49 protein-coding genes, 1 tRNA gene and 1 riboswitch (1 of these 51 running past the window's edge) are annotated in these 57,671 nt (G+C 51.7%); of the genes, 21 read left to right on the top strand and 29 right to left on the bottom strand.

What is annotated here, in order from left to right:
- The 5 genes in view from PsWM33_RS12565 to PsWM33_RS12545 are tightly spaced (at most 21 nt apart) and all read left to right on the top strand, a layout consistent with a single transcriptional unit that may run on beyond the window.
- A protein-coding gene (locus tag PsWM33_RS12565; RefSeq protein ID WP_063290922.1) for an ABC transporter substrate-binding protein crosses the window boundary here: on the top strand, positions 1 to 993 show its 3' portion. The gene continues 246 nt to the left of window position 1, outside the view; the window shows 993 of its 1,239 coding nt (coding positions 247–1,239); the start codon falls outside the window, past its left edge; the stop codon is at positions 991 to 993.
- A 21-nt stretch (positions 994 to 1,014) separates the two neighbouring features.
- A complete protein-coding gene (locus PsWM33_RS12560; RefSeq protein WP_063300464.1) occupies positions 1,015 to 1,959 on the top strand; it encodes a carbohydrate ABC transporter permease in 945 nt (314 codons plus the stop codon).
- The gene (locus PsWM33_RS12555) at positions 1,952 to 2,764 is read left to right on the top strand and encodes a carbohydrate ABC transporter permease (protein ID WP_063300463.1); all 813 of its coding nucleotides are present in this window, start codon (positions 1,952 to 1,954) and stop codon (positions 2,762 to 2,764) included. Before PsWM33_RS12560 ends, PsWM33_RS12555 begins: the two co-directional genes overlap by 8 nt.
- A gap of 3 nt (positions 2,765 to 2,767) precedes the next feature.
- A complete protein-coding gene (locus PsWM33_RS12550) occupies positions 2,768 to 4,480 on the top strand; it encodes an amylo-alpha-1,6-glucosidase (RefSeq protein ID WP_063300462.1) in 1,713 nt (570 codons plus the stop codon).
- A 7-nt stretch (positions 4,481 to 4,487) separates the two neighbouring features.
- On the top strand, positions 4,488 to 5,528 hold the full coding sequence (locus tag PsWM33_RS12545; RefSeq protein WP_063300461.1) for a LacI family transcriptional regulator: 1,041 nt from the start codon (positions 4,488 to 4,490) through the stop codon (positions 5,526 to 5,528).
- 7 nt (positions 5,529 to 5,535) lie between these two features.
- Here the strand turns inward: PsWM33_RS12545 and PsWM33_RS12540 are convergent, their stop codons facing one another.
- From PsWM33_RS12540 to thiC, 6 genes are read right to left on the bottom strand one after another with little or no spacing between them, the layout of a single operon-like run.
- A complete protein-coding gene (locus PsWM33_RS12540; RefSeq protein ID WP_063300460.1) occupies positions 5,536 to 6,501 on the bottom strand; it encodes a HesA/MoeB/ThiF family protein in 966 nt (321 codons plus the stop codon).
- Positions 6,498 to 7,091, bottom strand: a complete 594-nt coding sequence (locus tag PsWM33_RS12535) for a thiamine phosphate synthase (protein ID WP_063300459.1) — start codon at positions 7,089 to 7,091, stop codon at positions 6,498 to 6,500. Before PsWM33_RS12535 ends, PsWM33_RS12540 begins: the two co-directional genes overlap by 4 nt.
- Positions 7,091 to 7,858 (bottom strand): thiazole synthase, encoded by a 768-nt coding sequence (locus tag PsWM33_RS12530; RefSeq protein WP_063300458.1) that lies wholly within the window; start codon positions 7,856 to 7,858, stop codon positions 7,091 to 7,093. The genes PsWM33_RS12535 and PsWM33_RS12530 overlap by 1 nt, the downstream gene beginning before the upstream one ends.
- Before the next feature lies 1 nt (position 7,859).
- A complete protein-coding gene (gene thiS, locus PsWM33_RS12525; protein WP_063300457.1) occupies positions 7,860 to 8,057 on the bottom strand; it encodes a sulfur carrier protein ThiS in 198 nt (65 codons plus the stop codon).
- Entirely contained in the window at positions 8,054 to 8,995 is a 942-nt protein-coding gene (locus tag PsWM33_RS12520) for an FAD-dependent oxidoreductase (protein WP_063300456.1), read from the bottom strand. The genes thiS and PsWM33_RS12520 overlap by 4 nt, the downstream gene beginning before the upstream one ends.
- The gene (thiC, locus tag PsWM33_RS12515) at positions 8,992 to 10,791 is read right to left on the bottom strand and encodes a phosphomethylpyrimidine synthase ThiC (protein ID WP_063300455.1); all 1,800 of its coding nucleotides are present in this window, start codon (positions 10,789 to 10,791) and stop codon (positions 8,992 to 8,994) included. Before thiC ends, PsWM33_RS12520 begins: the two co-directional genes overlap by 4 nt.
- Before the next feature lie 115 nt (positions 10,792 to 10,906).
- A riboswitch (TPP riboswitch) is annotated at positions 10,907 to 11,027 on the bottom strand.
- Between the two features lie 183 nt (positions 11,028 to 11,210).
- On the opposite strand from thiC, the gene PsWM33_RS12510 reads away from it, so the two are divergent.
- From PsWM33_RS12510 to PsWM33_RS12480, 7 genes are all read left to right on the top strand, one after another.
- Entirely contained in the window at positions 11,211 to 13,178 is a 1,968-nt protein-coding gene (locus PsWM33_RS12510; RefSeq protein ID WP_063300454.1) for a hypothetical protein, read from the top strand.
- A gap of 167 nt (positions 13,179 to 13,345) precedes the next feature.
- Positions 13,346 to 14,293: an N-acetylmuramic acid 6-phosphate etherase gene (locus PsWM33_RS12505; RefSeq protein ID WP_063300473.1), complete on the top strand. Its 948-nt coding sequence runs from the start codon at positions 13,346 to 13,348 to the stop codon at positions 14,291 to 14,293.
- A 131-nt stretch (positions 14,294 to 14,424) separates the two neighbouring features.
- Entirely contained in the window at positions 14,425 to 15,681 is a 1,257-nt protein-coding gene (locus PsWM33_RS12500; RefSeq protein ID WP_063300453.1) for an ABC transporter substrate-binding protein, read from the top strand.
- 73 nt (positions 15,682 to 15,754) lie between these two features.
- Positions 15,755 to 16,708 (top strand): carbohydrate ABC transporter permease, encoded by a 954-nt coding sequence (locus PsWM33_RS12495; protein ID WP_082826991.1) that lies wholly within the window; start codon positions 15,755 to 15,757, stop codon positions 16,706 to 16,708.
- Between the two features lie 37 nt (positions 16,709 to 16,745).
- The gene (locus tag PsWM33_RS12490) at positions 16,746 to 17,561 is read left to right on the top strand and encodes a carbohydrate ABC transporter permease (protein WP_446737450.1); all 816 of its coding nucleotides are present in this window, start codon (positions 16,746 to 16,748) and stop codon (positions 17,559 to 17,561) included.
- A complete protein-coding gene (locus PsWM33_RS12485) occupies positions 17,558 to 18,622 on the top strand; it encodes a Gfo/Idh/MocA family protein (RefSeq protein ID WP_063300452.1) in 1,065 nt (354 codons plus the stop codon). The genes PsWM33_RS12490 and PsWM33_RS12485 overlap by 4 nt, the downstream gene beginning before the upstream one ends.
- Position 18,623: 1 nt before the next feature.
- A complete protein-coding gene (locus PsWM33_RS12480; RefSeq protein ID WP_063300451.1) occupies positions 18,624 to 19,721 on the top strand; it encodes an ABC transporter ATP-binding protein in 1,098 nt (365 codons plus the stop codon).
- 31 nt (positions 19,722 to 19,752) lie between these two features.
- On the opposite strand, the gene PsWM33_RS12475 is transcribed toward PsWM33_RS12480, so the two are convergent.
- A complete protein-coding gene (locus PsWM33_RS12475; RefSeq protein WP_057464105.1) occupies positions 19,753 to 20,679 on the bottom strand; it encodes a LysR substrate-binding domain-containing protein in 927 nt (308 codons plus the stop codon).
- Positions 20,680 to 21,256: 577 nt separating this feature from the next.
- Here PsWM33_RS12475 and PsWM33_RS12470 point away from each other — a divergent pair.
- Positions 21,257 to 22,519: a NupC/NupG family nucleoside CNT transporter gene (locus tag PsWM33_RS12470; RefSeq protein WP_063295076.1), complete on the top strand. Its 1,263-nt coding sequence runs from the start codon at positions 21,257 to 21,259 to the stop codon at positions 22,517 to 22,519.
- A gap of 134 nt (positions 22,520 to 22,653) precedes the next feature.
- On the opposite strand, the gene PsWM33_RS12465 is transcribed toward PsWM33_RS12470, so the two are convergent.
- Positions 22,654 to 23,103 carry a GFA family protein gene (locus PsWM33_RS12465; protein WP_063286673.1) on the bottom strand — a complete coding sequence of 150 codons (450 nt, stop codon included), beginning with the start codon at positions 23,101 to 23,103 and terminating at the stop codon, positions 22,654 to 22,656.
- An 84-nt stretch (positions 23,104 to 23,187) separates the two neighbouring features.
- Here PsWM33_RS12465 and PsWM33_RS12460 point away from each other — a divergent pair, with 84 nt between their 5' ends.
- Positions 23,188 to 23,544 (top strand): winged helix-turn-helix transcriptional regulator, encoded by a 357-nt coding sequence (locus PsWM33_RS12460; protein WP_063295077.1) that lies wholly within the window; start codon positions 23,188 to 23,190, stop codon positions 23,542 to 23,544.
- Positions 23,545 to 23,597: 53 nt separating this feature from the next.
- Here PsWM33_RS12460 and PsWM33_RS12455 read toward each other — a convergent pair whose 3' ends face one another.
- From PsWM33_RS12455 to hutI, 7 genes are all read right to left on the bottom strand, one after another.
- Positions 23,598 to 25,157 carry a TRAP transporter large permease gene (locus PsWM33_RS12455; protein ID WP_082826990.1) on the bottom strand — a complete coding sequence of 520 codons (1,560 nt, stop codon included), beginning with the start codon at positions 25,155 to 25,157 and terminating at the stop codon, positions 23,598 to 23,600.
- Positions 25,154 to 25,672, bottom strand: a complete 519-nt coding sequence (locus tag PsWM33_RS12450; protein WP_063300450.1) for a TRAP transporter small permease subunit — start codon at positions 25,670 to 25,672, stop codon at positions 25,154 to 25,156. The genes PsWM33_RS12455 and PsWM33_RS12450 overlap by 4 nt, the downstream gene beginning before the upstream one ends.
- 190 nt (positions 25,673 to 25,862) lie before the next feature.
- Positions 25,863 to 26,963, bottom strand: a complete 1,101-nt coding sequence (locus PsWM33_RS12445; RefSeq protein ID WP_063295079.1) for a TRAP transporter substrate-binding protein — start codon at positions 26,961 to 26,963, stop codon at positions 25,863 to 25,865.
- Between the two features lie 159 nt (positions 26,964 to 27,122).
- Positions 27,123 to 28,808 (bottom strand): urocanate hydratase, encoded by a 1,686-nt coding sequence (hutU, locus tag PsWM33_RS12440; protein ID WP_063300449.1) that lies wholly within the window; start codon positions 28,806 to 28,808, stop codon positions 27,123 to 27,125.
- Between the two features lie 11 nt (positions 28,809 to 28,819).
- Positions 28,820 to 29,647 (bottom strand): N-formylglutamate deformylase, encoded by an 828-nt coding sequence (hutG, locus tag PsWM33_RS12435; protein WP_082826989.1) that lies wholly within the window; start codon positions 29,645 to 29,647, stop codon positions 28,820 to 28,822.
- Positions 29,648 to 31,216: a histidine ammonia-lyase gene (gene hutH / locus PsWM33_RS12430; protein WP_063295081.1), complete on the bottom strand. Its 1,569-nt coding sequence runs from the start codon at positions 31,214 to 31,216 to the stop codon at positions 29,648 to 29,650.
- 14 nt (positions 31,217 to 31,230) lie between these two features.
- Positions 31,231 to 32,466: an imidazolonepropionase gene (gene hutI / locus PsWM33_RS12425; RefSeq protein ID WP_063300448.1), complete on the bottom strand. Its 1,236-nt coding sequence runs from the start codon at positions 32,464 to 32,466 to the stop codon at positions 31,231 to 31,233.
- A gap of 274 nt (positions 32,467 to 32,740) precedes the next feature.
- On the opposite strand from hutI, the gene PsWM33_RS12420 reads away from it, so the two are divergent.
- Both PsWM33_RS12420 and PsWM33_RS12415 read left to right on the top strand, forming a co-directional pair.
- Positions 32,741 to 34,117 (top strand): formimidoylglutamate deiminase, encoded by a 1,377-nt coding sequence (locus PsWM33_RS12420; RefSeq protein ID WP_063295083.1) that lies wholly within the window; start codon positions 32,741 to 32,743, stop codon positions 34,115 to 34,117.
- Between the two features lie 44 nt (positions 34,118 to 34,161).
- Entirely contained in the window at positions 34,162 to 34,872 is a 711-nt protein-coding gene (locus tag PsWM33_RS12415) for a UTRA domain-containing protein (protein WP_063290945.1), read from the top strand.
- A gap of 6 nt (positions 34,873 to 34,878) precedes the next feature.
- Here PsWM33_RS12415 and PsWM33_RS12410 read toward each other — a convergent pair whose 3' ends face one another.
- From PsWM33_RS12410 to pdxR, 5 genes are all read right to left on the bottom strand, one after another.
- Positions 34,879 to 35,748: an SDR family oxidoreductase gene (locus PsWM33_RS12410; RefSeq protein ID WP_063300447.1), complete on the bottom strand. Its 870-nt coding sequence runs from the start codon at positions 35,746 to 35,748 to the stop codon at positions 34,879 to 34,881.
- Between the two features lie 335 nt (positions 35,749 to 36,083).
- On the bottom strand, positions 36,084 to 36,953 hold the full coding sequence (locus PsWM33_RS12405; RefSeq protein ID WP_057464094.1) for an ABC transporter permease: 870 nt from the start codon (positions 36,951 to 36,953) through the stop codon (positions 36,084 to 36,086).
- Between the two features lie 9 nt (positions 36,954 to 36,962).
- Positions 36,963 to 37,745 carry a taurine ABC transporter ATP-binding protein gene (locus PsWM33_RS12400; RefSeq protein WP_063295086.1) on the bottom strand — a complete coding sequence of 261 codons (783 nt, stop codon included), beginning with the start codon at positions 37,743 to 37,745 and terminating at the stop codon, positions 36,963 to 36,965.
- A gap of 123 nt (positions 37,746 to 37,868) precedes the next feature.
- Complete coding sequence (locus tag PsWM33_RS12395; RefSeq protein ID WP_063300446.1) at positions 37,869 to 38,855, bottom strand: taurine ABC transporter substrate-binding protein; 987 nt, start codon at positions 38,853 to 38,855, stop codon at positions 37,869 to 37,871.
- Positions 38,856 to 39,147: 292 nt separating this feature from the next.
- Positions 39,148 to 40,662: a MocR-like pyridoxine biosynthesis transcription factor PdxR gene (gene pdxR / locus PsWM33_RS12390; RefSeq protein ID WP_063300445.1), complete on the bottom strand. Its 1,515-nt coding sequence runs from the start codon at positions 40,660 to 40,662 to the stop codon at positions 39,148 to 39,150.
- Positions 40,663 to 40,833: 171 nt separating this feature from the next.
- On the opposite strand from pdxR, the gene PsWM33_RS12385 reads away from it, so the two are divergent.
- Together PsWM33_RS12385 and PsWM33_RS12380 are read left to right on the top strand one after the other, a co-directional pair.
- Positions 40,834 to 42,171, top strand: a complete 1,338-nt coding sequence (locus PsWM33_RS12385) for an aminotransferase class III-fold pyridoxal phosphate-dependent enzyme (RefSeq protein ID WP_063300444.1) — start codon at positions 40,834 to 40,836, stop codon at positions 42,169 to 42,171.
- A 79-nt stretch (positions 42,172 to 42,250) separates the two neighbouring features.
- Positions 42,251 to 44,725 (top strand): GcvT family protein, encoded by a 2,475-nt coding sequence (locus PsWM33_RS12380; RefSeq protein WP_063300443.1) that lies wholly within the window; start codon positions 42,251 to 42,253, stop codon positions 44,723 to 44,725.
- A gap of 230 nt (positions 44,726 to 44,955) precedes the next feature.
- Here PsWM33_RS12380 and PsWM33_RS12375 read toward each other — a convergent pair whose 3' ends face one another.
- The 7 genes from PsWM33_RS12375 to PsWM33_RS12345 form a co-directional block, all read right to left on the bottom strand.
- A complete protein-coding gene (locus PsWM33_RS12375) occupies positions 44,956 to 45,342 on the bottom strand; it encodes an AAA family ATPase (RefSeq protein WP_063300442.1) in 387 nt (128 codons plus the stop codon).
- Between the two features lie 212 nt (positions 45,343 to 45,554).
- Positions 45,555 to 47,333 carry a sulfoacetaldehyde acetyltransferase gene (gene xsc / locus PsWM33_RS12370; RefSeq protein WP_063286688.1) on the bottom strand — a complete coding sequence of 593 codons (1,779 nt, stop codon included), beginning with the start codon at positions 47,331 to 47,333 and terminating at the stop codon, positions 45,555 to 45,557.
- A gap of 182 nt (positions 47,334 to 47,515) precedes the next feature.
- Positions 47,516 to 49,321: an aminodeoxychorismate synthase component I gene (gene pabB, locus PsWM33_RS12365; RefSeq protein WP_063300441.1), complete on the bottom strand. Its 1,806-nt coding sequence runs from the start codon at positions 49,319 to 49,321 to the stop codon at positions 47,516 to 47,518.
- 243 nt (positions 49,322 to 49,564) lie between these two features.
- Positions 49,565 to 51,037 (bottom strand): methyl-accepting chemotaxis protein, encoded by a 1,473-nt coding sequence (locus PsWM33_RS12360; protein WP_063300440.1) that lies wholly within the window; start codon positions 51,035 to 51,037, stop codon positions 49,565 to 49,567.
- Positions 51,038 to 51,452: 415 nt separating this feature from the next.
- Positions 51,453 to 51,932: a MarR family winged helix-turn-helix transcriptional regulator gene (locus PsWM33_RS12355; RefSeq protein ID WP_063286691.1), complete on the bottom strand. Its 480-nt coding sequence runs from the start codon at positions 51,930 to 51,932 to the stop codon at positions 51,453 to 51,455.
- Between the two features lie 208 nt (positions 51,933 to 52,140).
- Entirely contained in the window at positions 52,141 to 52,815 is a 675-nt protein-coding gene (msrA, locus tag PsWM33_RS12350) for a peptide-methionine (S)-S-oxide reductase MsrA (RefSeq protein ID WP_063296235.1), read from the bottom strand.
- A gap of 26 nt (positions 52,816 to 52,841) precedes the next feature.
- Positions 52,842 to 53,159 carry a hypothetical protein gene (locus PsWM33_RS12345; protein WP_208981041.1) on the bottom strand — a complete coding sequence of 106 codons (318 nt, stop codon included), beginning with the start codon at positions 53,157 to 53,159 and terminating at the stop codon, positions 52,842 to 52,844.
- 310 nt (positions 53,160 to 53,469) lie between these two features.
- On the opposite strand from PsWM33_RS12345, the gene PsWM33_RS12340 reads away from it, so the two are divergent.
- Positions 53,470 to 53,559 (top strand) — tRNA-Ser (locus PsWM33_RS12340).
- A 146-nt stretch (positions 53,560 to 53,705) separates the two neighbouring features.
- Complete coding sequence (locus PsWM33_RS12335; protein ID WP_063300439.1) at positions 53,706 to 55,007, top strand: phage integrase; 1,302 nt, start codon at positions 53,706 to 53,708, stop codon at positions 55,005 to 55,007.
- Here PsWM33_RS12335 and PsWM33_RS12330 read toward each other — a convergent pair.
- Positions 55,001 to 55,837 carry a hypothetical protein gene (locus PsWM33_RS12330; RefSeq protein ID WP_063300438.1) on the bottom strand — a complete coding sequence of 279 codons (837 nt, stop codon included), beginning with the start codon at positions 55,835 to 55,837 and terminating at the stop codon, positions 55,001 to 55,003. The two genes, PsWM33_RS12335 and PsWM33_RS12330, sit on opposite strands and share 7 nt — an antisense overlap.
- Before the next feature lie 556 nt (positions 55,838 to 56,393).
- A complete protein-coding gene (locus PsWM33_RS12320) occupies positions 56,394 to 56,681 on the bottom strand; it encodes a hypothetical protein (protein WP_063300436.1) in 288 nt (95 codons plus the stop codon).
- Positions 56,682 to 56,785: 104 nt separating this feature from the next.
- Here PsWM33_RS12320 and PsWM33_RS12315 point away from each other — a divergent pair, with 104 nt between their 5' ends.
- Positions 56,786 to 57,340: a hypothetical protein gene (locus PsWM33_RS12315; protein ID WP_063300435.1), complete on the top strand. Its 555-nt coding sequence runs from the start codon at positions 56,786 to 56,788 to the stop codon at positions 57,338 to 57,340.
- Positions 57,341 to 57,671: the final 331 nt, after the last annotated feature.

Genomic DNA, 57,671 nt, shown 5'->3' with positions numbered 1-57,671 from the left:
CCACCTGATGTCATGTACATGTGGAACTACCCTAAGTACTACAAGTCTCTGATGCCTCTTGACGAGTTGATGGCGCGTGATGCTGAGAGCATGGATCTTGAGGATATTCCTGCGGGCCTAATCAATACCACGCGGATAGAAGGCAAGGCCTACGGCATTCCTGCGGGCTTCACCACTCATGTCGTCTTCTACAACAAAGATATGTTTGAAGCTGCTGGTGTTGCCGAGCCAAAAACAGGATGGACTTGGTCAGATCTGCGTGAAAAAGCCGCGCAATTCCGCGACAAGGGCAGTAAGACCTATGGTTTTGCTGTGGAAGCCAAGCCAGATCCATATGACTATGAGCAGTTCTTCTGGTCCAACGGTACGCGCTTTATTGCGGAAGATGGTAGTTCAGTTGATGGATACATGAACAGTCCGGAAGCTGTCGAAGTGCTGACCATGTTTGCTGAAATGGCGAAAAACGAAGAGGCAACGGTTCTCGGCATTGGTGATAGCACCTCTGGCTCTGCACTCTTTAAAGGTAGCAAACTAGCCATGTTCCAGAGTGCGATGTGGTCCAAGGGGGGCATCGACAAAGCAGGCATAAACTATGGCGTTGCCATGTTACCTGCGTTTGGTGACAAGCCTGTTCATTCATCAATCGGCGCCTCTGCTATGTCCGTCGCGAAGGCGACGAAAAATCCTGAGCTGGCTTGGGAATTTGTTAAATTCTACGCCTCCCCAGAGGCCGTCAAGTTGCGTGAAAACGACTTGCCAATCCGCACAAGTGTCGCTGAAGAGATGAACCTTACAGCTGACCCGATCTACAAGCCATTTTTTGAAATGCTGGCCCTTTCTGATCGGGAATCCAACGCGTTTCTCAAGCACAAAAACTGGAGCAAGATCCAGACCAATCTTGAACGTGCGATTGAGGCGACCATGATCGAAAAAGGTAACGCTAAGAAACACTTGGACAGTGCTGTTGCGCGCTCGAAGCGTCACCTGAAATAAGAAATGTTGGGGGAGGGAGAGATGTCTACATTGGTCGTGCAGGATGAAGTATCCGAGGAGCGGCATCGCTTCATCGAAAAGCTAACACCATATCTATTCATCTCTCCCTGGATCTTGGGCTTCCTGTTTTTCACATTGGGGCCGCTCATCTTCTCGTTCATCATGAGCTTTTATGACTGGCCTGTGGTGGGAGAGCGTACATTTGTTGGGCTACAGAATTACGAGGTGATGCTGACAGAAGATCCGCTGTTCTGGGATAGTCTCTGGATTACCGTCAAGTTCGGTCTGTTCTTCGTGCCATTTAATGTGGTCCTTGGGTTATTGCTGGCTGTACTGCTCAATCAGAAAGTCTTTGGCACAGGCGTCTTTAGAACGATCTTCTATCTGCCCTCGGTAATCTCCGGCGTTGCACTGGTAACCATCTGGGCGTGGATCTACAGCCACGAATACGGCATCCTGAACTTTCTGCTTGGATTGGCAGGTATCGAAGGGCCGAATTGGTTGGGGGATCCAAACTGGTCGCTGCTGGCTATCGTGATTGCATCTCTTTGGGGCCTGGGCGGCACCATGCTCATATTACTGACTGGCCTGCAATCCATCCCGAAAGAACTTTACGAGGCGGCCAAAATGTCTGGTGTGCCAGCGTGGGCACGACTTATCTATATTACCATCCCAATGCTCTCACCCATGCTGCTTTTCACTGTGATCACGTCGATCATCTCAGCCTTTCAGCAACTCACAATTGCGCTGTTGCTTACCGGTGGTGGACCATTGGAGAGCACCTATTTCTTCGCCATGTACATTTACGACAATGCCTTCAAGTATTTCGAGATGGGTTTTGCTGCTGCAAACTCATGGGTCATGTTCCTGATCATTCTTGTCCTGTCCATGTTGGTCCTGAAATCATCTTCCGCGTGGGTTTACTATGAAGGGGAGATGAAGAACTCGGAGGCAGCTGATGACTAAAGCTCTCACATATGGTGCGCTGCTGTTTCTCTCAGCAATGTTCATCATACCGTTCTATTGGACATTCATCACGGCAGTAAAAAGCATTGGCGAGCTCTATCAGTTCCCGCCAGTCTTCTGGCCCGATGAGGTTATGTGGGATAATTTCGTCACCGCTTGGTTCAAGCAACCATTCGATGTCTACCTCAAAAACTCGGTGATTGTGGTGGTCCTTTCCACCATCGGGCAATTGTTTTCCTGCTCTTTGGTAGCCTTCGGTTTTGCCCGCTTCAAGTTCAAAGGCCGTGATGCCATTTTCGTCCTGTTGCTCTCCACCATGATGATCCCGTGGGATGTGAAAATGATCCCGCTCTACATGGAGTTCAACATGCTCGGCTGGATCAACACGCTCAAACCACTGATCGTTCCGGCCTACTTCGCAGATGCATTCTTCGTGTTCCTGCTGCGCCAGTACATCATGACTGTACCCATCGAGATTGACGAAGCCGCCCGCATGGATGGCGCCAACTCCTGGCAAATCTATTGGCGTATTCATCTGCCGTTGATGATGCCTGCTCTGGTGTTGGTTGGCACGTTCCACTTCATGAACGCGTGGAACGACTATCTTGGTCCACTGATTTATCTGAACGACCAGTCCAAATACACACTCACGCTGGGCCTTTCCATGTTCAAAGGTTTGCATGAAACGGACATCACGTCCATCGCGGCCATTACTGTGGTTCTTTGCATCCCGCCGCTGATCCTGTTCTTTTTTGCGCAGCGCTACATCATGGACGGCTCAATCGGCTCCTCGGTGAAAGGATAAGGCATGACGCTATTTGACTTCGACCGCGTGCCATTCTCCCGCCACCAGCGCTTTACAACGCTCTCCATGATGCGCGGTCGGGATGATGAACAACGCTGCTATCTACGCTATGTCGCTGGTGGAGATGAGCGACCAAGCCTGGGCCGCTTGTGCAAGCTGGAGTTTCTGAGCAAGGATGGCACAGTACTCACCCCTCAGTTCACGCTGTCTCCACATCGTCTGGATGTTGATCTGTTCTCAAATGAGAGAAAGCAGGGATATGTCAGCTTCTGCATTGGTGAGGGAGAACTGCTACATATCAAAGGGCAGGACGTCTCACTGAAGTTCGCCTTGGAAGGCTCCCGTTATGATTACGCTTTCCAACACCCCAACGGAGACCAATGCATCGTTGCAGCAGGCGAAAACCTGCGACTGACACCGTTCACAACAGCTGGCAATGCTGTTGTTGAAGGCAACTGGCGCCGCGATCATGCAGACAACGTTTCCCTGATCTTTTCTGGAGAGCAGTTTGAAGGCGGTATAATCCTTCACCGCCGCCTCTGTTCTGAAGTCGAGAAACAATCCTTTGAAGAAGCTCAGGCAATATCTCGGCAAGCCTTTTTCAACTGGCATGGCAAGCAAGACCAAAGTGAAGCGGAGCAACTCGCCACCTACCTCCTTTGGGCAAACACTGTTCCTGCAGAAGGAGCGCTCACGCATCCGTCTACCTACATGTCCAAGAATCATATGATCAATATCTGGAGCTGGGACAACGCCTTTTCTGCAATCGGGCTTGCTGGCATCGATCCTGATCTGGCATTTAGTCAGTTCGCTGCAATTTTTGACTGGCAGGATGACAGCGGACTACTGCCGGATTTTGTGCACGATGCTGGCGCTTCCTTTGCATTCACAAAACCACCCGTCCACGGTTGGGCACTCCTGCATATACTGGAAGCCTATCGTGACAGCTTCAACTCAGAGCAACTCGTGTATCTCAGAGACAAGATGGAATGCCAGCTCAGCTATTGGCTCACGCATACACGCGCAAATGAACAGGAACTTCCCAGCTACTTTCACGGCAACGACAGCGGCTGGGACAACGCCAGTTTCTTCGATCACGGCGGCCCCGTCGTTGGGCCAGACCTGCCAACATTCCTATGCCTGACAGCCACCTGCATTGCACGGCTCTACTGTAAATCAGAAGATTCGAATACGGCGAGTAAGTTTGATCATATCAGCAAGCAACTGAAAGACCTGATGATAAATCAGTTATGGAACAACAAGACCTTTGAGTTCCGCAAACCTGCTCAGCCAGACTTGGTCTTGCCAGATACTAGCCTGGCGCAGTTTATGCCTCTTCTGCTTGGCAGTGACCTGCCAAGAGAGATTGCAGGCAAACTCATAGAAAGGTTCAATACTCAGGGCTTTCTCACTGAATGGGGACCTGCTACAGAAAACCCGCAAAGCACGTATTATGAGGCCGATGGGTATTGGCGTGGTCCAATATGGGCTCCAACGACACTACTGATCTTTGACGGTTTATGCCGGCAAGGCGAAATCCGGCTGGCTCACGAGCTGGCAAAGCGGTTCATGAAAACCTGCGAGGCCTCAGGAATGGCGGAAAACTTTGATGCCTTGACTGGAGCCGGTCTTCGCGACAAAGCCTTCGCTTGGACATCTGCTGTTTATCTTCGTTTTCAGAATGTGCTTTCCAAAGCGCAACTGACCCCAGCTTGAGTACCCCATGGCGCAAAGACCGACGATCAAAACAATTGCTAAGGAAACCGGGCTTTCAACGGCGACAGTGTCGAAAGCGCTCAATGCCTCACCGCAGGTGCGCCCGCGCACGCGTGACAAAGTATTGCAAGCGGCCAAAGAGCTGGGATACGAACTTAACATCAGTGGCGTTCAACTCCGAACTGGCAAGACATATCAGATAGCTATGATCACAGTCATTGCATCACCTGATGATGACGAATGGGCAGGCGTTGGTTACACCCAGCTGATCAGCGGAATCTCCCGCGCAATTGAGCATACGCCTTACAGAGTTGTGCAGCATCAGGTTGCCAGTTTTGATGATAGCTTCGAGGTGATAAAACGCATCGTTCAAAATAAGAAAGCGGATGGAATCATCATCTCCGGGACGAGACCAAATGATCCGCGCATCAGCTTCATGCAGGAGCAGGACTTTCCGTTTGTTACCTACGGAACCAGTGACGCCAGCTCACCCCATGCCTTCGTTGACACCGATAACCGCCGTATTGTGACGATCTGTGTTGAGCGTCTGCTCTCCAAAGGCCATCACCGCATCGCGATGATCAATGCCAGAGAAGAGTTGAACTACACTCAGAACCGTATTGAGGCTTACAAAGCCGCACTGTCAAAGGCGGGCCAAACATTCGACCCTTCACTGCTTGCTTACGGGCGCCTGACACCGGCCTTCGGGCGCGAACAGCTTTTTGAAATGTCCATGTTTGATGAGCCGCCGACTGCCTACATCTGTGCCAATGAAGCAACCGCAATGGGGGTTCTCTCAGGCTTTCAGGTGCGTGGCATGGAACATGGCAGGGATGCTGTCGTTATTGCGACAGATGACCTGAACGTGTCTCAGTATTTCTCACCCCCAATTACAACATGTTATCTCCCGATATCAAAGCCAAGCGAAACGCTGGGCAAGTTCATGCTGGACTTAATTGGCGGTGGGGATCCCATAAACCTCCAAAAGCTCTTCGTACCAGACCTCATCGAACGCGGCGCAGATACCTGTAGCTTGGAGAGACAATAAGGGCTCTTCAGCCGCTCCCATCCGCAATCAGAGCAACATCCTTATACCCTTGCTTTGCAAGCGCCTCTGCACTGCGCCATGCTCGCAGGCCTGTGCGGCAGCAAAGGATGATACGATGTGCCGGGGGGAAGTCGTGCAGGTCGAGCTCATCGGAGGCCAGACGCAGTGCGGTTTTGCAGACAAGTTGTGGAGCTTCCGACGCATCTCGAAGCTCAACCACAACGTCGTCCTGCCTCAGTTCACTAATTGAGATAAAGGGTGCATGCCAGTCCGGTTCTTTGGCGTTGAGAAATGAAAACCCGCCGAACTCAAAACTCTTTAAGTCTACTGTGATGAGACGACCTAACGGACTTGGCGAAAAGTCCAGCAGTACTGCTAAAGTCATTTGTGCTTGCATTGCTCCGATGCTTCCGACTGCAGACCCGAGAACTCCCGCACTGGCACAATTAACAGAGTTGGTTGGCGGGGAAGGGAACACTGCTCGCAAAGACGGCGCACCGCCACAAAAACCTCCGAGATAACCGGATGTTCCAAACGCAGAGGCTGAGATAAGCAGTTTGCCTTGTCGGTAGCACTCATCTGAGAGCGTGTAAGAGGCAGCAAACGTATCGGCGGCGTCCACGATGATATCTGCCTGGGCAATCAGTCCGCCCGCATTCGCAGGGTCCAGAGCAACGTTGAGGGCGCGCAGTTCCACCTCTGGGTTGTACCCATGTAACCGAGCTGCCGCCGCATAGGCTTTGCTCTCCCCCACATTTGCGAGTGAGTACAAGGGCTGCCGGTGCAGGTTGCTCTCCTCAATCACATCGGGATCGGCAATCGTGATGATACCCACACCAGCACCAGCAAGGTATTGCAGAACAGGACAGCCTAAACCTCCGGCTCCCACGACAAGAACGTGAGCGGCTCGCAACCGCTCTTGTCCTGCTGCTCCAACTTCAGGCAAAATCATCTGGCGGTCATAACGTTTCATTGCTTACAAGCCTCCACCCATTCCAGAGTGCGAGCGGTTGGGTCGTGTGCTTGCAAAATGTCAGTCACCACCGCTCCACTGTCTGCACCAGCTTCAAACACACCGGCTAGTCGTTCTGGCGTTAACCCGCCTATAGCAACAAGAGGTGTCTCTCCAACCATTTTTTTCCAGCGGCTGACCCGCTCTAGGCCTTGTGGTGCCCACTTCATCTTCTTCAGCTTGGTCGGGTACACCGGCCCCAAAGCAACGTACTCAGGCTTGAAGGAGAGGGCGCGATCTAACTCCGCTTCATCGTGGGTAGAAAGGCCATAGCGAACACCAGCCTTCCGGAGTGCAGCAAAGTCAGCACTGTCCATGTCTTCCTGCCCAAGATGAACGAAATCACAGCCAAGGTCTAATGCCAGCTCCCAATAGTCATTGATGATCAGTTGAGTGCTGTGCTGATTGCAAAAGTCTCGAGCCTGAGCAATTTGCTGTCGAATAACCTGTTTAGGTTGCTCTTTGATCCTCAGTTGAACAAGCTTCACGCCATGGGGGACAAGCTTTTCAATCCAGTCCGCGTCTCCGGCAATCAGATAAAACCGTTCCATCAGATCAACTCTGCCATGCCAAGGGTTGGGGTAGAGGGAACCGCCATGTCGCGTGGGTCCATAGGGTCTGCGATGTATCCATTCCGCCCTGCTTCAATGGCTTGCGCCATGGCCTGAGCCATCAAAGTCGGGTCACCTGCTTTTGCAACTGCGGTATTGAGCAGAACAGCATCCATGCCAAGCTCCATTGCATGCGTTGCGTCAGAGGGCCGTCCAATACCTGCATCCACGATCAAAGGAACATCCAGGAAGTGCGCTCGCATGGCTCGCAAAGCATCGGGATTTCGCAGGCCCTGTCCAGAGCCGATGGGTGCGCCCCATGGCATCAGCAGTTCACACCCGGCTTCCAACAGCTTTTCGCCAACCACAAGGTCATCAGTTGTGTAAGGGAATACTTTGAAACCATCAGCACAGAGAACCCTCGCAGCTTCGACCAATCCAAACACATCTGGCTGCAGAGTGTCTGAGTTGCCGATAACCTCTAGCTTGATCCAGTCGGTCCCAAACAACTCGCGAGCCATTTGTGCAGTCACAACGGCTTCTTGCACGCTATGGCATCCAGCAGTGTTGGGCAGAACCTTACAGCCGCTATCCTTCAGCAACTCCCAAAAACCCGCACCTGACCCGTCCGCCGTCTCGCGCCGCAAAGAGACCGTGATGATCTCTGCTCTGCTGGTCTCAATTGCTTTTCGCAACACTGCAGGAGAAGGGTATTGTGCTGTTCCGAGCAACAACCGAGAGCTGATTCCTGTACCGTAAAGCTGCATGTTACCCTCCCTGCATAGGCGCAAGAACTTCCATTCGATCGCCTTCTGAAAGGGATGTCTCAGAATAGTCCTCACGAGGAACAAAACTGCCGTTCAAAGCCGTCGCGATAGCGGGGCTGGTGAACTCCAGTTCAGTAAGAGCATCGGCCAAGGTTTCGCTGGTGACCTCGCGTGGTTTCGCATTCACGATAATCTTCATGTGCAGGTCTCCTTTAAAAGATGGTGTGCTGCTTGTTGTGCCAATGCTGGCGCAAGCAGGAAGCCATGGCGGTAGAGGCCGTTGAGGTGAAGGGATCCGTCATGTTCGAGCAGTCGAGGTAAGTTGTCTGGAAAAGCAGGCCGCAACCCCGCTCCAATTTCGACTACGCTGGCCTCGGCAAAAGCAGGGTGAATGGCAAAAGCTGCGCTCATCATTTCTGTAAGGGACCGCAGGGTAGGAGGGCGGTCAGAGTTGCTTTCCACCATAGTCCCGCCAATCATGAACAACCCATCCACCCGCGGCACCAGATAAAGCGGCATGCGTGGGTGTAAGAGCCGGATGACACGAGACAGCTGAACTTCAGGACAATGCAAAATCGCCATCTCACCGCGCACAGCCCGCAAGTCAGGAAGGCTAGCAGCCGTGGCTGTGCAGTTGAGATCAACCTCAGGAGGTGCGCTGGTACCAAAACGGATCTCTACTCCAAGCCTCTGAACAGCAGTGGCCAAATCATCAAGTGCCTGTCTTGGGTCCAGATGAGCTTCCTCCGCGAAATACAGCCCACGCTCGAACCGTCCTTTCAATGCTGGCTCCAGTTCTGCGATTGCTTGACCGCTTACCTCGCTAAAGTGTGAGGTCCGCCGTGCAAAACGGGTCAGCTCAGCCTGATCGCGCGGCGGAGTAACCACCAGCGTTCCGTGCCGGGTAACAAGCGTTACCTGAGACCACCAATCAGCGGCCTGCACCCCAAGTGTAACAACGTCTTCTTCTGCGCTTTCACGCTCGCAAAACGGAGCAAGCATGCCGCCGGCAAACCGTGCGACACTGCTTTCGCCCGGTTTAGCGGATTTTTCAAAGATAGTGACGGATGCACCGCGCTTTGCCAGCTCATAGGCGGAAGCCAGCCCCGCAAGGCCAGCTCCTGCAATCGTAATCACTGCTCTGTTCCTTCAAGTGGCAGATACAGCTTGCCACCTTCCCGGAACTTGGCCGCCATGGCCTCCATGCCTTCCTTTTGCGCTTCCGCGCGGATGTCATGGGAGATCCGCATGGAGCAGAACTTCGGTCCGCACATAGAACAGAAATGAGCCACTTTATGCGCGTCTTTCGGTAGCGTTTCATCATGGAACTCTCGCGCAGTATCCGGATCGAGAGAGAGGTTGAACTGATCCTCCCAGCGGAACTCAAAGCGTGCACGGGACAAGGCATCATCCCGCCGCTGGGCACCCGGCAAACCTTTCGCAAGATCAGCTGCATGAGCTGCAATCTTGTAGGTGATCACTCCGGTTTTTACATCATCCCGGTCCGGCAATCCCAGATGCTCTTTTGGTGTCACATAGCAAAGCATGGCACAGCCAAACCACCCGATCATCGCAGCACCGATGCCGGAGGTGATGTGATCATATCCGGGCGCGATATCCGTGGTGAGAGGGCCAAGCGTGTAAAACGGTGCCTCATGGCAGCATTCCAGCTGCTTATCCATGTTTTCTTTGATCTTGTGCATGGCCACATGACCGGGGCCTTCAATCATCACCTGACAATCCTTGGCCCATGCAATCTTGGTCAGCTCCCCAAGCGTCTCCAGCTCGGCAAACTGGGCTTCATCATTTGCATCTGCAATGGAACCCGGACGCAATCCATCACCAAGAGAAAACGCCACATCATACTGGCGGCAAATATCGCAGATCTCGTCAAAGTGCTCATAGAGGAAGCTGTCTTTGTGATGATGCAGGCACCACTTCGCCATGATGGAACCACCACGGGAGACAATCCCCGTCACGCGATTAACGGTCATCGGCACCATGTGCAGGCGCACGCCAGCATGGATGGTGAAATAATCAACCCCTTGCTCTGCCTGCTCAATCAACGTGTCACGGAAGATTTCCCAAGTCAGCTCCTCCGCAACTCCATTCACCTTCTCAAGCGCCTGATAAAGCGGGACGGTCCCAATCGGTACAGGACTATTGCGGATGATCCATTCACGGGTGTTGTGAATGTTACGACCGGTAGACAGATCCATCACCGTGTCAGCACCCCAGCGGATCGACCACACCATCTTGTCTACTTCCTCTTCCATAGAGGAGGTTACAGCAGATGTACCCATATTGGCGTTGATCTTAACCAGAAAGTTCCGCCCGATGATCATCGGCTCACTCTCAGGGTGGTTGATGTTTGACGGAATGATCGCGCGGCCAGCAGCCACCTCATCACGTACAAACTCCGGTGTTACATAATCAGGGATGCTCGCACCCCAGTCATTGCCACACCGCTCTTCTGCAACCACTTCCCGCAACTGGTTTTCGCGGATGGCAATGAACTCCATCTCCGGTGTGATAATGCCAGCGCGGGCATAGGCCAGCTGGGTGACGGCTTTTCCGTCCTTTCCGCGCAAGGGGCGAGGCTTCACCGGAAACTCAGGAACAAGTCGGTCGCCTTTCACAAAACCATTGTCTTCAGGCTTAATCTCACGGCCATCATACTCCTCCGTGTCACCACGTGCCTCAATCCACTTGCGTCGTAGAGCGGGCAAACCTTCAAAAATATTCGTTGTTGCCGTTGGATCCGTGTAAGGGCCGGAACTGTCATAGACTGGGAGGGGAGGCTCGCCTGCAGTTGGGTGAACGCTGATCTCGCGCATGGGCACGAGCACGTCTTCGTGCAGGCTGCCACGAACGTAGATTTTACGCGCTGCTGGCAAGGCACCGGTGGTGATGGATGGGTTTGGCGTCGTCATTATGGTGCTCCTCAAGTTTATAACTCGAAAAAGACACCAGATGAGTTTTGGCTGGGAAACGGCAGAAAGAGCTTCTGCTGCTAAGATCGCGGTTGTTACACTGGCCCTTCAAACAGGCCCCGCGACCCGTGCTTCCTACGCCAGTATCAACTGGGTCAGGTTCTAAGGGTCGCGTCGCCGAGCTTGCGCTCTGTCAGCCTCTCAGTCTCCTTGGTGAGACTCCCCTGCATACATGATTTTGCTAGAACGATTATGAACTAGTGTCAAGGCAGGTTCGGTTCAGGCGAGGTTCAGAAAACTTTTGTAAGTTGGATTTTATGAGAGGGGAGTCGCTGACACTTATTGGATTTTGCGGTTTGCGTTCCTATCTCTCATCTAAGAATTTCACATCTGGATATCGCGAAAAATAATATAAACGAATGCTTGAAAACTATTCTCTCCCATCCGTTTTAGCTGGCCCAATCTTGCGTCGACTGGAAACCTCACGTTTAACATTCTGGCTCGCAGTGCGCGCTCCGGCGGATGTGAAACTGGATTTGCTCCCACAAGGCCGTGAGCCGCAAAGCTACGAGCTGACACAAGCGCAAACCGAGGTAAACCTGATCTCAGCAGGGGCACATCTCCACTACCTCCTGATCGATCTACCTCTCCAAAGCCCTCTACCGCAAGACACTTGGATCAACTATCGCCTCGCTCTGCGTATGGAGGATGACGAGGAGGCTGGTTGGCAGGATCATTCCGTATGGGCGCTTGATCTTTGCTATGAAAATCAGGAACTCCCAGGCTTTCTACTGAGCTCAAAAGTTTCCTCGCTCCTGCATGGGTCCTGCCGCAAACCACATCACGAATCCGGCGATGGTCTGGTCGCAGCCGATCAGTTTCTGGCAAAGCACATCAGAGCTGAGAAGGGCACCAAAGTTGATAAGGAAAAATGGCCAGCTGCCCTCGTGATGAGTGGCGATCAGATTTACTCAGATGATGTTGCTGGCCCCATGCTGCGAGCTATCCATGGGCTCATCGAAAAACTCGGCATCACTGAGGAACAGCTGGCAGGCTTGGAAAGCAAAGTGCCTGCAAAGGCATCAGATTTCTACCAACACGGCGACACCTACTACCGCCGCGAAAAGTTTCTCCCAAGTCTGGAAAAGAACCGAAAGCTCTGGCTTGTCTTGTTCGGTGGCGTAGAAAAACCGATCTTCACTGCTGATCACGCCCATAACCATCTGATCACACTTGCTGAATTCTTGGCAATGTACCTCCTTGTCTGGTCACCAGCGCTATGGGATCTGGTTGAGACAGATGCACCCGAAGGACTGACACCAGAAGAAGCAGCGCTCTATGAGAGCGAACAGAAAATCCTGATGGAGTTTGTTGCGGGTCTCAGCCAGGTGCGCCGCCTGTTTGCCCATCTTCCGGTTGCGATGATCTTTGATGACCACGATGTCACTGATGACTGGAACCTCAACCGTGATTGGGAAGAGACCGCCTACGGCCATCCGTTCTCCCGACGGATCATTGGCAATGCCTTGTGTGCCTATATGCTCAATCAGGGGTGGGGCAACCGACCTGAAGCGTTCTCAGGTGGAACACTTGAAGCGATGACGCAAGCTGTCACGGTGCCCGGCACAAATAGCTACGATGAGTTTCTGGAGCATCTCTTCGCCTTTGAAAACTGGGACTATCACTGGGAACTAGACCCACCACTGCTGGTGTTGGATACGCGCACACGCCGATGGAGATCAGAGCGGGCAGGGTATCTACCCTCGGGTCTTCTGGACTGGGAAGCGGTCACAGATTTACAACGATCTCTGCGCGGAAAAGACGCCGTGCTACTCGTCTCCGCAGCTCCGATCTACGGCGTAAAGCTGATCGAAACGCTGCAGAAGCTGCTCACGTTCATGGGCAAGCCGCTCATGGTGGATGCGGAATACTGGATGGCACATCCGGGAACGGCAGATGGCATTTTGAACGTGTTCCGCCACCGCAAAACGCCAGATCGTTTTACGATCCTTTCTGGTGATGTGCACTATTCCTTTGTTTACGATGTCGAGTTACGCGGACATTCTCGTGGGCCTGACATCTGGCAAATCTGCAGCAGTGGCATCAAAAACGAGTTCCCGGCCAAACTGCTTGATAAACTCGACCATCTGAACCGCTGGCTCTATGCGCCTCGCTCTCCCTTGAACTGGCTCACCAGACGGCGCGGCATGAAGGTTATTCCGCGCAAACCTGTGGGCACGCATCATGGTCGACGCTTGCTGAATGCAAGTGGCATTGGATTAGTTGAGTTTGATGAACACGGCGGCCCAGATCAAATCAGCCAGTTGCTGCCAGATGGGCGTCAGGTTGTCTTCGTGCGCCGGGAAGAAGAAGCGCGCTGGGATTGATGGTGAAGAAAACTAGATCCAAAACAATACCTGTGGCCTGCAACTGTCACAGGTAACTGCAAGAAATCTATTGGATTTACTCAAATTACGGGTCTTATCTAATATATCATTGCCATATTCCGAGTTGTTGGTATGCTATTGGTATCAGGGAGAGTCTCGTGTCCAGCATATCCAAAAAAGTGGGGTTTCCAGAACATTCCAATCCGCAGGAGTGGCGTGAAACTGAGCAAAGATCTTCACGTTATGCGGGCTTGGAAACATGGGGGACTGACGAAGTCCTCAAGGCCTTGCTCGGTGGTCAAATGCAAGCCCTCAACGCTGTCTGGTCTGCGTTGGGTGAGCTGGAAGCCGCAATTGATGCCGCTGCCCAAAGATTACATGGAACCGAAGGTAGACTTGTGTACGTCGGCGCAGGGACCTCAGGCAGACTGGGCGTTCTGGATGGCATTGAACTCATCCCTACATTTGGCTGGCCAGAGCATCGCCTGATCTATGGTCTGGCAGGCGGCGAAGCTGGATTGTTACGCCCGCAGGAAGGCGCTGAGGACAGCGAAGAAGCAGGCCGTGCTTTCATTTTGGAGAATAATGTCAGCGCTTCTGATGTCGTTTTAGGTGTTGCAGCAAGCGGCACCACACCTTTTACCCGCTCTGCCATTCAAACCGCCAGAGGCGCGGGGGCTCTGACCATATCACTGGCGAACAATCCGCAAAGCCCGTTACTGGCCGATGCCGAGCATGAAATCCTGTTAAGGACGGGTCCTGAAGTTTTGGCAGGATCAACCAGACTATCCGCAGGTACCAGCCAAAAAGCGGCGCTCAACCTGTTCTCTACGGCGCTTATGGTGCGGTTGAAGAAGGTATATCGTGGCTACATGGTGGATATGCAGCTGACCAACATCAAGCTTGATCAGCGCGCCAAAGACATGGTGGTCTCACTCACCGCTTGCTCTCAGGAAAAAGCCGCTGCGGCCCTGCATGAAAGCGGAAGCCAGATTAAACTGGCTGTCTTGCTGGTGCTGGGAGCAACAAAGCAACAGGCCATCAACGTATTGAATGAAACTCAGGGAGATTTGGGAGAATCTCTTCGGGTGCTTGGGTTACATCAACCTGATTGATTTATGCGCGCATTGCGATCCGTTTAGATCGTAATGTGCCAACAGGAATATTCGCCCGCTGGGGGGCAGGCGAGTTGCGATACCGACGGTTTTTCAAGGCGGTATTCGATTATTTGTTATGGGAGGAAATAATGAAACACTATTTGTCATCAGGCATTGCTGCATCCCTGCTTCTGGGCTCCGCATCCTTTGCTTTTGCTGCTTCAGAACTGACAATTGAGAGCTGGCGTAACGACGACTTGAGCATCTGGCAGGAAACCATTTTGCCAGCGTTTATGAAGGCGCATCCAGAGGTCAAAATCAGATTCTCGCCAACAGCTCCAACGCAATACAACGCTGCACTGAATGCAAAGCTGGAAGGTGGAACCGCTGGTGATCTGATCACATGCCGTCCGTTTGATGGGTCGCTGGATCTTTACAGCAAAGGTTACCTGAAGAACCTGCAGGGCATGGCAACCCTCGACAACTTCCCGGATTCAGCAAAAGGGGCGTGGAGCACAGATGATGGCAGCGCAACCTTCTGTGTGCCAATGGCCGCTGTGATCCACGGCTTCATCTACAACAAGGATGCTTTTGCTGAAGTCGGTGTTGAACCACCGAAAACTCAGGCAGAGTTCATTGCTGTTCTCGACAAGATTAAGGAAGACGGCAATTACATCCCAATGGCGATGGGCACGTTGGATCAGTGGGAATCCGCTGCAATGGGCTATCAGAATATTGGGCCAATGTACTGGAAAGGTGAAGAAGGTCGTAAGGCAGTCGTTGCTGGCACCGGCAAGTTGACGGATGATGGCTGGGTAAAGCCTTTTGAAGTGCTGGCAAGCTGGGGGCCGTACCTTGGGGATGGCTATGAAGCTCAATCCTATCCGGATAGCCAGACACTGTTCACACTGGGCCGCGCTGCAATCTATCCATCAGGCTCTTGGGAAATTGCAGGCTTCAACCGCGATTCAGACTTCAAGCTTGGCGCCTTCCGTCCACCTCTGCCAGCAGAGGGTGACAGCTGCTACATCTCAGACCACACTGACATCGGCATTGGCCTGAATGCAGCCTCGCCAAATTCTGAAGCTGCCATGAAGTTCCTTGAGTGGATGGGCACCAAAGAGTTCGCAGAACTCTATTCCAACGCTGTGCCGGGCTTCTTCTCCTTGTCCAAGCATGAGATCTCGCTCACTGATCCATTGGCAGACGAGTTCATCTCCTGGCGTAAAGACTGTCAGTCCACCAACCGCTCTGCGGCACAGATCGTTTCTCGCGGTACTCCAAACCTCTGGAACGAAATGTGGGTCGTGTCTGCAAACGTCATCAATGGCAAGCAGACGCCTGCGGATGCAGCGAACCAGCTTCAGAAGGGGCTGAGCGCCTGGTACGAACCTCAGATGGATTAAGCCATCTCTCTGACTGAATACAAAACAGCAGATGTGCGGACTGACCCGCGCATCTGCATTGCAATGAGAGATGATGGAATTGGAACAGGACCTTATGGTCAGTGAGCGGAAGAAGAAGCCGTTCCGCTGGCATGTACTTGTCTTTTTGGCACCGGCAGTCATCGTTTACACGATGATTATGATCCTGCCGCTGGCCGAAACCCTGCGCTTTTCGTTCTTCCAAAGAGATACGACCACGCAAGTGATCTCGTTTGTCGGCTTGGAGAACTACATCAAGCTGTTCTTCGATCCGTACTGGGTCAAGCCGTTCCTCAATTCGCTTTGGAACAACTGCTATTTTTTCCTGATCCACATGCTGGTGCAAAATCCGATTGGTGTCCTGATTGCGGCTTTGCTCTCCATGGTGCATCTGCCGGGCAAGAAGTTTTATCGCACTGCCATCTTCATGCCGACCCTTCTGTCCTTCGTTGTGGTCGGGTTCGTCTGGAAGCTCATGCTCTCCCCGCTATGGGGCGTTTCCAAAGGTCTGATGAAGTCTGTCGGGGTTGGCAGTTGGTATCTACCGTTCCTCGGTAAAGAAGAAACAGCGTTGACCACACTTTCTCTCATCTCTGTCTGGCAGTTCATCGGCATTCCAATGATGCTGATTTATGCTGCGCTTCTCTCTATTCCCGACGAGGTGATTGAAGCAGCTGAATGTGATGGCGTGACCGGCATTTCCCAGTTCTTCAAGATCAAGCTGGTCCTGATCCTGCCAACCATCGGCATCATCTCTATCCTAACCTTCGTGGGCAACTTCAACGCGTTTGACTTGATCTACACCACGCAGGGGCCGCTTGCGGGGCCAAATTTCTCGACAGACCTGCTGGGCACGATCTTGTATCGAACGTTTTACGGGCAACAGTTGCAACCCGGTGACCCCAACATGGGTGCCGCCATTGCGACGATGATGTTCTTCATCATCCTGATGGGTGTTGCTGTCTATCTCTTCTTTATTCAGCGCAAGCTGACCCGCTACGAGATGTGAGGCGCAAATGGCTATTTCTCGTGCAAGACGAAACCGAATGGCAGAACTGGGAGCGCATGTAATCCTGCTCACGTTTGCAGTGATCGCGCTTTTCCCTGTTCTTCTCATTCTCATCAATTCGCTCAAAACCAAAAAAGCAATCTTCCGCAAGCCCTTGGAACTCCCAACCTCCGAAACACTGGATCTGGTTGGGTATTCAACAGTGCTGCAGCAAGGCAACTTCCCGCTATATTTCTGGAACTCGCTGTTCGTGACTGGTGTGAGCCTGTGTCTCATTCTCCTGTTTGGGGCAATGGCAGCTTTTGCGCTCAGTGAATACAAGTTCCGCGGTAATCGCCTCATGGGTCTTTATATGGCGCTGGGCATTATGATCCCGATCCGTCTGGGAACTGTCGGAATTCTCCGCTTGATGGTCGCAACGGATCTCGTGAACACGCATTGGGCTCTCATACTGGTCTACACAGCGCAAGGCCTGCCACTGGCGATCTTCATTCTCTCCGAGTTCATGTCGACAGTGTCATCAGACCTCAAATCCGCTGGTCGTATTGATGGCCTTTCAGAATACTCCATCTTCTTACGCCTCGTACTGCCTCTCATCAGGCCCGCAATGGCAACAGTGGCTGTCTTCTCCATGATCCCGATTTGGAATGATCTCTGGTTCCCACTCGTTCTGGCCCCCGCAGAGCATACCAAAACACTCACACTGGGCGCTCAGGTGTTTGTTGGGCAATATTCCAACAACTGGAATGCAATTCTCGCTGCTATGGCACTGGCAGTTATTCCGGTCCTCATTCTCTACACGCTCTTTTCACGCCAACTCATTCGCGGCCTAACATCTGGAGCAGTCAAATGAGTAACAAACCTATCCGCGTGCTCGTGGCTGGCCTAGGAAACATGGGAAAATCCCATGCTCTGGCGTATGAGACCAATCCGGGATTTGAGATCGTAGGGCTGGTCAATCGATCACCGGTGGAATTGCCTGAAGAGTTGAGTGGCTACACCATCCAATCTGACTTTGCGCAGGCACTGGTTGAAACCAAACCTGACCTTGTGTCCATCTGCACTTATTCAGACAGCCATGCTGAATATGCGGTTATGGCGATGGAAGCAGGGGCAGATGTGTTTGTAGAAAAGCCACTGGCAACCACTCTGGAAGATGCTCAAAGTGTCGTGGAAACTGCTCGCAAGCTGGGACGGAAACTGGTGGTTGGTTATATCCTGCGCCATCACCCATCATGGACAACCCTCATAGAGCAGTCGCGCAAACTGGGCGGGCCTTACGTTTTCCGCATGAACCTCAACCAGCAATCCAGCGGCGCCACGTGGCAAACCCACAAACAGCTGATGCAAACCACATCACCGATTGTCGACTGTGGCGTCCACTACATCGATGTCATGTGCCAGATCACCGACGCCAAGCCGGTCGAAGTGCGTGGCATGGGCGTGCGTTTGAGTGATGAACTGCCCGATGACATGTACAATTACGGCCATCTGCAAGTCCTGTTCGAGGATGGCTCCGTCGGCTGGTACGAGGCAGGGTGGGGCCCGATGATGTCGGAAACCGCGTTCTTCGTCAAAGATGTCGTCTCGAAAAATGGCAGCGTCTCGATTGTCATGGAAGGCGAGGCCCGTTCGGACGATATCGACATGCACACCAAAACCTCCACCATCCGGGTTCATTACGGAGAAACGGATGCGAACGGCGAGTTTACACGCAAAGACGATGTACTCAGCATGGATGGTGAACCGGGGCATCAGGCCCTGTGTGATCGCGAGCAAGCCTTTGTGCTCACAGCTATCCGTGCAGGGCTGGATTTAGAAGATCACATGAATGCAGCGGTAAATTCTCTGGCTGTCGTATTGGCGGCAGATCAGGCTGTGCGCACAGGCACGGCTCAGAAACTGGACTTGTAATATGGCTAACTTGAAAATCTCATCCCTCTACAAGTCTTTCGGTGCTGAGAATGTACTGGATGGTATCAACCTTGATATCCAATCCGGTGAGTTCCTCGTCTTGCTCGGGCCATCCGGCTGCGGAAAGTCCACACTCCTGCGCATCATGGCGGGGCTGGAAGACGAAAGCGCGGGCGATATCGCCATTGAAGGCAAATCCATCGCACACCTTCCGCCGTCTAAGCGTGAGATCGCCATGGTCTTTCAAACTTACGCGCTCTATCCGCATTTGAGTGTGCGGGGAAACATGGAGCTGGTCCTGAAGCAAGCAGGATACTCAAAGGTTGAAATCAAGGATCGCGTTGCAGAAAGCGCTCGGGCTCTGGAACTGGACCCCTTGATGGACAGAAAGCCTTCTCAGCTCTCAGGTGGACAGCGCCAACGTGTTGCAATTGGCCGTGCAATTGTGAGAGATCCCAAGATTTTCCTGTTTGATGAACCTCTCTCAAATCTGGATGCAGCATTGCGTGGACAAGTGCGGTTGGAAATCGCACGCCTTCATCAACGTCTGTCAGCAACTATGGTTTATGTGACCCACGATCAGGTTGAGGCTATGACACTGGCAGATCGTATCGTGGTTCTGAATGATGGCGAGATCCAACAGGTCGGCACACCGCGAGATCTTTATGAGCGACCAGCAAACCTGTTTGTGGCAAGTTTCATTGGCTCCCCTAATATGAACTTCCTTCAGCTGGAAAAACTGAGTGAAAACAGTGCGCAGTTGAAAGATGGGACACTTCTTCCAATCTCCAACAATGCCTCCGTCATCCCTACTAAAGTCACACTCGGCATCCGTCCTTCCCATGGCATTTTGCATGATCAAGCAGCGGAGAGCTATCTGAAGGCAGAAGTCTTGCTGGAAGAATACCTAGGAGACACCACCTATGTGCATGTTGAGTTAGAAACTGGTGAGCAAATGGTTATTCGCGAAGATCCAGAGATAACGCGCCGAGCTGGTGACCAGGTCTACGTGGAGCTGACGCTGTCAGGCGTACATCTCTTCAATGCTGATACAGGAAAGCGGATGGACGTCAGCATCTCTGAACAGGAAACTGCTTAGGTCATAAACTGAGGGGACATACAAGCTTCCCTCAGTTCTCATCAATCTGCGGTTTGTAGTCAAACTCGATGAACTGCAGAAACTTGCGCAAGATATCGGTTTCATAGTTCTTTTTGTAAATTGCGCAAAGGTCTGCCGGAATGTCTTCCTTCAAGCGAATGAAACGTACGTTCTTGGATTTCTGACTACGAAAACAGTCGCTGACTAAAGCAATCGCCTGACCAGAAGCAACCAGCGCCAACAAGGTACTTGGCTCCTGAACCTCAAAGGCAGCTTTAGGGTAGAAGCCCTGATCTTTACATCTTGCAATCAAAAACGGCGTCGAGTTGGACATGCTTCGGTCCAGAACAGCCATTTCCTCATCTTTTAGCTCTTCCAGTCCCACCACCCTGCGATCCTTGAGAGGGTGCGTGCTAGGCACTGCCAGTGTAAGGTTTTCTCTCACCAATACTTTTGAGTTTAAGGCAGGCTCATTGAGTGTATCGCCATAGCGGCAGATACCCAGATCAATGATGCCGCCATCCAGCGCTTCCTTCTGTTGATTGGGCGCCAACTCGGTAAAATTCAGAGAACAATCCGGATGCTTGCTCTTGAAATCCGAGAGCAGGTTCGCAAATCCATCCAGAAAGGCGCTGCTCACCATCCCGATGCTGAGGGTCGAGTTTTCCGCACGTCCCTGCCGCTGAGTGTTGGTAATGGCGTAATCCAACGTATTGAAAATCTGCTCGCACTCACGTTTCAACACGCGCCCCGCAGCAGTCAGAGAAACATTTCGTGAGTCACGCTGAAAGAGAGAGAGACCGAGGGCAACCTCCAACTCTTTGATTTGTATGGACATCGGTGACTTAGAAATATGCAGCTCTTCCGCCGCACGCCCAAAGTGTCCACTTACTGACACTTGATGGAAGTAACGCAGCATTCTCAAAGTAATACGGCCTGATGTGATTAGATCGTGCATGAACTTGTTTTGTTATTCTTATTTTGTTCTAGGTTGTAGCTCTTAAAGTTCTACTATTTTTATTCTATATGTTCTGTAAGAACTATAATCTACGAAATAATACGTATGTGACGTGGTTTTCTACGTAATATTTTCTAGTTTGTTTCGAACTTCGAAACGATTGATATATTTAAAAAACTTAATAATTGCCTCTCAGGCAACTAGGTTGACCTCATCAAAGGGAATTAAATAAAAGGTGAGGCAAACTATGCAATCGGGTCAGTTCACATTCGCACCTACGCAAGGTGAGTGTACTGCGCCTGTCGTATGCCGCGCTTTCACTGAGACTGACGGCTCATACTCGCGAACTCCCACCGTGTGTATGTCCTCAGCACTGACAATTCCTGATAAAGCTCCAGAAGGTTCTACAATCGCAGGTGTTTTACATTGTTTTTCAATGACAAAGCATTTGTTGGATGCGGGTGGCCATCTCAACTGTCCACGTGAAGGTGGGTACGGTTAGTCGCCTTCCGGCGCTTCAAATTTCTCCCCAACCATAATCAACAACTTACCTCAGGGCCTCTGGGAGGAGCTCATAATGTTCGCAACAGGTTTTCTTGGCATCGCTACACTGATCGTTATTGCTGTATTGGCTTCAATCAATCGCAAAGCGATCAATCTCCGCACTGTAGGGGGGGCACTTGCCTTACAGATTGGTATCGGCGCTTTCGTGCTCTATATTCCAGCTGGCCGTGCTATTCTTCATGCAATGTCAAAGGGTGTTTCCGGTGTGATCGACAGCGGTCGTTCCGGTGTTAACTTCCTTTTCGGCAACCTCACCAACGGTACACTTTCTGAAACTGTTGGTTTTGTGTTTGCCTTCAACGTGCTTTGCCTCGTTATTTTCTTCTCCGCTCTGATTGCTGTTCTGTACCACCTTGGTGTTATGCAGGTCGTCATTCGTGTCGTTGGCGGTGGTCTGGCAAAACTGCTCGGCACCCATCAGGCCGAATCCATGTCTGCGGTTTCCAACGTTTTCGTTGGTCAGACAGAAGCTCCACTGGTTGTGAAGCCTTACATGCCTAAGATGTCTGATAGTGAGTTCTTCGCTATCATGTGTGGTGGTATGGCATCTGTTGCTGGTACTGTTCTCGGCGGCTACGCATTGATGGGCGTTAAGATTGAGTTCCTGCTCGCAGCATCCTTCATGGCTGCGCCAGGCGGTTTGCTCTTCGCAAAACTCATCATGCCTGAAACCAAAGAAGTGAACTACACAGTAGACACAAGCGCTGACTTTGGCGACGAAAAGCCAGAAAACGTGCTGGCTGCTGCCGGTCAGGGCGCAATGAATGGTCTTCAGCTTGCTGGCGCAATCGGTGCAAACCTTGTTGCAATGATCGGTCTCATCACTCTGGTGAACCTGATCCTCGGCGGCGTTGGTGATCTGGCTGGCTTCAGCCTGTCTCTGGAAATGATCCTCGGCTGGATCTTCGCTCCAATCGCTTACCTGCTGGGTGTTCCAATGGCTGACATCGGTGTTGCAGGTTCTCTGATTGGTAAGAAGCTGGTCGTAAACGAGTTCGTAGCGTACCTCGACCTGAAGAACTACCTCGTCGATGCCACAGCAATGGACATGGGTCTGCCGATTATTCAGGAAAAGACCAAAGCAATCGTTTCCTTCGCTCTCTGTGGCTTCGCAAACATCTCTTCCATGGGTATTCTCATCGGTGGCCTGGGTGTTCTGGCTCCAAACCGCATGAACTTCATCGCGAAATACGGTCCTCGCACTCTGTTGGCTGCAACTTGCTCAAACCTCATGAGCGCAGCGATCGCGGGTATCTTTATCTCCTTGGCAATGTAAGAGAGTTTTCTTCCTTAATCTCTGAAATTGCCTGTGACGGGGGGAGCCTAGCTCCCCCCGTTTCTATTTGTATTAGAAAAACAGACCGCGCTACGTTGGGGGTAAGCGCCTACCTGCATCACAGGAACGAAGCGCTAGCTGCTAACGCCTTCTTCGATAACTTCTCGTGAGCCTTGCGGAGGCATTTCCGGGAACGCCGGAAGCTTCGGATCAATCTCATCCCACGATGGTGCTCTACTGGAATACACGTTTACCTGAGGCTCGATGACCTCCGGTTGGTCAACAGCAGATGCACGCACAAAGATCAAATCTGTCATGGCTGAGTTGAGTGAGTAAACCGCACTGCCGCAGGTTGGGCAAAAGCCCCTTGTGACTACATTTCCACTATTTGCAGGCTTGTCAAAAAATGTGAGCTCCCCAGTCACTTCAACCGCTTCTTTGGGCAGAGCTGCATGAGTGCAATGTCCTGTTCCGGACGACTTGCGACAGTCATCACAGTGACAGTGTGCGGTAATCTGCGGCTTCATTGTGGATTTCAGCTGTACATTCCCGCAAAGGCAGGACCCTGTAAAAGCGCTTTCCATGATACTATCCTTAGTCAATGTTGAGAGATGACTTAGTGACTTGTAAATTGCAAGTCACTATTCACAATAGGAGAGATTGGCGGTATGTCAACCGAAAACCGTTCCGGCTGCCCGATCGCAAATACGCTGGATATTGTGGGAGACCGTTGGAGCCTCCTGATCCTGCGGGACATGTTCAATGGAAAGAAGATCTTTTCAGAGTTTCTGAGCTCACCGGAGAAGATAACCACGAGCGTTCTGACAGTGCGTCTCAACCAGTTGGAAGCGGCTGGATTGGTGAAAAAGGAGCTCTATCAACCGAACCCAAAACGCTACCAGTATCTCTTGTCTGAGTCGGGAAGGGACATTCTACCTGTGCTTCGGGAAATGTGCCGATGGGCCAACAAGCATATGCCCGAAACCTGGATCCCGCCGGAGAGCTTTATGGAAATGAATCCATGAGAAAGGCTGGACGCGATATCCAGCCTTTCTTAACTTCCAATGATGTCCTGCGGTCAGAATAAAACCGACGGCAACCATGTCGCTATCTGAGGGAAGAACCAGACCAGTGCCATCCCGACAATCTGCAGCAGGATGTAAGGCAACACCCCTTTGTAGATCATGCCTGTTGTGATCTCAGGCGGTGCTGCCCCGCGTAGGTAAAACAGCGAGAAACCAAACGGCGGCGTCAGGAAGCTGGTTTGCAGATTGATTGCGATCATCACAGAGAGCCAGATTGGATCAAAGCCCATCATCAGCAGGGTAGGGCCAACGATCGGAAGCAAGATCACCGAGATCTCAACGAAGTCCATGAAAAAGCCCAGTGCGAAAATCAACGCCATCACAAACAGCAGCGCGCCCATCTCTCCACCAGGCATCGCAGAAATCAGCTCTTCAATGCGTGTATCACCTCCAAGGCCGCGGAAAATCAGCGAGAACACACTCGCTCCAATGATGGTCGCAAAGATCATCGCTGAGATGGAGAGCGTATTGGTCATCACTGGCGCCAACAACTGAGATCGCCACATGCGCATCACGCTTTGCAGCAGACCACTTATGCCGATGATTAACAGCACGATCGCAACAAACGCCAAGCCCCAGTCAGCAGCTGTCAGCTCGCTCTTTTGCAAGCGAATGGTAGTAAAGCCTGCAAGCGTAATCACCGCCAGCAACGCAACAACACTGGCTCCAAGCAGCAGGTTTGACTTGCCGTTGCTCAGCCGGAAACCAGCAAGCAGCAAAGCGCCAACAGCACCAACCGCAGCAGCTTCTGTTGGTGTCGCGACACCGCCCAAAATTGAGCCCAGAACGGCAATAATCAGAGCCACCGGTGGAATGAGCACAGATGCAATCCGCCGCACTGAAGTTGTACCCAGCACTTGTTTGTCCATAGCAGGCGCACAGCTCGGTTGAAGATAAGCGCGGACAAGCAGATAGACGATGTACACACCAACGAGCATCAATCCGGGCACCAGCGCTGCAGCAAAGGTCTGCCCCACACTGATTGTCTCAACCGTGAACTTGCCCTCAGCAAACTGGGCCTGCTGATAGGCGTTGGACATCACCTCAGAAAGGATGATCAGAAGTGTTGAGGGCGGAATGATCTGCCCGAGAGTGCCAGCTGTACAAACCGTGCCAGCAGCAAGTTTCGGATCGTAGCCATTACGCAGCATGGTGGGCAATGCAATCAGCGCCATCGTCACCACAGTCGCACCCACAATACCAGTGGAAGCTGCGAGCAACCCACCAACAAGCACAACGGAAATACCTAGACCACCACGAAGAGAACCGAACAGCTTGCCCATCTCTTCCAGCAGATCCTCTGCAATGCGGCTGCGTTCAAGCACAAGGCCCATGAACACAAAGAGCGGGATCGCAATCAGCACGTTGTTTGTCATCGTGCCAAAAATGCGCTGCGAAAGCGCACCCAGCAGGCCTGTATCAAACGTGCCAGCCAGCGCGCCAAGAACAGCGAAGAGAACGGCAACGCCAGCAATCGTGAAGGCAACTGGGTAACCCAGCAAAATCGCAAAGCACAGGCCCGCGAACATAAAGATATCGAGAAACTCAATCACAGCTTTGGCTCCTCAACATCAACACCACACAAGAAGAGGCCATCGCGTAAAATACCAGAAACACCCTGAATGATCAGAAGGCCGCAGAATGCTGGAATAAGGCTTTTAAGCAGAAAGCTCGCAGGAATGCCGCCAACAGAGATCGGCCCCTCTAAGATCTTCCAGCTGTTGTAAACAAAAGGCCAGCTGATCCAGAGCAGCAGCCCAACAGTTGGCAGCAAAAAGAGCAAAGCACCGATCAGGTTGATAATGGCTTTGGCCTTGGGAGAGGCCTGCCCGTAAAAGATGTCGACGCGCACATGCTTGTCAGCCAGAAGCGTGTAGCCCGCGCCAAGCATGAAAACAGCGGCGTGCATGTAAAGCACACCTTCGCCGAGAAAGATGTAGCTGATGCCAAACAGATAACGCAGCAAAACAATCGCGAACTGTAAAAGCAGCATAAACAACGCAAACCAGCGAATGATATGACCAACCAGACGGTTGATAGCGTCGAGTTTCAAAACAACAGAGGTCATCGGTGGGATCCGATCAGGCCAGAGTTTTTTCTTGGCTTTCTAGAGCGCCCCTTCGAAAAATAGATACTGATTTTCGGAGAAAGGGACGCACTAAACTGACGAAAGCAGGAGAGCAGCCGGGGTGATGTACCCCGACTGAGTATTGCGCGGAAAATTCTGACAAACCGGGAGTTAGCCAGAAGACTGCAGCTTAACCGTAGTTGATGTCCAGAAGGCGCATATTCATCTGGCCGTTGTCTGCCAGAGGTTTGTATTCCTTCATGGATTCACGGTAGGTGAGGAAGCTTTCAGTGATGCGCTTTACCAACTCATCATCGTTCTGGCGCAGTTCACCAATCACTTCACCCGCAGCGTTGCCCATTGCCAGAATAACGTCTTCTGGCATGTTGCGAACCATGACACCTTTTTCCGCAACCAGCATCTTCAGAGCCTTAGCATGGTTGGTGGTGTATTCAGTCCAAACATCGTTGTAGAGCGACGAGCATGCAAACGCGACAACTTGCTTCAAGTCATCTGGGAGTGCACTGTAAGCCTCAGAGTTCACAGCACATTCTTCAGCCGAAGATGGCTCGCCCACACCTGGGAAGTAATAGTTCTTGGCAACCTGATAAAAACCCAGAGCAGAGTCAGTCCAAGGTCCGATAAACTCACCTGCATCCAGTGTTCCTGTCTGCAGTGCCTGGAACATGTCGCGGCCACCCATTGCTTGAACAGCCATGCCCATCTTGGTGCACATCTCAGAAGCAAGACCAGTGGTACGGAAGCGTAGACCTTTCAGGTCCTCAGCCGAGTTGATTTCGGTGCGGAACCAACCAGCTGCTTGTGGGCCAGAGTTGCCACACAGGAACGGCTTAAGATTAAAGCGGGCATACATCTCATCGTAGAGCGCCTGACCACCGCCATGGGCCATCCAGCCATATTGCTCATCAGCGGTCAAACCAAATGGCTGAGATCCGAACAGCAGGAAGCCTTTGGACTTAGAGCCCCAATATGCCGGAACAGAGTGGTAAAGTTCAGCAGTTCCCTCCGATACTGCATCAAACACACCACGACCCGGAACAAGCTCACCAGCTGCATAGAGTTTTACCTCAATGCGGCCACCGGAAAGCATGGTGATACGGTCTGCAAGCATCTGCGCTGCAACGCCAGGACCCGGAAGGTTCTTTGGCCACGAGGTGACCATCTTCCACTTGATCTTGTCGGAAGCAACAGCCGGAGCTGCCAGAGCAGAAGCAGCGGCGACGCCAGTTGCTGCAACACCTGCGCCCTTAAGAAAATCACGTCTTTTCATAATTTTTCCCCTCAAAAATTAGAATAACAAGGGGCCGCGAACTGCGGTCCCTTATCGGTTTTTGTTTAAAGTCTGGAGTGCCAGAATACGCGGCTAGACCAGTTTGCCCGGAAATGGAGTAGCTGTCTTAATCAGGAAAGGTTTGTACTCCCGAGTCAGTTACTTACCTAGAGATGGTAAGTTCAAACCATTCTCCTTGGCGCAATCAATTGCCAATTGGTAGCCTGCGTCCGCATGGCGCATGACACCTGTCGCAGGGTCATTCCACAGCACACGGCCAACACGCTCATCAGCTTCTTTCGTTCCGTCACAACAAATCACCATGCCGGAATGCTGGGAAAAGCCCATGCCAACACCACCGCCATGGTGCAGAGACACCCATGTTGCGCCAGAAGCAGTGTTCAACAGCGCATTAAGCAGCGGCCAGTCAGAAACAGCATCAGAGCCATCCATCATGGATTCCGTTTCACGATTTGGCGACGCAACAGAGCCGGAATCCAGATGATCACGACCAATCACGACAGGAGCCTTCAGCTCGCCATTGCGAACCATCTCGTTAAACGCAAGCCCGAGGCGGTGACGCTGTCCAAGGCCAACCCAGCAGATACGTGCTGGCAACCCCTGGAAGGAGATACGCTCCCGCGCCATATCTAGCCAGTTGTGCAGGTGCGGATCATCAGGAATGAGTTCCTTCACCTTTTGGTCTGTCTTGTAGATGTCCTCTGGATCACCTGAAAGCGCTGCCCAACGGAACGGACCAACACCTTTACAGAACAACGGACGAATGTAGGCAGGGACAAATCCTGGGAAGTCGAAGGCGTTCTCTAAGCCTTCTTCAAATGCCATCTGACGGATGTTGTTCCCGTAATCCACTGTTGGAACACCGCGTTCATGGAAGTCCAGCATCGCCTTCACATGTACTTTCATGGAGGCACGGGCCGCTATCTCAACGGCCTTCGGATCGCTCTCGCGTTTTTCTTTCCACTGCGCCATGGTCCAGCCCTGTGGCATGTATCCATTGATCGGGTCATGAGCAGACGTCTGGTCTGTCACGATATCCGGACGAACACCACGCTCAACCAGTTCAGCAAAAATGTCAGCGGCATTGCCGAGCAAGCCAACAGACTTGGCTTCAGCTGCAGCCGTCCAACGCTCAATCATCTCCAGCGCTTCATCAAGCGTCTTGACTTTCTCATCAACGTATTTGGTACGCAGGCGGAAATCGATGCTGTCCTCGTTGCACTCAACGGCCAGACAAGAGGCTCCAGCCATGACTGCAGCAAGCGGCTGAGCGCCACCCATACCGCCAAGACCGCCAGTCAGGATCCACTTGCCTTTCAGGTCTCCGCCATAATGCTGACGGCCTGCCTCAACGAAGGTTTCGTAAGTGCCCTGAACAATGCCCTGTGAGCCGATGTAGATCCACGAGCCCGCAGTCATCTGGCCGTACATCGCCAGACCTTTTTTATCCAGCTCGTTAAAGTGATCCCAGTTTGCCCAATGCGGTACAAGGTTGGAGTTAGCGATCAAAACACGTGGTGCATTCTCATGCGTGCGGAATACACCAACTGGCTTACCGGACTGCACCAGCAAGGTTTCATCAGCTTCCAGCTTTTTGAGGCTATCGACAATGGTGTCGAAATCTTTCCAGGTGCGCGCAGCACGGCCAATGCCACCATACACCACCAGCTCATGCGGGTTTTCAGCCACATCAGGGTGCAAGTTGTTCATAAGCATGCGCAACGGTGCTTCCGTCAGCCAGCTCTTGGCATTCAACTCTGGCCCGGTTGGTGGAAAGATATCGCGCGTATTCTTGCGAGGGTCTTGAGTGAGCGTATCGGTCATTGTCGGCTCCGTTAGCGACTTGTACTGGCGCTTGAAAAGGCCCCGGCAAGGGCATGTGCTTCTAACTGAGTAAGAATGGATTTGAGAGTGGTTCGCGTCTTGTCCGCACTTTCTGGAGCGTAAGCCCACGGGCTCTGCTCAAACATGTAGGCCCGCTGCGCTGTCTCCATCTGAATGGCGTGCATGCTAGTCTCGGGCTTGCCATAATGGCGTGTTGTCCAGCCACCTTTAAAACGCGCATTCACTACAGTTTCTACGCTGGCATCTGCACGGCAGGCCTCAACAGTGATCTGCTCAATCATCGAAGCACAGGTTTGCCCGCCATTGGTGCCAATGTTGAAGACTGGCAGTTCACCTTCAAACAGAAACGGGATATTGGAGCGGATGGAATGGCAGTCGTAAAGAACAGCGACACCAAACTTCTGCCGCACACGCTCCAGCTCTTCGGCAATCGCCTCATGATACGGTGCATGGAACTTAGTGCGACGCTCTTCAACTTCATCCTCAGATGGTTCATGCCCATCTCGATAGATTGAGCGTCCATCAAAGTCAGTCAGCGGGCAAAGAGTGGTGGTGTTCTGGCCCGGATAAAGCGATACATCTGCAGGGTCACGGTTGGCATCAATTACATAACGATGCACCGGTGTCTGGATTACACTCGCGTTTTCCAGCAGGCCGTCATAAAGGCGGTTGATGTGCCAGTCCGTATCAGCCAGCGCGTGCCCAACTGGGTTGAATCTGTCCCAGATAGCCAGCGGCACATCTGTGCCTCCATGCGGCTGGGCAAGAACAATCGGGCTGTCACCACGTTTGATCAGGGGGGAGAAAGAACAGGTCAATCAAGCCTCCTCTAACTTGAAAAACTGGGCTTTGCTGGCCGCATCAAAAATTCGACCAGAAGCAACAAGCTCAGCCGCTTTTTCCAGATCTGGCGCCATGTAGCGATCGTCTTCCAGCTCTTCCACCTCTGTGCGTACAGCTTTGATGACTTCCTGCAAGATCGGACTGGTTTTGAGCGGAGTACGGAACTCAATGCCTTGAGCCGCCATCAGCAACTCAATGCCGATGATCTGGGAAAGGTTGGCGTTCATATCAATCAAGCGCCGTGCAGCATGGGTCGCCATGGAAACATGGTCTTCCTGATTGGCACTGGTCGGCGTTGAATCCACGGAGCACGGAGCCGCACGTTGTTTGTTCTCGCTGTAAAGCGCTGCAGAGGTCACGTCCGCAATCATAAAGCCGGAGTTGAGGCCCGGATTTGGCGTCAGGAACGGCGGCAGACCGTAGTTGAGTGCAGGATCAACCAGCGTTGCGATCCGGCGCTGCGAGATTGCGCCAATCTCGGCAATGGCAAGTGCGGTCTGATCTGCAGCAAACGCTACAGGCTCAGCATGGAAGTTGCCGCCAGAAACAATGGAGCCGTCTTTGAAGACAAGCGGGTTATCAGTCACCGCATTGGCTTCAATCTCAAGCGTATAAGCAACCTGAGCAAGAAGCCCCAGTACGGCACCCATCACCTGAGGTTGGCAGCGCAGGCAGTACGGATCTTGCACGCGCTCATCATCCTCGCGGTGGCTTTCGCGGATGGCAGAACCAGACATTAGCTCGCGAATGGTAGCAGCGGCAGAGATTTGGCCTTTATGACCGCGCAGCTCTTGGATCTCTGGGCGGAACGGAGCGCCAGAGCCCATCAACGCATCGACGGACATAGCACCGGTAATCAATGCAGTCTTCGCAAGACGATGTGCCTGGAACAGACCCGCAAGAGCAAGCGCAGTTGAAACCTGCGTGCCATTGATCAGCGCAAGGCCTTCCTTCGCTGCTAGCTGAATAGTCGGAATACCAGCCAACCGCATCGCTTCTTTGCCAGAAACACGCACACCACCAAAGAAGGCCTCTCCTTCACCGAGCATCACAGCTGCAATGTGAGAAAGCGGAGCCAGGTCACCGGAAGCGCCGACGCTACCCTGACCCGGAACCACTGGCACAACATTGTGCGCCAGCATCTGTTCAAGACACTCAATCAACTCCCACCGCACACCGGATGCGCCGCGACCCAGCGAGGCGAGTTTTAGCACAATCACCAAACGCACAATGTTTTGCGGCAGCACATCACCAACGCCGCAGCAATGCGAAAGAATGAGGTTCCTCTGCAAGGTAGCAGTATTATCGCTAGGGATTTTGACAGAAGCAAGCTTCCCAAATCCCGTATTCACCCCATACACTGGTGTATCGCCCTGTGCCGCTGCATGCACAACAGCAGCAGCTCGTTCAACGCCCTCTTTGCAAGAGCGGTCCAGTTCTACATTGGCCTCGGTGCGATAGATCTGCTGAAGCTGAGAAAGTGCAATTTCTCCCGGTTTTAAAATCAGTTTAGGTTTGGAAGAGACGGTGGGGGAACTAGTCATAAATGCCTCAGTGCTTAATTTGCTTGTGTTTTTGTGATGTCTTTGCCGAGGAAATACAGGCGGTTCAGTGGGTTGAACCCGATCCGATAGGCCAGTTCGGCTGGCTCCTTTACATCCCAGATCGCAATGTTTGCCTGCTTGCCTGCTTCCAAAGTTCCGCAAGTCTCCGCTTGCCCCAGTGCTTGGGCTGCATTGCGAGTAATCCCAGCCAGCGCTTCCTGCGGTGTCATGCGGAACAAAGTGCACGCCATGTTCATACACAGCAGAAGCGAGGTGAGGGGAGAGGACCCCGGATTAGCATCTGTCGCCAGAGCAATCGGAACACCGGCATCGCGCAATTCCTGAAGCGGAGGATGCTGAGTTTCACGCAGGAAGTAGAATGCGCCCGGCAGCAAAACGGCAACAGTTCCAGCTTCCTTCATGCTCGCAATACCGGCGGCATCCAGATACTCCAGATGATCAGCGGAAAGCGCTTTGTGGCTGGCTGCCATAGCCGTGCCACCAAGGTTGGAGAGCTGCTCAGAATGAATTTTTACTGGCAGGCCAAGCTCCTGAGCCCGGTCAAATACGCGGCTGACCTGCTCAGGTGAAAACGCAATCCCTTCACAGAAAGCATCAACCGCATCAGCAAGGTTCTCGGCCTGAACAGCAGGGAGCACTTCATTGCAAACAAAGCTGATATAAGCATCACTGCGTCCTTCATACTCAGGCGGCAACGCATGTGCGCCGAGAAAGGTGGTCAGGACCTTGACTGGCCGAAGTTCACCAATCTTGCGGGCAACTCGCAGCATTTTCAGCTCGGTATTTAGATCCAGCCCATAACCAGACTTAATCTCCAGAAGTGTCACACCCTCCGCCAGCAATGCATCAACGCGTGGCAATGCATTGGCTAACAGGTCTTCTTCACTGGAAGCGCGCGTAGCAGCAACAGTGGAACGAATACCACCACCGGCGCGGGCAATCTCTTCATAGGTCGCACCATTCAACCGCATCTCAAACTCACGAGCGCGGGAACCGCCATAGACAATATGCGTGTGGCAATCAACGAGAGACGGTGTTGCGAGGCGTCCGCCAAGGTCGGTTTGTCCAGCCTCTTTCCAGTCCTCTGGCAAATCCTGCTCAGGGCCAATCCAACAGATTGTGTCGTCTTCAATGGCAATCGCTGCGCCATGGATCAGGCCATAACCATCCGACTGCTCAGAAAGAGTTGCAGCTGTCAGGTTGGTGAGTACGGTTCTCCCGCTTGTCATGGACCCTCCCGAGATTCCACGTGAATTCACTTCAGTAAAAATCTACATGGAAATCGCTTAATGTCTATACATAAAAAATGTGCAATGTGCGTAATTCTTGATCCAATGCGCCTGAGGAGATTGAATAAATAGCTAAATTAAGCCATTTATGTCATTATGTGGTGATATTTTAGAAAAATGATGTGGTTGTGTGAGTTGCATTTATGTATATGCTTATTAATGTAAAAATGATCTGAGCTGATCATCGTTTCACATCAAACCTATTGAGTGAGCAATGAAAACCATCTTTGCAGGGCAGGCTTTACTTCCCACTGGTCTAACTGAAAATGTGCGCTTGCGCTTGGACGACAATGGCACAATCAAAGCCGTTGAGACTGGGGTAAAACCTGAAGGCGAAGAGGTTTCCGGCAAAAGCAGAATGATCTGTCCTGCTCCTGCCAACTTGCATTCACATGCCTTCCAACGCGCAATGGCTGGCATGACAGAAGTGCGCCAAAAGGGAAAAGATAGTTTCTGGACCTGGCGTGAGCTCATGTATCGCTTTTTGGGGCAATTGCGCCCGGAGCAAGCCGAGGCAATCGCAGCGCTGGTCTATATGGAGATGTTAGAGGCTGGCTATGCCAGTGTGGGTGAGTTCCACTACCTCCATCACCAACTAGATGGAACACCCTACGACACCCTTGCAGAAATGAGCGATCGCATCTTTGCCGCTGCCAGCCAGACAGGCATCGGCCTCACGCATCTGCCGGTGCTCTATTCCTACGGTGGTGCAGGCGAACAGCCACTCAGTGGCGGTCAGCTGCGGTTCGGCAATGATCTGGATCGTCATCTGCAACTCATTGAGCAAGCGTCGAAAACGCTGACTGCCACTCTACCTGTTGACTGTCAGGTCGGCATCGCACCACATTCACTACGGGCAACCAACCCATCTCAGTTGCGCGAGATTGCTTCCACGTTTGCAGGCAAGCCTGTTCACATCCACATCTCAGAGCAGATGAAGGAAGTGGAAGCCGTTCAGGAATGGCTGGGCGCACGGCCAATCGAATGGTTATTGAGCAATGTTGATGTGCAAAACAACTGGTGTTTTGTGCATGCAACCCACATGACTACAGAGGAAACGGTAGCCATGGCGAAGGCTGGTGCAGTCGCAGGTCTTTGCCCGATTACGGAGGCGAATCTCGGCGACGGCATCTTTAATGGCCCAACATTCATCGAAGCTGGTGGTGTCTATGGTGTCGGCTCGGATAGTAACCTGCGTATCTCGCTCTCTGAAGAACTGCGCATTCTTGAATACAGCCAACGCCTGCGTGATCAGTCTCGCAATGTGATGTTGTGTGGGGAAGGCTCTGTCGGCACGGCCATGTATCAGGCCTCTGCCAAAGGCGGTGCACAAGCGCTTGGTCGGCGCACTGGTGAGCTGAAGGAAGGCCATCTGGCTGATGTGGTTGCAATCGACACCACTCGCGTTGAATTTGCAGGCCTGAGACCAGACCAATATCTCGACTATTGGATTTTTGCAGGTGATGACCGTGTGGTGACTGATGTCTGGTCGGCCGGGCGCCACATGGTGAAAGATGGACAGCACATCCACCGTGCAGCTATCACGGCTAAATACAGAGAACAGCTTGCAGTTTTGCTGGAAGCAGCCTAACAACGCGCCAAATCAATTCCAAATGAAAACGACAGGACAAGCGCTTGCGATCCTATAAGGAAATTAGAGGTATTTTGCAGGAACGGATCACCAGCCAGCAATGGCAGCCAGGTGATTTGTTGCCAAGCGAGCAAGCGCTTTCTGAGGAGTTTGGGTGTACCCGATCAACCGTCAACCGCGCGATGCGAGAGCTCGCGGATGCTGGACTGGTCGAACGCCGCCGTAAAGCTGGTACCCGTGTCGTTCAACCGAAATCCCATCCTGCAACCATTTCCATTCCAGTGATCCGGCAAGAAATCGAAAACAAGGATCAGTCTTACAAGTACCTGCTACTGGAGCGCCTGGAAGCCCTGCCGCCGGAAGATGTTCGTGCCCAGCTTGGATTGGAGCAAAATGAGAAAGCTCTTTTTCTGAAAAGCTTGCATTATGGTGACGGCATTCCGCAGCAACTTGACGTGCGCTGGATCAATATCTCAGCATTGCCTGAAGCCTCGCAGGAGAGTTTTGCGGATATCGGCCCAAATGAATGGCTGCTACAACGCGTCCCACACCCAAACATTGAGCACGTCTTCCGCGCAGACAAAGCCACAGCTGAGGAGCAACGGCTCCTGCAGCTGCAAGAGTGTGAGCCTGTTTTCACGATTGAGCGTCGCACATGGATTTCAGGGCAGGGCATAACTTATGTACGCCTTGTGCACCCAGGCAGCCGTTACCGTATGGCAACACGCAGTTCAGCAACCCCCACCTTCAACTAGCGAAATCTAGCCAGTATTTTGCTTTTCCTTTTGCTCCAGTTGGGCGAAGTGATCTTCCAGCCGGATTTTGCCGTAGCACTTTCCAATCATGTCCATCCGCATGGCACTCAGGAAAAACTGGATCGGCCCATAAGTTTTCACGGATGTGAACGTCTCCAGCACCCGCTGTAGTGCGATGCTGATCCAATTGGGGAGATGCGTGATCCTGGTTTTTTTGCTCAAGCTTTTAAAGGCGATCTCAGCCAACTCGTTGTGGGTGTACTTCACCGGACCACCAACCTCGGCGTAGGCTTGGCCTTCCTCGATAATCTCAAAGCAAGCTGCGGCGAGGTCAGCCCCGTGGATCGGATTGATGCGAAAGTCTCCAGAACCAAACATGTAAACCCGGCCAGATTTCGCCATGCCCCGGAATTCCTCAATATCTGAGAAGTACCCGCTTGGAGAAATAACTGTGCTTTTGATTGGTGCTGACTGAAGCACCTCAACAAAGTGCTGTTTGGCGCGCACGAGTTTCACATTCAGCAGTTTACTCGCGTTCAGCACATGGACATATGCAAAATGAGGGATGCTGTTTTCTACTGCTAGATCGAGCAAGTTTTTGTTGGCCTGATAATCCACTTCGTTGTAACTCAAGCCGTCTTTCTGGCGGGTAATACCGAGCGCAGAGACGACAAGGTCAACCTCATCCATCAGCCCGATCAAGCTGTTTGGCTGAGTAACTTCCCCCTCAAAAAACTCACTGGCTTCAAGGCCTTTCGTACGGGCTGCTTGTTCATTGCGCACAAGAGCACGGACGCACCAGCCCTGCCGCTGATAATAGGAGGTGAGATAAGAACCCAGATAGCCGGTTGCGCCTGCAATTACGACGGTCTTCATTACAATTCCTCAAACGATCAGGTGCCGCAAAAGGTCTGCTGCCAATGAAAATACGAGGCGCCGAGTACCTTTTGGATATTCCGCCCCAAGGAAGTGCGTGCGTCAAATAACAGCTCTTCACCGGGCGAGAGGCTTTTAAGTTTCTATGGGATGAGGTCGTGCAGAAGTGTGCTGAAACAACTCTTATTCCCACTCTCAAAAAATGGGAGCTTCTACCGACAAAATCAACCGATAATTGTGCATAGTCAAGGTTTCAGGACAAAGTGGATAAGCAATAAAAAGGGGAAGAGCCTTTCAGCTCTCCCCTTCTGGTATTGAGTGGCCTCTTGTTGCAATCAACCTTTGCCTTGCCATGGAATGAGCAAGCGCTCCAAATACCGCATACCAAGTTCAATGGTGTATCCAATAAGCCCGATGACCATGATCCCGATCACCACCGTATCCGTTTGCAAAAAGTTCTTTGCAATCATGATCATGGAACCGACGCCCTTGTCCGCTGCAACCAGTTCTGCAGCAACAACAGTGCCCCAGCAAACACCCATGGCTGTTCTGAGGCCAGTGAAAATCTCCGGCAGCGCGTTTGGCAAAATCACATGAAACAGGATCTGTGTGCGAGACGCTCCAAGTGAATAAGCGGCATGCACCTTGGTGATCTTGACGCTGTTCACTCCAGATCGCGCTGCAATGGTCATGATAAACAAGGACGCTAGGAACAGCAGGAAGATCTTTGCGGTTTCATCAATACCAAACCACAGAATGATCAGTGGAATCAGAGCAAGCGGTGGAATCGGACGCATGAACTCCACGATCGGATCGAATAAACCGCGTGCAATAGAGGAAAGGCCCATGGCCAGTCCAAGAGGAATGCCAACAAGTGCCCCTAACAGCACGCCTCCAAGGACGCGGAACACTGAAATGCCGATGTGATCCCAGAAGGCGACATTTCGGAAGCCTTCCGAAAGCAACTTGCCCATCCGGGTGAGAGTTGCATTGACAGACGGCCAGTAGAAGCTCTCCAGCATGCCGAGTGCGCTGGCAATACCCCAGGCAGATAGTAAAATGACAACAGTCAGGATCGAATAAAACCGACCTGAATTAACCGCGCTGGCATCACCAAAGCGAACGGTCTTCTGCTGCGTGAAAACATTGTCTTTAAGCCCGAGCCAGACGGAGACTCCTGAAGGCGGTGTATGGTGTTTGCTCATGTTGGCCTCCTATGCTGGTTCAAGTTCTTGGTCGTTGCCCATAATCTCTTCTTCCATGCCCCAAATAAGGGACAGGACTTCCTCACGCGTCTCCACAAACTCATGGGAAGCTTTGATCTGGCGTGGGCTCTCCACCAGTCCGCGGTCCGCAAACGGTAATTCGTATTCACGCAGAATACGGCCAGGTCGGGGGGCCATCACGATAAGTCGCTCTCCAAGGAACAAGGCTTCTTCAACAGAGTGTGTGATGAGAATGATTGTCTTGCGCGTCTCTTTCCAAAGTTTGAGCACAAGGCTCTGCATTTTCTCGCGGGTCAAAGCATCCAGCGCCCCAAGGGGCTCATCCATCAAGATCACTTCCGGATCATTAGCAAGGCAACGGGCTAAAGCGACGCGTTGCTGCATACCGCCGGAGAGCTGATAGACTGGCTTCTTGCCAAAATCCTGCAGGCCGACAATCTGCAAAAGCTCATCTACTTTGCGTTTGGTCTCCGCCGCAGGTCGTCCCGCCATTTTCGGTCCGAATGCGATGTTTTTTTCAACCGTCATCCATTCAAACAATGCGCCCTGCTGAAACACCATTCCGCGGTCAGAGCCGGGGCCAGTCACCTCCATATTCTCACGGATGATCTTACCGGAGGTGGGGCGAAGAAAGCCTGCAATGATGTTGAGAAGAGTTGTTTTACCGCATCCCGATGGACCAAGAACGGAGACGATTTCACCGTCCTTCACATTCAAATTGACGTTGTTGAGAGCATGGACTTGATCACCGTTGGGAAGGGTGAACACCATAGAGATATTGTCGGCAACTATTCCACTCAAAGCGCTTCTCCCGGTTCTTTGGAAAATGCCTGGTTCGCCCGGTCTTTTTATTGGAAGAATGGCGGGACATTGCCCGCCATTTTCAAAAGTCTCTTATTTAAGATAGCTGGCGTCGACGAACTGGGAGTAATCATCCAGTGCTTCATCAAGCCCACCAGCAGAAACCATGACATCAGCCACGCCTTTTGCTGCAGCCTGAATGCCACCGCCGAGCCAGTTCTCACTTAACTGCTCTTCATTGGTTGGGAAGCCAAAGTTCGCGATCATCTTCTTCGCTGGCTCAATGTCCATACCCGCAGCGCGCGCAATCTTGTCGTACATTGCGTTAGGGTCTGTGTTGTAAGCGGTGTTCGCCTGATTGGTGACTTCCATGAACTTCTTCACCAGCTCAGGATGTTCAGCGGCAAAATCGCTGGTCACATTCACCACATCAAAGGTATTGATGCCAACGGCTTCCTGCTCCGCGCCTGTCATCAGCGGGGTGCCAACCGTTTTCATCCGGTCAAGCGCACCACCAAAGGCACAGCCCATTGCTACATCACCGCGCAAAACAGCAACTGCTGCATCTGCCGGGTTCATTTGCACAAGGTTCACCTTGTTGAGGTCAACGCCCAAATGGTCCAGCGTGCGGATCAGCTTGTAATGGGTGACGTTGCCAATTGGAGTAGCAACCTTCTTGCCTTCCAACTCCTTGGCATTTGCCTTGGTAATACCGGTGTCATTGCGCACAATGCAAAGGTCGTTCTCAGCATAAGTCACGGCGATGCCGACAAGTTTGATTGGAGCACCGGAGGAAACACCAACAACGAAAGGCACGAATCCATTGCTGTACGCAATTTGCACATCGCCGGAAACCATAGCCTGAACCATTTCGTTTCCGTTGCCAAACGCCCGCCACTCAACTTCCAGACCCAGCGCTTCGTCGTAGGTCTTGTCAATCTGGGCTGCTTGGTTCGCGGTGGGCCATTCCAGAAAATAGGCTACGGTGATTTTATCAAGCGCGTGAGCAGAGCTCATACCAAGGCTCGCGACCATGCCTGCTGCAAGAGTCAGTTTTCCTGCAAGCTTCTTCAATACCATCTCTATTCCCCCTCTGCGGTGCTAAGTTCTTATTCCCTCTTTATTTTTACGCGTTCCCTATTCTTGGGACTTCCTTAAACCTAAGCTTTCAGCAATTGAGGACACTATGAAACCGCAGGTCCCGGTAGTGCCAGTTGGTGAAACCCGATGGAACCAGACAGTATTTCTCGACCCTCATTCATTTATAAGTGCCCAATCTGCCAATATTATTCTCTATATCTCTGCGGAAGATTAGGTTGGATCTTCTCAATAACAGTGGTTCCTCTGTATAAATAAACGAAGAATCCCATGTTCATGCTGATGTATATGAGCAATCACTACTTTTTGTGCTGCGACGCAGCAATTTATCTGCGGTCTCTGATAGTAATTCTATGCCCTTTGGAATTTTATCGGCGTGGATTGAAGAAAAGCCAAGGCGGAAATAGTTTTTACCTTGGTTCGCATCTGCAAAGAACACGTTCCCCGGTTCAATCAATACGCCCTGCTTCAGCGCCTCTTGTGCAAGAACTGTCGCATCCAGTTCAGGTGGCCCGCTCACCCAGAAGGACGATCCACCAAACGCAGAAACCTGCGCCCAGCCGGGAAAATGCGTTTCCATAGCTTCGCTTAGCGCATTCCAGCGACTTGAATAAGCATGGTGCAGCTTACTGATCAGCGCGTCCTGTGAGCCCTGTGCCAGAAACAGCGCAACACTGCGCTGGTTGTTGCCCGGCGGATGGCGGAGCATCAGCCGCCGCATGGCGCGGATTTCCTTGATCACCGGCTTCGGCGCCACAATAAATCCAATCCTCAACCCCGGCATGATGGACTTGGAAAGGCTTCCCACATAAAGCACCCGCCCGGATGCATCGACAGACCGCAAAGCGGCAGTCGGTTGCCCGCGATAGTTGGTCTCGTACTCATAATCATCTTCAATAATCAGAGCGTCGGACTGGGCCGCCCATTCCAGCACCTCGCGACGCCGTTTCATCGTCATCGTGGTGTTGGTTGGGAACTGATGGCTCGGCGTCACATACACCAGCTTGGCATCCCCAAGCATATCGGCCCGTATGCCTTCCTCATCCACAGGAATGGCCCTTATGTCGGAGCTCCTGAGTCGCACGATGTTTCGCACATCAGGATATCCGGGGTCTTCCACTGCAACAGGTGTATCCGGCTTCACGAACAAGTGCGCAATCAGAAACAGAGCATTCTGCGCCCCCATCGTCACGAGAATCTCGTCAGATTCAGCAATCACACCGCGCCGGATCAAGATGCGGCGCTGGATCTGCTCAATCAACATTGGATCATCAGCCGTAAAGCGGTCATCCGTCCAGGCATCCAGCCATTTGATGCTCATTGTCTGGCGCACACAATCCCGCCACGCACTGATGGGAAACAGCGTTGGGTCCACCTGGCCGTAGATGAACGGGTAGGGATAGCTGTGCCAGTTCTCGGTCTTCAAAATATTGAATTGAGTGGATGGTGTAAGCCTCAACTTGGAAGCCCAATCCACACGATCACCGGGAACTTGTTCCTTGGGCTGGACCCGATCAGGCAGCTGTCCCAGATTCTCAATCACCTCTGGTGACACATAAAACCCGGATCGTTCGCGGGTGATTAAATACCCATCCGCCGCCAGTGCCTGATAGGCCAACATGACCGTATTTCGTGAAACACTTAACCGCTTCGCCAGTGCTCGCGTTGAAGGAACCGGTGTGTTTTCAGCAAGTTGGCCGGAAAGAATAGCAGAGACGAGCATCTCCCTGATCTGGCTTTGCAGCGTCGTACTGTCATCCCGGTCAACGGAAAACAAGCTGTATCTCATGGCTGGCCCCTCCCTCCAAATCACGAGTGAAGTATCAGCATGAGTTCATCTGGCTCTATGGTCAAGAACAACTGGACCTATCTGACCTATTATTTCGGCGACAAGATATTTCTCACAGTACCTCTGGGGAACTGTTGGCGAATAACTCAGTGTTCTAGGAGAAAGATCGAGATGAGTGTCCTTGCAGAGCCGATTGAACAAACGAAAACCAATTCTCTTGAGCAACACTGGATGCCGTTTTCCGCAAACAAAGAATTTAAAAGCGCACCGCGTCTCATCACCCGTTCAGAGGGAATGTACCTTTGGAATCAGAACGGTGACCGACTGGTAGACGGGTCTTCTGGCTTGTTCAACGTGCCAGCAGGCCATGCGCGCAAGTCAATTGCAGATGCCGTTCATGCTCAAATGATGCAGAACGGATACACAGCGCCCTTCCAGCTGGGCCAGCCGACATCCTTTGAGTTTGCAGCCAAACTCACCAAAATTATGCCGGAGCCTTTCAATCACGTGTTCTTTGTGAATTCGGGCTCCGAAGCCATCGATACCGCGCTGAAAATGGTCATGGCCTTCCATCGTGCCAACGGTGATGCGCAGCGCACCCGCTTTGTCTCCCGAGAGCGGGCGTACCATGGCGTGAATATGGGCGGGGTCTCTTTGGCAGGTATGGTCAAAAACCGCGAAACCTTCCCGGTTGTCATGCCAAACATCGTCATGATGCGCCATACGTGGAACGAGGAGAATGCCTTCACAAGAGGTCAACCGGAAACCGGTGTGGAACTGGCAAATGATCTGCGGCGCTTCTGTGAGACCTACGGCGGCTCCACAATAGCTGCTGTGTTCATTGAGCCTGTTGCGGGTTCTACCGGAACGCTCGTCCCGCCAAAAGGTTATTTGGAGCGTGTCCGCCAGATTTGTGATGAGCACGGCATTCTGCTGGTGTTCGATGAAGTGATCACTGGCTTTGGACGTCTCGGCAAACCGTTTGCAGTGGATGCATTCAACGTAATGCCAGACATCATCACGCTGGCTAAGGCACTCACCAACGGAGCAATCCCGATGGGGGCCGTTGCAGCGTCGGATCAGGTCTATGACACCATCACAGAAGCAGCGCCAGAAAATGCCATCGAGTTCTTCCATGGGTACACATACTCGGCGCACCCTGCAGCCTGTGCAGCAGGTCTTGCGACGCTCAAGATTTATGAGGAGGAAGGCCTGTTTGATCGGGCAGCGGAGCTGAGCGATTACTTTCTTGATGCGATATGGTCACTGCAGGATATCCCGATTGTAAAGGATATTCGAGGTTATGGGCTCATGGGTGGCGTAGAGGTTCACCCGCTTCCCGGTAAACCGGGCATCCGCGGCAACGAGATGCAAAAGCGGTTGTTCTGGAACGGCTGTCACGCCAAATGGACGGGGGACACAGCCATTCTGGCACCAGCGTTCATTGCAGAGCGAAATCACGTTGATGAGATCGTGGACGCAATGAGGAAAACGCTCACTGCTGAATAGATCGAAGAAAGTATTGTTTTGAGAAGAGCACATTTGTGCTCTTCTTTTGTTTTTCAAATAGGTTGAGGGGAGGCGATCAATGACGAAGTCTATTCCGCAAAATGCGCGTGTCGTGATTATTGGCGGCGGCATTGCCGGGTGCTCAGTTGCGTATCATCTGGCAAAGCTTGGCTGGCAGGACATCGTGCTGCTGGAGCGTAAGCAGCTCACCTGCGGTACCACCTGGCACGCAGCAGGTTTGATCGTTCAACTCCGAGCATCCAAAAACATGACGCGTCTGGCAAAATACTCGCAGGAGCTTTATGGCGAGCTGGAAGCTGAAACTGAAATCGCAACCGGTTTCCGCCGCAATGGCTCAATCACAGTTGCCTTGACCGAAGAACGCCGCAGCGAGATCCTGCGTTCAGCTGCAATGGCACGGGCGTTTGGCGTGGAAGTAGAAGAAATCTCCACCTCAGAGCTTCTGGATCGCTATCCCTATGTAAATGCTGAGGATGTAACAGCAGCTGTTTACCTGCCAAAGGATGGGCAGGGGGATCCGGGTAACATTGCGCTTGCTCTTGCCAAAGGTGCTCGCCAACGCGGCGCGCAGGTGTTTGAGGGCATTAAAGTTACAGGCATTGCTAAGAAGAATGGTGCAGTCTCCGGTGTCTCTTGGCAGCGAGATGGCAGTGATGAGCAAGGCCATATTGCAGCCGATTATGTGGTCAACTGCGCTGGTATGTGGGCGCACCAACTGGGCAAAATGGCTGGCGTCAACGTGCCGCTGCATGCCTGTGAGCATTTCTATATGGTCACAGATAATATCGCAGGCCTTCCCCAACTCCCCACCCTGCGCGTGCCAGATGAATGCGCTTACTACAAAGAGGATGCTGGTAAGATCCTGCTTGGTGCTTTTGAACCCATCGCAAAGCCATGGGGCATGCAGGGCATCTCCGATGATTTCTGCTTTGATCAGCTACCAGAAGACATCGAACACTTTGAACCCATTCTGGAACAAGCGGTCAATCGTTTCCCTGAACTGGCAGTGACCGGTATTCACACCTTCTTCAACGGCCCTGAAAGCTTTACTCCGGATGATGCCTATCATCTGGGTGAAGCACCGGAACTGAAGAATTTCTTTGTCTGTGCTGGTTTCAATTCCATCGGTATTCAATCGGCAGGTGGCGCAGGCATGGCGCTTGCGCATTGGATGGAGCATGGTTATCCACCCTTTGATATTTCCGACGTTGATATCCGGCGCATGCAGCCGTTCATGGGCAACAAAACGTTCCTCTATCGGCGTTCGAAAGAAACGCTCGGCCTGCTTTATGCTGACCACTTCCCCTTCCGCCAGAAAGCTACAGCACGCGGTGTCCGTCGTTCTCCACTTCATGAACATCTCAAGCAAGCAGGCGCAGCTTTTGGTGAAGTTGCTGGTTGGGAACGCGCAAACTGGTTCGCAGAGCAGGGGCAGGCCCCAAACTACGACTACTCCTGGAAACGCCAGAACTGGTTCGAAAACTCCAAACGCGAACACCTCGCCATACGCAACAATGTCGGTCTCTACGACATGTCTTCCTTCGGGAAAATCCGCGTGGAAGGCCCGGATGCAGAAGACCTGCTCAATCATATGTGCGGCGGAGATATGTCTGTGCCAATCGGCAAGATTGTCTACACACAGTTCCTCAATGATCGCGGTGGCATTGAAGCCGATCTTACCGTCACCCGCCTTTCTGAAACCGCGTACCTGCTCGTAACTCCCGCTGCCACTGTTATCAGAGAACTCAGTTGGCTCAACAAGCGCAAGGGCGGAGCAAACGTCGTGATCACCGACATCACATCGGGCGAAGCGACCTTGGTTGTGATGGGGCCGAAATCGCGAGAGCTGCTCTCCAAGGTCTCTAATCACGACTGGTCCAACGAAAATCATCCCTTCGGCACGATGCAGGAGATTGAACTCGGGATGGGCCTTGCTCGTGCGCATCGTGTTTCCTATGTCGGAGAACTGGGGTGGGAACTGTACGTCTCAACTGATATGGCCGCTCATGCCTATGAAACTCTGGTGGAAGCAGGTGCCGACGTTGACCTGAAACTCTGCGGCCTCCACTCAATGGATTCTTTGCGTATTGAAAAAGGCTTTCGCCACTTCGGTCATGACATAACTGAGGAAGATCACGTTCTTGAAGCAGGTCTTGGCTTTGCTGTGAACACCAGCAAAACTTCCTTCATTGGCAGAGAGGCTGTGCTGCGCAAGAAGGAAGAGGGTCTCTCATCCCGCATGCTGCAGTTCAAGCTAAAAGAGGCAGAACCGCTGTTGCACCACAACGAGCCTGTTCTACGCGATGGAGAGATCATCGGATATCTCACCTCCGGCAACTACGGTCACACTCTGGGCGGTGCCATTGGCCTTGGCTACGTGCCATGCAAAGGCGAAACAATCAAAGACATGCTCGCCTCCAGCTACCAGATCGACGTCGAAGGCACACTCTGCGACGCAGAAGCATCCTTCAAACCGATGTACGACCCCAAAAGCCTGCGTATGCGCGGTGTGAAGGAACTGGAAAGCGCATAACTCAAGACAACACCTCGCACGGCGTGCGAGGTGTTCTTCTAATCTGATAGGTGCGATGCTGCTGCCTAAATATGCTCAGCTTTAAAGTACTCGACCCAGTTAGCGATCTCTTTTGCAACATCTGCAGCTGTCAGTTCAGTAACATCCAGCTCCATAAAATGTTTTGCATCTTTACCGAGGAGGCCCCTTGCTCTTTGGTGGTTTTGAACCGCGTAGTCGGCATCGCGTGGTTAGCGTTTGAGTTCTCTTTCTGAGCTCTGAATGCGTCGCTTGTTTTCTTCCAAAGCACAGTGCAAATGCACCACGAGGAGAGGTCCGCGAGACAGTGACAGTTCTTCAAGACCAGTCCAATATTCTTCGCAGAAAGCGCTTCCTGCAGTCAGGGCTTCTGTCATAACCACCGGTACCCCATCCGGCAGCTGGAAAATCAGGTCATCGGCGAGGCGACGAACTGCCTTTATGCTCTCGTAAAAGGCGGGTGTTTTCCGTTCTGTCAGAGCAAATGCCAGATTCCAAACTGTGTGGTTGTCTAACAGGCGAGCATCTAACCTGTCTGCTAATTCTCGCCCGATGCTCAACTTCCCGATACCGGGATAGCCATTCAAAACGATAAGCATAATGAAGGTTCCAGAAGAGGTGTAGCACTCGCAGGCTGAAGAGGCGGTATGTGAGAAAGAGTGCTGGTGAGCCTATTCGAAGCCTGAACTACAGGCAACCTCAATTGTTCAGCAGATGCTTCAAAAGAAAAAAGCCCGAGCAGTGGTCAGCTGCGCGGGCTTTAAGGTTCATGCCCCTCTCTGAGGAGGTGAGATGGGCACTGCTGGGGGACTTACGCGAGTTCTTGTTCGCGCATATCTTCCGCGTTGATGCCAGCGACAGCAACAGGTGCTTTCATGGCGTCTCTGCGGAAAGGCTCACCAAGTTCCTGGTTGAGGATCACCTCAATGAACGTGGTCTCGTTACGCTCCATCTGGCCTTCAATGGCGTCATTCAGGGTCTTGGTCAGTTCATCAGTGCCGAACACCTGAATGCCCTTCAGGCCGCAAGCTTCTGCAATCTTGGCGTATTGCACTTCCAGATTGAGCTCAGTGCCAACGAAGTTGTCGTCGTACCACAGCGTCGTGTTGCGCTTCTCCGCACCCCATTGATAATTGCGGAAGATCACCATGGTGATGGGTGGCCAGTCATCACGACCACACGCGGTCATCTCGTTCATGGAAATACCAAAGGCACCGTCACCGGCAAACCCAACCACTGGCACGTCAGGACGACCAATCTTTGCGCCCAAAATGGCAGGCAAGCCGTAACCGCAAGGCCCGAACAGACCCGGAGCAAGATACTTCCGCCCCTCATCAAAGCTGGGATAGGCATTGCCAATGGCGCAGTTGTTGCCAATGTCAGAGGAGATGATCGCCTCTTTCGGAAGCGCCGCCTGAATAGCCCGCCATGCCATGCGTGGAGACATCTTCTGAGGCTCGCGAGTACGGGCGCGCTCGTTCCAGCTTGTACCCGGATCATCATCCTCGTGATCCATGGAGGAGAGCTCCTGCAACCAGGCAGACTTCGCATGATGCACCAGCGCTTCTCGATCTTCACGCCCTTCATTGCCTGCATGGTCCGCCAGTTCTTCAAGGATCTGCTCTGCCACAGCACGAGCATCCCCCTGAATGCCGACACTCACCTTCTTGGTCAACCCGATCCGGTCAGAGTTGATGTCGACCTGAATGACCTTGGCATCTTTCGGCCAGTAATCCATGTCATAGCAAGGCAGAGTAGAGAACGGATTGAGGCGCGTTCCAAGAGCCAGCACCACATCCGCTTTCGAGATCATCTCCATGCCTGCTTTTGAGCCGTTATAGCCAAGCGGGCCAACGGAAAGCGGGTGATTGCCGGGGAACGCATCATTGTGTTGATAGCCACAACAGACCGGTGCACTCAGTTTCTCCGCCAAAGCAGCAGACGCCTGAATAGCGCCACTCAACACAACACCTGCGCCGTTCAAAATGACAGGGAACTTTGCATCAGACAGCAGCTCAGCAGCCTTCTTAATGGACTGCACACCACCACGCGGCTTTTCCATGCGCACGATCTGCGGCAGTTCGATGTCGATCACCTGCGTCCAGAAATCCCGCGGTATGTTGATCTGCGCCGGAGCACACCCACGCCAGGCTTTCTCAATCACACGGTTCAGCACTTCCGCAATACGGGAAGGATCACGAACTTCTTCCTGATAGCAAACCATATCCTCGAAGAGAGCCATCTGCTCAATCTCCTGAAAGCCACCTTGTCCGATGGTCTTGTTGGCGGCCTGCGGGGTAACAAGCAGCAGAGGTGTATGGTTCCAGTAAGCTGTTTTGATCGGTGTTACGAAGTTGGTAATACCTGGACCGTTCTGAGCAATCGCCATGCTCATCTTACCGGTTGCACGGGAGTATCCATCCGCGCTCATGCCTGCGTTACACTCGTGGGCGCAATCCCAAAACTTGACACCTGCGGCAGGAAAGAGATCCGAAACCGGCATCATGGCAGAACCAATAATGCCAAAGGCGTTATCAATTCCGTGCATCTGAAGCACTTTTACAAAGGCCTCTTCGGTCGTCATTTTCATGGCACAAGTCCTCCCCATCACGTCACAGGCACGGCTGTGATCTGCACATTCTGATATGCAGTCAAACCTAGCCTGAGCCAGCGGAGGGGTTTAGGGCCAGATTCCGCTATAGCATTGGTCAGTTGTGTAGAAGGTATTGAAGATGCAGTGGAATGCCATCGCCGATCCCAAGCAGAGACGCGCTAGCTTACGTCAGCGCTGACGGAAACGAGGCTGGCATTCATCAATCCCCGCAGGGAGTTACCAACATAGACAGCGTCTGCTGTGCGCAAATCATGCACAGTCAGATCCGCTTCCTCTGCATATCCATGCTCCAGCAAACCAGCGCGGAAAACTCCCGGCAATAACCCATGCGTAAGAGCAGGGGTGAGCAACTTACCGTCCTTGCGGATAAACAGATTGGTGAAGCTGCCTTCTGTCAGATATCCCGCTTCATTGAGGAAAATGACCTCGGAACATCCATAGTTAGCAGCATACTCTGCGCGGGTTTGATCGTAAAATCCGCGCAGGCTGGTTTTATGGAACAGGAACCGGTCCTGTGAATGCACACGCTCGTCTGCAAGGCAGATCCGCCAGTCATCACCGCTTGCTGCCGGCATTTCCTGTGCCGTCAGCATGAACTGTCCGTCTTCGTAGAGATCAAGCCGAACCCGCATATCGCGATCAAACACTGCAGCATGGTCTGAAAGCATGCTCAACGCCTGATCCAGATTCCAGTTGAAACCGAAGTAAGACGCGCTGTCGGCCATCCGTTGCAGATGACGTTCCAGTAACGTGTAGCCTTCGTCAGGCGTCCAGCCCATAGTTTCAAACAGGGTGAAACGCTCTTCTGACGCCTTCAGGAAGTTCAGTTTCAGCAGGCATTCATCATATTCTGGCGAGGCACCGGAATCGAATACAACACCCGAGCCTGTCCCCATTTCAGCAGCGCCATCCTCGTCAATCACCAGAGTGCGGATCGCCACATTGAAGGTGAAATCGCCATTGGGCTCAATCATTCCAATGGAGCCGGTGTAGATCCCGCGCGGGCTCTTTTCCAGCTCATCAATGATCTCCATAGCCCAAAGCTTCGGCGCTCCGGTGATGGAACCACACGGAAACAGCTCTTCAATAATCTCGGGCAGTTCAGCTCCATCCACCAGCTCACCAGTGGTGGTAGAGGTCATCTGGAACAGGCTACGGTATTGCTCAACCTCACAGTGAGACGGAACACAAACACTGCCTGCTTTGGTGATGCGAGAGAGGTCATTGCGCATCAGATCAAGGATCATGGTGTTCTCGGCGCGTGATTTCACATCACTCTGCAGCCAGTCCCGAACACGCGCATCTTCTTCGCTCGTGCGCCCACGCTGAGCTGTGCCCTTCATCGGGCGTGTCGTCAGTTGCTTGCCCTTGCGCTCCAAAAACAGTTCCGGAGAAATCGAGAGAACTTTCTGATCACCCAGATGCAAAAGGGCAGCATATCCAACCGGTTGCTGAAACAGCAGATTGTCAAACAAGGCAGCTGCGCTTCCAGTCTGCTCAAGCTCAGCACGCATGGTGAGGTTGATCTGGTAGATGTCACCTTGTGCCAGATGCTGCTGCGTTTTGGCAAAAGCGCTCTCATAGTCGCCTTTGCTCATGTCAAACTGGTTGATGTGAATGGAAGGGGTGGCTTCATTGCCTGCAGCCTCAACCAACCATTGGGCTTCTTCATCTCGGGTCAAAAGCTGAGGTGCATCGTAGACGCCGAACCAGGCAAGAGGCACATTGCCTGTGCCCTTAAAACGCTGCTTCAGCTTCTCTTCAAACGCAAAGCCAAATTCGTAGGAAAAGAAGCCTGCCAGATGGTGGCCCGCTTTGCGCTCTTGTTCCAGTTGCTGAAGAAACTGAGGGACCTCAGAGAGAGTTTGGCAGGTCAGCACGCGCTTTGGAGCTTGGAAGAGACGCGCAGGCTCATGGCTAAGCCTGTCGACAAAAAGTACTGTTCCAAACGCAAACTGCGCCATACCTGTCCATTCTTATTTGGGTTACCCTTATTAAGAATGCTCAATACCAGCCCGTCAGACCAAGGCAATCATAAAATTGTCTCCAAGTCCGTTTCTTGAGTAATATTGCGTAAATTGTGATCAATTTCAGCCCAAAAATCCGAAAATTCCCCTCAAGGCAGCCGTTTCAGAAGAGCAGAAGCGTCGCTCAAACGCAAAACGGGCCACCAAGGTGCCCCGTTTCATCAGAATTTGTAGCGCAGATTAAGCAACGTCGTGGAAGAAGCGCTCCAGCGTATCGTGAACTTCATTGAGATCCCCATCAACCTTATTGGCTTTCTCAGTGACTTCGAAGACGGAGCCTGTTGCCTCGTTCATGGCTTCACTCAAGCTGGCAATGCTCTGGGAAACTGCCATGGTGCCGTCAGCTGCAGCTGCAATATTAGCTGAAATCTCATTGGTCGCATCACCCTGCTGGGTTATTGCCTCCGCAATGGCACCAGTGTGGGCGTTCACGTCATCCATGGTCAACGTGATGGAGCCAATTGCGTCCACAGCTTCCCGGGTTCTGCCCTGAATTGCGGACACCTGAGACGCAATCTCTTCAGTCGCTTTGGAGGTCTGGTTGGCCAGCTCTTTCACTTCCGCGGCTACAACTGCAAAGCCTTTGCCTGCTTCTCCGGCGCGGGCAGCTTCAATGGTGGCGTTAAGGGCCAGCAGATTGGTTTGTTCAGCAATCGCCTGAATGAGCGTAACCACTTCACCAATGCGGCTTGCAGCTTCTGCAAGGCTGCCAATGGTGTCGTTGGTCTCCTGCGCACCGCGGGTTGCAGCTTCAACCATGTCGTTGGCCTGCGCAATCTGGCGGGCGATCTCGGAAATAGAGGAGGAAAGCTCTTCGGAAGCAGCAGAAACGGTCTGAACATTGCCGGATGCTGAATCAGAGGAGGAAACAACTTCAGTGGTATGACCAGAGCATTTATGCGTCGCGTTCTCCAGGCCTTTGGAAGCAGATACGATGCTATGCGTGTTTTGTGAAAGGCTCTTCAGCTGCCCATCCACCACGTCACGCAGCCCGGAAATGTGCTTTTCAAAGAATGCGATACGTTCGGATTGCTCTGCAATCTTCTGTTCGTTCTCTGCAACTTCAGCTGCAACCACTGTTGCTTGAGCGGAAGCAGCATTGTCTGCCGCGTTAGAAGCTTCAGCATCGTCCTGACCGCTCAGGAAGGCCATCGTCACGCCAGCGAGAAGAACCAGAATGATGAGGTTACCAGACATGGTGCTCTGATCACTCACGAGGAAGTCAGGCAAAACGAACAAGCTACCAAGAAGATAAATTGCGGAAATTGCAAGGAAACTGCCAAGTGCGCCGCCATTGCGAGAAGAACCCAAAACAACCAGCGGGGCAAAGAACAGGATGTTGAAGTCCACTTGCCAGCCTTCTGCATATCCACCAAGAGCAGCAGCAATGCTTGCAACCGCGGCCAAAATGGCGAGGCAAATGCCAGAAGCTAGGTAAGCTGCACCGGATTCCTTGTCTTTCAGCCACAATGCGGTTGGAATAGCAGCAAGAAGGAAAGCTGATCCCGAAAGAATGCTCATTGTGCCGGTATCACCAGCCCAGCTCATCCCAAAGCTCAGGAGAGCAAGAACCCAACCCAAGGCAATCGGCCAACTGGTTGAACCCGTGTCAGATTGGCCTACCTCTTCTTCAAATCCGACTGCAGCACTCATTTCAGGTCTTCCCTTAATTGTATTGGTGCATGACACACCCAAATACATCCACCCAATTATTAAACGCATTCCGGATTTATAACTCTCTGATAACAAAGAGGAATGCGCACAACCTCAAGCAGTCAGACAGCACAATCGCAGCCGTAACCACTTGGTCGAATGAAAGAAATAATACGCACGAAAGGGCGAAATCACACAGCAATCGCCTCTAAAAGAGGCGGCCCTCAAAATTGAATTGCGTAAATTACTCCATTCAAATCTTAGTTGTAATTTGTATAAGATTTATGCTTAAGAGAAGCTTAATGGGACGCGAGGGAAGTGTAAAAAGCAAGAGCACCGGAGCGTTCACTCCGGTGCTCTTGCTTGGAAAATAAACTCAAATCAATAAAAAAAACTAAACCAGAAAAATTAAGCCTTAGGCCGGTTCGTTCTCTTCAACCTGTTCATCTTCCATCGGATCATCATAGCAGAAGCGTGTACAAGCAGAGCTTTCCACGTCATTCAGGATGAACTTAAGGAGAGAGGAGAGGTTGTCCAATTGGCTCTCATCGATGTCACCGAGCAGCGCATGAGCTGCTTTACGGCGTGCTTCAGCCACTTCAACGGCTTTACGCTTACCGCGAACGGTCAGTTCGACCATAACTTCCCGGCCTCTGCGGCGCAGACGTCGGACCAACCAGTCTTTCTCAAGACGGTCAATCAGGCGCACGGTTGCGGAATGGCTTAAACGAACTTCTTTCGCAACTGTACCGATGGAGATGGCCGGAGAGCGTCGCATAATAAGAAGAGCCGCGACGGCACTTGTTGAAAGATCTCCGTAAGCATCAACACTCGCATCTTCAAGTGCTGTACTTACCGCGGAAAGTTGGTCTGCAATATGATTGGTTCTCATCATAAATTAAATCTCTAAAATACTGTCCTGACGATTCTGACTTAGCGTCATTAGAATTAATCCTAAAACTGCAATTTAACAAATGCAAGTTTAATAAAATTGAAAATAATAAGTATTTCGAAACCATGCAACCTGCAAAATCAATAAAAACCGCCAGTTTGGTCCCTGAATATTAGCAGGTTGCAATTATCCATAAATTATTTTTGATCACCTATTGCTTAGGGGATTGGGGCGAAACCGGCAATGGGCAGGTCGCACCTGTGCCCGAAAGGCCACAGTATCCATCTGGATTCTTTGCCAAATATTGTTGGTGATATTCTTCAGCATAATAGAATACGTCGAGAGGACCGATTTCCGTGGTAATCCCTGCGTTTTTGCCGATTTCCTTAAGGGCATCCTGATAAGACTTGGCTGTTTCTTTAGCCGTCTCAATATCTGCCTCACTCGTCAAATAAAGTGCAGATCTATACTGTGTCCCCACATCGTTGCCCTGCCGCATTCCTTGTGTTGGGTCGTGACGCTCCCAAAATACCTTCAAAAGTTGTTCCAGAGAAATTTCTTCTGGATTGTAGACCACTTTCACAATTTCGGTGTGACCGGTCTGACCAGTACACGTTTCGTGGTAGGTCGGATTCTTTGTTGCACCACCTGCAAAGCCAACAGCTGTTACATACACACCCGGCAGTTCCCAGAAGGCGCGCTCCGCACCCCAGTAACATCCCATGCCCACATAGAGCTCTTTCATCCCTTCAGGATATGGCCCATTCAGATCATGACCATTCACGAAGTGCTTTCCGGGAGTCATGATTGGTGTATCCCGGCCTGGCAGCGCTGTACCTGTATCCGGCATTTTAAACTTGTTTGAGAGCATTCTGAGAAACGACATATTCATTTACCTGTAAGAACTCTGCATCACAGCAGGGTTGTGCTGATGCGACGCCGCTTGTCGCCATACCATAGCATAATTAGTCCAAGAGGTCCGAATATAACCCACGGCGGCATGAGCAAAAGGCTTTGAATAATCGGATCCCAGAGAAGAGGGCTCACGTACCGCTGGATGGCCGCCTGGGATGCATTGAGCGTTTCTGGTGACAGATCAAACCAGATCAGTCCCAGTGGTGAAGAGGTCCAGCTGGAGGTCGCAATGCTCTTAGTGGCATCCACGACAAATGAGACCAGCGCTATGGCGACAAACCACACACCTATAAAACGCAGAAAAAATCCAACCACGTGTCTGCTTCCTTTTTCTGTCAGCTATCTTTTAAACTCGCAATGAGCCTGCGTGTATCCACAGTACCTCATGCAATCTAAGGTGCAACCTATCAGAACAAGCATACCAGACGCTCTTAAATTCCAGTCAAAACTGCGTAATGGATTGTGATTGGTTGCCCGTAGACAGGCAGAAAAATGCCTTTGTTTTCATTCTGGTTCCACAGAGTGGGGATACATGGCAAAAAAATCGAAAAGACCTCTTGCGCCCCCCAATAGTTTTGCATATACCCCCTCTCACGCCGCCGGGCATACCCGGTGAGCGGAATGCGGAGAGGTGGCCGAGTGGTCGAAGGCGCACGCCTGGAAAGTGTGTAGGCGGGGAACCGTCTCCAGGGTTCGAATCCCTGTCTCTCCGCCATTACCATTTCTTCCTTAAATGAAAATTAATTAATTATATCAATGATTTATGCTCGACGTTTAGAGATAACTTGACTCTGAATCCCTTCACTGCATAACATTCTACATAACAAACTACATAACATTTTGTTGTGGGACGGTTGCGTAATGGCTCATACGATCAGTCGTGGCGTGTATTATTTTGTGAAGCGTATCCCAAAAAGATATGCGCAAGTAGACACGCGCGCTCGTATCCAGATTTCTCTCAGAACAAGCAGTCCTGATGTTGCTCGGCGCAAGTCGCTTATAGTTGAGGAGCGGCTCATAGCGTATTGGGAAGCGCTGTTAGCAGAGGATCAGGACGGGGCTAAAGCTCATTATGAGGCTGCGGTGAACTTTGCTGAAACGCAAGGGTTTACTTATTTGTCGCTTGACGAGGTGGCTGCTGGTCCTGTTGGGCACCTGCTGGAACGTATCGAGGCTATTCCAGAGTCTGAGCAATCGAAAAAGAACTCAGTGGTTGCAGATGGTTTGTTGGGCGGGGCGGACAGACCAGAACTTAAAATCTCAAAGCTTTATGAGGAGTACATAGAACTAACTCCAGATTTGCTGTTTGGGAAGAGTGATGACCAAATCCGCAAATGGAAGAACCCGAGGCTCAAAGCAATCACCAACTTGATTACTGTCGTGGGCGACAAAAACGCTTACGAGCTGACAAGAGAGGATGGTTTGAAGCTTCGAGAGTGGTGGATGGATCGTGTCTCTGATGAGGATGTTAAGCCGAGCACTGCTAACAAGGACTTCACCCACCTTTCGAAGATCTTTTCGACATGGCGAGATTTGAAGCAAGATGATCTCGCCAACCCTTTTCTACAACTGCGGTTGGCCCAAGACGATTTGCAAGACCATAGGCCGTCTTTTTCTCGTGACTGGATTGCATCGCGGCTTTTGGTTGAAGGTGCATTTGGAGGCACGAACGATGAGGCAGTGCTCGCTTTCAAAATCTTGATAAACACCGGTTTACGTCCTTCGGAGTTGCTGGGGGCAAGGCTGGAGGACTTTAACCTGGAATGTGATGTTCCGTACATTCGTATCGAGGAGTATCGCGAGGGGGCAGTAAAACGAAAACTCAAAACCAAATGGTCAACACGCGATGTTCCTCTGCTTGGCATCTCATTGAGTGCTGCCAAAGAGTTGGTCGCGAGAGGAGGGGTTCAGGCTTATTACTTGAAGTCTGACCGTTGGAGCGCGGTGGTCAATAAGGCTATGGCTGAGAATGGGCTGAAAGAAACAGATCGGCATACACCATACTCGCTGAGGCATTCATTTGAGGAGAACATGTTAGAAGCGGGTGTGGATCAAAGATTGCGTGTAGAGTTGATGGGGCATTCTTACAATCGCCCCAAATACGGCGAGGGTGGTAGTTTGGCTTTGAAACGTGATGCAATAGCATGCTTAGCCTTCTACTGAGTGTTGTCAAAAAATGGTGTGCCGCGAGATAATAAGTTCATTTGTACTGTGGGAAGATCGGCGTAATCTTTGGTTTTTAAAACAACCGTTGGATCGATGCCGTCCGTGATTTTGTATGCGTATTTGTAAATGCCATCGATCTGCTTGAACTTTATGACCTGCCGGAAGGAGCCGTTGTTTGCGCGGGAGTTAATAATGATTTCTGGCTCATCAACTCCTCTAAGATCAAACCTCAACCCGATGTTGTTATATGGCTGGCCTTGTCGCATTCGTTCAATCGTAGGGGCGTGAACTATCTCTGGTTTCGCGCCATCTCTTAGGTGCACAGCAGAGATTTCTACCCGATGTAATGCAAATTTCCCTTCGATTACTGCTAGCGCCTCCCAGATAGGGGAGCTGTGGTTGCCATTGGGTTCTAGCAAGAAAACTGGGAAGGAGTCGCCTCCAGTTACGTGGCCAATCTGATCTTCTAGTTTGCCTAATCCTTGACGTTGTAGGTCTTCAACTTGATTGGACTTGATAAGCAAAAGCCTTTGAAGTGTTGTAACTTTGTCAGTTTTTTCATTCAGTTGCTCTTGCAGCTCTGTAATTCTCTTGTCACGTCTCTCTAAGATTTTCGCATTTTTGGCATCTCTCTCTTCGAGTGCGGCCGCATTGTCATTGTCACGCTGTTGCAGCGTTTGAGTGGTTTCGTGCTCCCTTTGAAGGGTTGTCCAAACATTTACAGCTACCAGTGCTACTGCAAGTACTGCGCCGATGATTGTTAGGGTTAAAGTAGACATTCGCACCCATTGTTCCTTTGTAATCTTTTCAAAATCCTGATGCAGCATGCAGCAGCTTCTTCACTCCAACGTTCATGTCATCGCATGAGTTGATAGGGTTGCAAACGGGTATCATCCTGATGTTTGTTACTGCGGCTGGGGACATAGCTCTTGCCAATAACCAAGCAAACTGGATTGCCCGAAATGTTGCTACAGAGCTTTAGTGGCTGTCGAGAAGCATGGTGGGCGACGCTATCACTACTTCGGGTCGCTAGTTTGGAAGATGCTAGAGTACTGCCAATCTCTTCTTGCTCTGATATTGAAACTATCACTTGGGTTGGCTTACTTTTTTCTTCCCAGCCAAAATAGGCAGTTGCTGTGGTGGCCAGAACTGACGATATCGATGCAACCCAAGCAACTCTGAGAGCTTTCGTAGCTCTACTTTTCTCGTCATTCCATTTGATTTCGGATTCGGTTCTGAAACCACTGTTGACATATGAGACTAAGGAGCTCCGTGGCATGTACTCCAAGAATGCATACTTATCTATTAGAGCTGCGAGCTGTTTATCTGGGAGTTTAGTTGGTAACGAGTGAGCTTCTGCTTTAGATAAGCCCCCAAAGTTGCTCACTTTCTTATCTGTTTGCCTGGTTGATAGGTAACAATTAAGCCTTCGCTCTCTAGCCAACTTAGCAATGTTAAAGTTAAAAATACTTTCCGCCCAACTTCTTGAGCGAGATCAAGATCGTCTTGTTCTATCGTTGCAGTATGTATGAGTAACTGTCCACTTTCGATGCTCAGAGAAACGTTTGCCAACATTCCGCAGTTGTTAAGAATGTTGAGTGCATTTCTTGAAAAGTCTTTTCCTTGTACGATTTGCCTGATTACTTCTTTTTCAAACGCATCAAATGTCATGCCTAGTCCAGAGTATTTTGCTTTGAGCTGTTGTACGTTGTGTACTAAAATTTGCTTTAACCTATAACATGCCTGTTCGGCGAGAAAGATCTGGAGTGCGGTCAGTGCTGGAAATCACTGGTAATGATTTATGGAGAGGGGAGTTCAAGCCTCTAGGGGAGAGGGGGCTCGGTTCACAAGTTGAGAAGTTGGGGGACTACCTTGATAGAGTAAAGCTTCTCGTTCCAAATTTACCTGACGAACTGATTGAGCAGTGGCCATATCGTCATTGGGACCTCACACAATTTAGATGTGTTCCTTTAGATAGGCTCGAGTGTCGGGAGGTGCTATGGGAGCCGAGATTTTTCTTAGACAATGTTGGGACTTATTTTTGTCCTGATTCTCTAAACCCAACCCACGCCTATGAGACACTTCATCGAGATATCGAAGGTAAACCTACTCACACTTCTAAGCCATTTGAAGAGACAGGAGAATGGGACTATGCGCCGATTGTTCTGGAGACGCCGGATGGATACCGAACTCCCGACGATGTGGAGTTAAAATTTCCTTATTTGCTGATTGAAGGTCACCAACGGCGAGCATATCTCAATGCATTGTTGCATAGAGGAGAGGCTGTATGTGCTCAGCGAGTGTTACTTGTCCGATTAAGGGAGGAATAGACCTCATCGCTGTGCAATCCTTAAGGCTAAATTGAGGTCGCTTTCGTCCTGCTGGTACCTCTCAATTTCTTGGGTAAGTCTCTGAAAAATTGGTAAGTATTTAGTGTTTCCAGCTGCAATGAGCTTGGCAACTATCTTCCGGGCATTTTGGAGGCGCTCTAACGTCACCTCCTTTGTCTCATTGGCTTGAGTGAGGAGGTGTACGCTAGAAGCCCCTGTAATTGCCGCTGCTTTTCGGCGTGGGGCGACGTTCATATCTCTGTCTCGCTTTTGTGCTTGGGCTGAGAGGAGAGCGGCTCAGGTGCGCCTTTCCTGAGCCGCTCATGCCGAG

The organism is Pseudovibrio sp. WM33 (assembly GCF_001623165.1).
Lineage (GTDB): Bacteria > Pseudomonadota > Alphaproteobacteria > Rhizobiales > Stappiaceae > Pseudovibrio.
Note: the sequence above shows the minus strand (reverse complement) of the source record. Positions and strands in the feature narration are given on the sequence as shown.

Bases quoted from the DNA above. Each gene is read 5' to 3' on its own strand.
- PsWM33_RS12405 (WP_057464094.1), bottom strand. From the start codon at position 36,953: ATGAGCAAACACCATACACCGCCTTCAGGAGTCTCCGTCTGGCTCGGG.
- PsWM33_RS12335 (WP_063300439.1), top strand. From the start codon at position 53,706: ATGGCTCATACGATCAGTCGTGGCGTGTATTATTTTGTGAAGCGTATC.
- PsWM33_RS12510 (WP_063300454.1), top strand. From the start codon at position 11,211: ATGCTTGAAAACTATTCTCTCCCATCCGTTTTAGCTGGCCCAATCTTG.
- PsWM33_RS12550 (WP_063300462.1), top strand. From the start codon at position 2,768: ATGACGCTATTTGACTTCGACCGCGTGCCATTCTCCCGCCACCAGCGC.
- xsc (WP_063286688.1), bottom strand. From the start codon at position 47,333: ATGAAAATGACGACCGAAGAGGCCTTTGTAAAAGTGCTTCAGATGCAC.
- hutH (WP_063295081.1), bottom strand. From the start codon at position 31,216: ATGACTAGTTCCCCCACCGTCTCTTCCAAACCTAAACTGATTTTAAAA.
- PsWM33_RS12495 (WP_082826991.1), top strand. From the start codon at position 15,755: ATGGAATTGGAACAGGACCTTATGGTCAGTGAGCGGAAGAAGAAGCCG.
- PsWM33_RS12380 (WP_063300443.1), top strand. From the start codon at position 42,251: ATGACGAAGTCTATTCCGCAAAATGCGCGTGTCGTGATTATTGGCGGC.
- PsWM33_RS12490 (WP_446737450.1), top strand. From the start codon at position 16,746: ATGGCAGAACTGGGAGCGCATGTAATCCTGCTCACGTTTGCAGTGATC.
- msrA (WP_063296235.1), bottom strand. From the start codon at position 52,815: ATGTCGTTTCTCAGAATGCTCTCAAACAAGTTTAAAATGCCGGATACA.
- PsWM33_RS12395 (WP_063300446.1), bottom strand. From the start codon at position 38,855: ATGGTATTGAAGAAGCTTGCAGGAAAACTGACTCTTGCAGCAGGCATG.
- PsWM33_RS12450 (WP_063300450.1), bottom strand. From the start codon at position 25,672: ATGACCTCTGTTGTTTTGAAACTCGACGCTATCAACCGTCTGGTTGGT.
- thiC (WP_063300455.1), bottom strand. From the start codon at position 10,791: ATGACGACGCCAAACCCATCCATCACCACCGGTGCCTTGCCAGCAGCG.
- PsWM33_RS12475 (WP_057464105.1), bottom strand. From the start codon at position 20,679: ATGCACGATCTAATCACATCAGGCCGTATTACTTTGAGAATGCTGCGT.
- PsWM33_RS12460 (WP_063295077.1), top strand. From the start codon at position 23,188: ATGTCAACCGAAAACCGTTCCGGCTGCCCGATCGCAAATACGCTGGAT.
- hutI (WP_063300448.1), bottom strand. From the start codon at position 32,466: ATGACAAGCGGGAGAACCGTACTCACCAACCTGACAGCTGCAACTCTT.
- PsWM33_RS12360 (WP_063300440.1), bottom strand. From the start codon at position 51,037: ATGAGTGCTGCAGTCGGATTTGAAGAAGAGGTAGGCCAATCTGACACG.
- PsWM33_RS12470 (WP_063295076.1), top strand. From the start codon at position 21,257: ATGTTCGCAACAGGTTTTCTTGGCATCGCTACACTGATCGTTATTGCT.
- PsWM33_RS12485 (WP_063300452.1), top strand. From the start codon at position 17,558: ATGAGTAACAAACCTATCCGCGTGCTCGTGGCTGGCCTAGGAAACATG.
- PsWM33_RS12420 (WP_063295083.1), top strand. From the start codon at position 32,741: ATGAAAACCATCTTTGCAGGGCAGGCTTTACTTCCCACTGGTCTAACT.
- PsWM33_RS12535 (WP_063300459.1), bottom strand. From the start codon at position 7,091: ATGGAACGGTTTTATCTGATTGCCGGAGACGCGGACTGGATTGAAAAG.
- PsWM33_RS12375 (WP_063300442.1), bottom strand. From the start codon at position 45,342: ATGCTTATCGTTTTGAATGGCTATCCCGGTATCGGGAAGTTGAGCATC.
- pdxR (WP_063300445.1), bottom strand. From the start codon at position 40,662: ATGAGATACAGCTTGTTTTCCGTTGACCGGGATGACAGTACGACGCTG.
- PsWM33_RS12330 (WP_063300438.1), bottom strand. From the start codon at position 55,837: ATGCTGCATCAGGATTTTGAAAAGATTACAAAGGAACAATGGGTGCGA.
- PsWM33_RS12465 (WP_063286673.1), bottom strand. From the start codon at position 23,103: ATGGAAAGCGCTTTTACAGGGTCCTGCCTTTGCGGGAATGTACAGCTG.
- thiS (WP_063300457.1), bottom strand. From the start codon at position 8,057: ATGAAGATTATCGTGAATGCGAAACCACGCGAGGTCACCAGCGAAACC.
- PsWM33_RS12320 (WP_063300436.1), bottom strand. From the start codon at position 56,681: ATGACATTTGATGCGTTTGAAAAAGAAGTAATCAGGCAAATCGTACAA.
- PsWM33_RS12400 (WP_063295086.1), bottom strand. From the start codon at position 37,745: ATGGTGTTCACCCTTCCCAACGGTGATCAAGTCCATGCTCTCAACAAC.
- hutU (WP_063300449.1), bottom strand. From the start codon at position 28,808: ATGACCGATACGCTCACTCAAGACCCTCGCAAGAATACGCGCGATATC.
- PsWM33_RS12410 (WP_063300447.1), bottom strand. From the start codon at position 35,748: ATGAAGACCGTCGTAATTGCAGGCGCAACCGGCTATCTGGGTTCTTAT.
- PsWM33_RS12560 (WP_063300464.1), top strand. From the start codon at position 1,015: ATGTCTACATTGGTCGTGCAGGATGAAGTATCCGAGGAGCGGCATCGC.
- PsWM33_RS12500 (WP_063300453.1), top strand. From the start codon at position 14,425: ATGAAACACTATTTGTCATCAGGCATTGCTGCATCCCTGCTTCTGGGC.
- PsWM33_RS12445 (WP_063295079.1), bottom strand. From the start codon at position 26,963: ATGAAAAGACGTGATTTTCTTAAGGGCGCAGGTGTTGCAGCAACTGGC.
- PsWM33_RS12385 (WP_063300444.1), top strand. From the start codon at position 40,834: ATGAGTGTCCTTGCAGAGCCGATTGAACAAACGAAAACCAATTCTCTT.
- PsWM33_RS12530 (WP_063300458.1), bottom strand. From the start codon at position 7,858: ATGCAGCTTTACGGTACAGGAATCAGCTCTCGGTTGTTGCTCGGAACA.
- PsWM33_RS12480 (WP_063300451.1), top strand. From the start codon at position 18,624: ATGGCTAACTTGAAAATCTCATCCCTCTACAAGTCTTTCGGTGCTGAG.
- PsWM33_RS12540 (WP_063300460.1), bottom strand. From the start codon at position 6,501: ATGAAACGTTATGACCGCCAGATGATTTTGCCTGAAGTTGGAGCAGCA.
- PsWM33_RS12555 (WP_063300463.1), top strand. From the start codon at position 1,952: ATGACTAAAGCTCTCACATATGGTGCGCTGCTGTTTCTCTCAGCAATG.
- PsWM33_RS12355 (WP_063286691.1), bottom strand. From the start codon at position 51,932: ATGATGAGAACCAATCATATTGCAGACCAACTTTCCGCGGTAAGTACA.
- PsWM33_RS12545 (WP_063300461.1), top strand. From the start codon at position 4,488: ATGGCGCAAAGACCGACGATCAAAACAATTGCTAAGGAAACCGGGCTT.
- pabB (WP_063300441.1), bottom strand. From the start codon at position 49,321: ATGGCGCAGTTTGCGTTTGGAACAGTACTTTTTGTCGACAGGCTTAGC.